Raw genomic sequence first — 54,410 nt, forward strand, 5'->3', positions numbered from 1 at the left:
CGCTGGGAACAGTGGTTCTTCACCAAACTGATCGACAAAGGCCTGGCGTACAAGAAAGTGTCCGCCGTGAACTGGTGTCCGAACGACCAGACCGTACTGGCCAACGAACAGGTGATCGACGGCTGCTGCTGGCGCTGTGATTCCGCGGTAGAGCGCAAAGAAATCCCGCAATGGTTTATCCGCATTACCGATTATGCCGAAGAACTGCTGAACGACCTCGATCAGCTCGACGGCTGGCCGGATCAGGTTAAGGCAATGCAACGTAACTGGATTGGTAAATCCCGTGGCGTGCAGATGACCTTTGGCCTGAAAGACCGCGACGACAGTCTGGAAATCTACACCACCCGTCCGGATACCGTGATGGGCGTGAGCTACGTTGCTGTTGCGGCTGGTCACCCTCTGGCCAAAGAAGCCGCTGAGAACAACGCTGAGCTGGCTGCCTTTATTGAAGAGTGCAACAAATCCGGTACCGCTGAAGCCGATCTCGCCACTGCCGAGAAAAAAGGGATTCCAACCGGCTTTACCGCCATTCACCCGCTGACCGGTAAAGAAGTACCTGTATGGGCTGCGAACTTCGTGCTGATGGAATTCGGTACCGGCGCTGTTATGGCCGTTCCGGCCCACGATCAGCGTGACTGGGAATTTGCACAGAAATACGGTATCGACATTCAGCAGGTCATTGCACCGGCAGAAGGTGAAGAATGCGATCTGAGCAAAGCCGCCTATACCGAAAAAGGCACGCTGATTAACTCTGGCGAATTCGACGGTCTGGAATTTGAAGCCGCCTTCGATGCCATCGCGGCCAAACTGGCTGCAGAAGGCAAAGGCGAAGTAAAAACCAACTACCGTCTGCGTGACTGGGGCGTCAGCCGTCAGCGTTACTGGGGCGCGCCGATTCCGGTGATCCGTACTCAGGACGGTGATGCCATTCCGGCACCGGAAGAACTGCAGCCGGTGATTCTGCCGACCGAGGTTGTCATGGACGGTGTGAACTCACCGATCAAAAACAACCCGCAATTCGAGAATATCGAATTTAACGGCCAGCCAGCCTTCCGCGAAACCGACACCTTCGACACCTTTATGGAGTCGTCCTGGTACTACGCGCGTTACTGCTCACCACGCGACGACACGCAGATGCTGAATCCGGAAGAAGCCAACTACTGGCTCCCTGTCGACCAGTACATCGGCGGTATCGAACACGCGATTCTTCACCTGCTGTACGCGCGCTTCTTCCACAAGCTGCTGCGTGATGCCGGTTTAGTGAAAAGCGATGAGCCGTTCAAAAACCTGCTGACTCAGGGCATGGTGCTGGCGGAAGCCTTCTTCTACGTCACTGAAAACGGTGCCAAAGAGTGGGTTAACCCGACCGAAGTCGAAATCGAAACCGACGACAAAGGCCGCGTAGTCGCTGCCAAACGTTCAAGTGACGGTAAGGAACTGCAGGCAGCGGGCATGAGCAAAATGTCCAAGTCGAAAAACAACGGCGTTGATCCGCAGGAAGCCATCGACCAGTACGGCGCCGATACCGTGCGTCTGTACACCATGTTCGCAGCGCCGCCGGAGCAGACGCTGGAATGGTCCGATTCCGGTGTGCAGGGTGCCCAGCGCTTCCTTAACCGTGTATGGCGCCTGAGCTACGATCTCATGCAACAGGAAAACATGGGCGACCTGTCTTCTCTGAGCAAAGATGAAAAAGACGCACGCCGTAAAACCCACGAGACCATCCAGAAAGTCAGCGATGACGTGGGCCGCCGTTACAGCTTCAACACCGGCATTGCCGCCGTGATGGAACTGATGAACACACTGCAGAAAGTGGATCTGGAATCTGCCGGTGGCCGTGCGGTAGTGGCTGAAGGCCTGGATGCCAGCATCCGTATGCTGTCACCGATTGCACCGCACATGACTCAGGTTCTGTGGGAAGCGTTCGGCAACGATGACCTGGTAGTCGATGCTGCCTGGCCTGAGGTTGACGAAAAAGCCCTGGAAAAAGACAGCATCCTGCTGGTTGTTCAGGTCAACGGTAAAGTCCGCGCCAAGCTGGAAGCTCCGGCATCAGCAGGCAAAGACGAGCTGGAAGCCATGGCCATGGCTGACGAAGCTGTGCAGAAGCAGATCGAAGGCAAAACCGTGCGTAAAGTGATTGTGGTACCGGGTAAGCTGGTTAACATCGTCGCTAACTGAGTAATTGTGCGTAACTGGCGGCGTGGCTGTGGCGGCGTTAAAAGCCGCCACAGCGATCCCGCCGACGTTACGCAGTCAACTGAACAGGCTTAGCCGGATTCAGCAAGTAATGGATACACTATGCGCAACCTGATTATCGTTTTATCACTGACTCTGCTCGCCAGCTGTGGCTGGCACCTGCGTGGTGTCATGCCATTACCACCCGCTTACTCAGTGATGAACATTCAGAGCCAGGCCAGCTCGGCCATCAACCGTCAGCTGGAACTGCAGCTGGAGTTTAATGGTGTGCTGCTGACCCAACAGGCAGAAGATGCCACCGCGGTTCTGAAAGTGAATCCGGTCGATATTGAACGCCGCACGCTGTCGGTTGCCAGCTCAGGTCAGGTCGCAGAATACGAACTGAACGGAAGCCTGACCGCTACTATCATGCTGGTTGATCAGGATGTGCAGAGTGACATTGAAGTGACTGCCCGCCGCATTCTGAGTAACGACGTTAATAACGTGGTCGGTACCAATGCAGCTGAACAACAGCAGCGCACCGAAATGCAGCGTGAACTGGTACGTAAACTGTTGCGCCGTCTGCAGGCGCTGGGCAATCAGAACCAGTCTGAAGCGACGAACGGAGCGGACAACACAGACGCTGAGCCGTCTGCGGACACCGCCGAAACTGTGAATCCGTCATGAAAATCCGCCAGGATCAGCTGGGTGCAACCCTCAGTAAAGGCCTGGCAACCTGCTATCTGGTCGCTGGCGACGAACCGTTGCTGGTGATGGAGGCCTGTGACGAAATCCGCGCTGCTGCCCGGAAAGCCGGTATCGAAGACCGCGAGCTGTTCCATGCAGAGGCCGGCTTCGACTGGCGCAGTCTGCAGGAAGAAGCCAACGCCATGTCGCTGTTCTCCAGTCAGCGCATTCTTGAAGTCCGCATTCCGAACGGCAAACCATCCGATAAGGGGAACGCCCTTAAAGCCATCCTCGACCATCCGAACCCGGATAACCTGCTGCTGATTGTCTGTCCACGTCTGGATGCAGCGACCCAGCGCAGTGCCTGGTTTAAAGCTGCTGAGCAGGCCGGGGTTTTTCTGCCGGTATGGCCCATTGAACGAAATCAGTATCCGGGCTGGCTGCAACGCCGGATTCAGATGGCCGGATTACAGTTCGATCCCGCAGCACTTGCTGCATTAGCGCACCAAACTGAGGGCAACCTGCTCGCCGCGGTGCAGGAAATTGAAAAACTGCGCTTAGTCGGCAGCCAGAAAATCACCGAAGACATCATTAATGAAGCCATTGGTGACAGTTCCCGCTTTGACGCCTTTGCGCTGGCCGACAGCTGCCTGATGGGCAACCTGGCGGAAGCCAGCCGGATCCTCTCCCACCTGCGTTCTGAAGGGACTGAGCCATTAATGATACTCGGTGCTCTGACCCGCAAAATCCGCCAGCTGATTGCTCTGCACGGGCTGAACAGTGCCCAGTTAGCAGAAGCATTTAAGAAGCAGAACGTCTGGCCCAAGCAACAACCCCCTTATAAAAAAGCGCTGCAGCGATTATCTGCACATAACTTGCATAGTGCTCTGATAATTGCCGGGCAGGCCGATGCCGCCGCCAAAGGCAGCGGCGACAACCCGTGGCGTCTGTTAAATGAATTGACTGTCGTGTTAACCGGTGTAAAGCTGCCAACCAGTTAACACAAAAGACCACAAACACCTCACAGAATCTGTAACATTTCTGGGAGATACTTGTGCAATCGGGGAATAAAGACAAGTTTGCAGAGGTGGCGTAAAATCACCCCCTAGCGACTGACAATTTTTGTCACTTTGTTCCCAAAGCGTGCGCAGGATCATCATTTTATTTTGCGTGGCAACTATTATGTCACGATCGAACACGCATATTGTGTCTTAACGAGGGTGGACAAATGAGTGCACTGACCAGCCAACAAAATGCCGACCTGGTCTGGGATCTGGAGAAACTTCACCAGCACCAGCGGGCAATGACTTTCGTAAAGCAGTTTGAAAACCGCTTTTGCGTATTTTCATCGACGGTTCGTCAGCTCTATACCAACTACAGCATTTTCTTTCCGGAAGAAGCCAATCGTCAGATGGTTATTCTGCCGGATCCTTATGCTTTCCATGATACGTTCAGTCATCTGAGTGCGGACGCGGTTCAATCGACCGGCCTGCATGTTATCCCGGGAAATCTGATTGGTAAGAAAGGTCTTTATCTGGTGATTTCTCACCGCGATAAGAACGTAAAATCCGTACCCATCCCATTCCAGGAAGGTATCCGTCAGATTCTGCGCCGCTCCAACACGGATGACCCGTTCCTGCCGGTACTGATGAAAGGTGACCTGCGTGAATTCAACGATCAGCTGCCTTGTCTGCACCTGAACCGTCTGCGTCTGAAAGAACTGACAGGCCTGTCGAGTCTGGAGCGTGAAAGTATCCGCACCATAGTGACCGATAAACTGATGAGCCTGTATCAGGAATCTGCCGGCCTGAACATCGCCTGATCAGGCCTGGCGGGTAAGCCAATCCGGTAACTCGCCCCTCTGACATGATTCATAGACAAGACCGCCGGCAGAATGATCTCACCTGGATGGCAGCAGCCATACCAGGTTATGCCGCTTAGTCTTACAAAGCCCTATAACGGTTCGCTTTCCGCGCGATAGTAGCGTCGCACCAGACGACTCAGTCCCTTACGCCATGGCTTAGGCTTGATGCCGAATGTGTAAAACAGGCGGGTGGTATCGCCCTGCGGTACCCAGATCGCAGGCATGGTAGAACCTTCCTGGGAACTCAGTTCCACGTCGCTCAGATTTTCATACTGCCCGGCTTCTGCCAGCAATGCCTCGGCAAAAGCATAAGATGAAGCCGGTTCAACGCCACAGAAATGATAGGTACCCCACAGGTCATCACAGCAGGCAACCTGCTTAAGAATCGCCAACAGAACGTCTGCCACATCGTCCGCAGGTGTCGGACTGAAGCGGCGTTGCATGTCGACGGTCAGTGTCTGTTCATCACGAATCTGAGTCAGCAGACGGCTGGCAAAATCATCCGCCATCAGTGAAAAGCCCTGCCCGGTGCGCAGAATAATATGACGGGTGTGTTCCCGAACCATATTTTCCAGCGTCAGCAGATCCTGCGCTAATGGCTTATCTGAGTAGGCCTCATCGTCTTCCTTCCAGACATCATCAGACGGGCCGGAGAACACCGCCAGTGACGACAGCATGATCACAGGTACATCCTGATCTCTGGCCTGCTCCAGCCAGTATGGAATGTGCTGGTAATCTTCACTGTGAAACAGCGAAGGGGTAAGGATAAAAAACGGTCTGCCCTGACCCATTACGCCCAGACGTTCGCGTTGTTCCAGCCCAAGGCCTTTATAGCTCAGATTCTGTTCGGCAAGTATACGGGTGAGAAACTGGCCGACCGGGCGATTGGCACCGACAACCAATGAATGGAAACTGCTGAAAGACAAGATGCTGATACCCCCGGCATACAAAAACAGAGCTGATTAACTGTAGAGAATAATAACCTGAGTTGGCCAGAATCACGATGAATAAGCGCAGTGATGTCTATACTGTCGCCAGGAGAGTGGTTATTCAGAGGGAAAATGACCCGAAGACAGTCTACCCGGCAGCTGGCCAGTCTGGTTCTGAGGTTTTTCATTGTGGTGGCGGCGTGGTGCGGCTCATCCCAGATCCTTGCGCAGGAAAGCGCGGAAGGTATCAGCAATCTGCATTATCTGGCGGATGAATCGCCTCTGGATGCGGAGCAGGTCATGGCGTCCGGTCAATGGACGGCGTTGCCCGGTCAGTCGGTCAATTTTGGTTTTGACGAGCGCTGGTTCTGGTTCCGCTTCGATCTGGCCGGCGGTAACGAAACACAGATTCTGCAACTTAAATATCCGTTACTGGATCAGGTGACACTGTATCTTTACCGCCGTAATAATCTGGACGGACAGCAGGATCAGGACAGGCAACAGGATCTGCTGCTGCACAGCGAAACTCTGGGATTCGACCGGCCATTCGGCGAGCGAAAAGTAGAAGACACGCTGCTGGCCTTCCAGCTGCCACCGAATCTGCACGCCGACTATGCACTGCTGCAGGTCCACACCAACTCATCGGTTCAGGTCAGCCTGTCGCTTAAATCCCTCAGCGATTACTGGCGCGGGCGACTGCCGGAAATTGCGGCGGAAACCGCTTTTCACGCGATTCTCTGGGCCATGCTGGCCTACAACCTGATGATTTTTGGCCTCACCCGCCACCCGTCTTTTCTGCTGTACTGTCTGAGCATCGCTGCGACGTCTTTTATGATGGCGACCCTGAACGGCTGGACCTTCCGTCTGCTGTGGCCGGATACCCCTGCCATCAATGATCTGGCGATCATTGCCGGTATCACTGCCACCGAGGTATTCGCCAGTCTGTTTGGCATTTATGTGCTGCGTCTGAATGTACTGCTGCCGGCGTTTTACCGCCTGTTTCTGGTCTATATTGCCGCAGCGCTGTTATCGGGCGCTGTTTCCCCGCTGCTGCCCTACTCCGTAGTTGCCCAGTTTCAGATTGCCCTGGGTTTTGCCATGGCATTAACGGCAACCATCGCCGGTCTGCGTCTGCTGCATTCACGCGATGTGCTGCTGTATTTTATCGCCCTGTCCTGTCTGCTGGCCGGCATGCTGATTCTGATTCTGCGCAGCTCGGGGCTGGTGCCGGTGAACGCTTTCACCATTCATGCCGCAGAAGCGGGTTATCTGCTGCAGGTAATTTTTCTCGGTCTGAGTATCGGTGAGCGGCACCTGAAAGAACGCCGTGCGCGTCTTGCGGCACAGGACGTCATTATCGCCATGCAGCGTGAAACCAACGAAGCGCTGGAACATAAGGTGCGCGAGCGCACCGCCGATCTGCAGCGGGCCAACCGCAGGCTGCATGAAGAATCCACCACCGACGCGCTGACTCAGGTGCGCAACCGGCGCCACTTTGATCAGCAGATTGAAGTTCTGTGCCAGGCCGCAGCCCGCAGTCAGCAGTCGGTGGCGCTGCTGCTGATTGATATCGACCACTTCAAGCAGGTGAACGATACCTGGGGCCATCAGAACGGTGACATCGTGCTGCGTCGTGTAGCCGAAGTACTGGATCAGAATCTCGATAACAAACACCAGCGTCTGTTCCGCTATGGTGGTGAAGAGTTTGCCGTTTTACTGGAAAACACCAGTCAGAACGCGGCACTGGCTTTGGCAGAAACGCTGCGTCAGCAGGTTGCCGCGATGCGTATCCGCATCGCCGGCGAAGTACTGAAGACCACCATCAGTACAGGTGTTGCCGCTATGGTTCCGGAGCAGAACGACAGCCCGGCCGAACTCTGCCATGTCGCTGATCAGGCGCTCTATCGTGCAAAAAACAGCGGACGAAACCGCGTCATGGCCTGACATTCCTGCACTGCTGGCGCACTCCCGATGGGCCAAACATGCCTATTCTGTTTCATATTCTTTTTCTGGTTGGCAAGATCCCGGCTTTTCGGTACTTTTCTTTCAGAACGCAAGTACCAATAAATAACCAGAAGTCATTCCACAGACTGCTGAAGCATAACGATAACCGGGCCAGCCGGAGGAAAGGAGAAGAGGATGAAAAAAGCGCTACTGACAGCGGCGGTAACCAGTGTCGGTCTTTTAATCAGCGGCCAGTCACTGGCTCAGGGCTATTACGTTGATGAGCAGTCCGCCCTGCGTCTTGGCGACGCATTCTCTGGCGGCAGCGCGTCAGCCAGCGACGCTTCCACCGTATTTTACGGCCCGGCGGCAATGACTCTGGTGAAAGATGAAATTGTCTTCAACATTGCTGCGATCGACTTTTCCTCATCCTTTGACGGTAGCGCCACCACGGTTGGCGGCGCGCCGATTAACGGCAAAGATGCTGAGGCTGACAGTCTGGATGCATTGCCGAGTTTTTACATGGTGCGTGAACTCAGCGACGGTTTCAAAATGGGCGTCTATATCAACGCGCCCTACGCTACGGGTACGGACTTTGGTGATGACTCCGTCGCCCGCTATCAGGCAGCAGAGAGTGACATCACAGGTATTGATGCCGGCTTCGCTCTGGCATTCCGCATCAATGATATGGTCAGCGTCGGAGGCAGCCTGATCGCCCAGTACGTAAACGCCAAAACGGCGGTCGCCATCAATAGCACGGCCATTTGTCTGGGGGCCGAAGCTGCCGGTGAACTGGGGCCGTACGACTGTGCGGCACTGGGTATCGATGCCGCCGAGCTGGGCAACACCACTTATGATGGTTACTTTGAAATGGAAGGCCATAACATGGGCTATGGATTTGCCCTTGGCACTCTGATCGAATTCACCCCGGACAGCCGCCTGGGTATTAATTACCGCTCACGCATCGCCCATCAGCTGTCCGGCACCGCTGAAGCTACCTTCCCGGCTGCCGCTGCCGGATTCACCTCGCTTGCTGGCCTGCCGGACACCACTGCCAGTGGCAAGGTAACACTGACCACACCGGAAACCGCCAGCCTGAGCTACTTCCACCGTCTGGGCAAAATCGCCTTACAGGCCGACTACTCCTGGACCAAATGGTCGCGTTACAACAAAGTGCAGGTTGAATCCAATGATCCGGTAATCGCCGCACTGGCAGCAGAACCACAGGTGTATAACTGGACCGAATCGCAGCGTATTGCACTCGGCGCCAGCATTGCCGTATCGCCGACACTGACTCTGAGAACCGGTATGGCTTTCGACAGCACACCGATCGAAGATGAAAACGCTAAAGTGGATTTTGCCTTTGATGATTATCAGGCCGTGTCACTGGGTATGAGCTACGTCATGAGCGACGACCTGACGCTGGATCTGGGCATTCAGCACACCTTCAGTCAGACCCGGGATATTGAACAGAATGACCTGGCAACATCGGCTGCTGCTTTGCAGGGTGAAGTGAAGACGCAGGTAAACTCTTACGCGGCGGGTATCCGCTGGGGCTTTTAACCCGTTCACATTTTAAGAAAAATCCCGGTAATGGCTGATACCGCCATTGCCGGGTGTCCTCTACGCTGGCATTTCATCTGACAAACATACAGGGAATGTCCTATGAAATACTCCAGCCTTCTGCTCACTGCATGCTTTCTTTCAGCACCGGCTTTCGCCGATTTCAGCCTCAGCAGCAATGATATAAAACCCGGAAAAATGATGGCGATGGAACAGGTCTATAACGGCTTTGGTTGCACCGGTAAGAATCTCTCCCCACAACTCAGCTGGGACAAGGCGCCGTCAGGTACCAAAAGTTTTGCCATTACCGCCTACGACCCTGATGCCCCCACCGGCAGTGGTTGGTGGCACTGGATCGCCTTTAATATTCCGGCCAGCGTCAACAGCCTGGACAGCGGTGCCAGTGGCAACAGCATGCCTGCCGGCACCGTTGAAAGCCGCACGGATTACGGCTCAACTGGCTTCGGAGGGGCCTGCCCACCAGCCGGCGATAAAGCCCATCGTTATCAGTTCACCGTATTTGCACTGGACGTTGAAAAACTGGATCTGGCCACCGACAGTTCCGGTGCTCTGGTTGGCTTTTATCTGAACGCCCATGCGCTGGGCAAAGCCTCAGTGGAAGGTTTGTACAAACGCTGACATTGGCTCCCGGTGTTCCCACAGGCGACCAGCAGGCAACTCACAAGCAACCCGCAGGCAACCCGAAGACAACCCGCGGGAAATATCAGGGAGCGAGAGATAACCGCACCAGCTCATTGTGGTTGCGCAGGGCGTCCTCTTTGCTGCTGAACATCTGCACATCATTGAGCGTGATCAGCAGCACCCGGCCACCCGCCAGCCCGACGTAACCGGCTCGGTGTTCGGCGATAAAACGCCCGGCTTCATTTGCCGGTAAAGGTTCATCCAGAATGTCGGTCAGCGGCACGCTGCGGATCAGGCCATTGCCCAGCGGATCACCTACCTGCTCCACCGTGCGGTAAAGCGCCAGTGCATCCGCCGCTACCACCAGCACAGTATCGTTAATTAATGACGCAGCATCCGCCTGTGCACCATTACTCAGAGTGACCTGAGTGATGTTGCGGATCAGATCAGACGTGTTTTCAATCAGCATCGGGAATATCCACCCATTGTACGGTTTTGTTTCCGGCTTTATCTTCAGCCACCAGCTGCCAGCGTGGTGAATTCTGCATTTGCGGGCAGTCTATGCGGAAATGCCCGGTATACACGAGAGTCCCGCGACAAAAGTCACCATCCGGTGCATTCAGCCAGACACTTTCAACGCCCATGCCGTCATCGTAGACCATGCCCTGCAATGCCGGCCCATCAATCCATTTGACGAAATCCAGCACCGGCCCTTCTTCATCCGGAAAACTGGTTTTATCACGGTCATCCGTGCCCGCCGCCAGTTCAATGGCATTGCTGAAGCCATCACCATCACGGTCATCATCGGCGTTATCACCGATGCCGTCACCGTCGAGATCCGCCCATTCTGAGGCATCGTCCGGGAAGACATCTTTGCTGTTGGCCACGCCATCGCCGTCACGGTCATCGTCCAGTGCATCGGGAATGCCGTCACCATCCATATCCGGCGGCACCGAGGACGCATCGCGCGGATCTGTGCCCAGTTGGTTTTCATAGCGGTTAAGAATGCCATCGCCGTCGATGTCATCATCACTGTTATCGCCAATGCCATCACCGTCCAGGTCCGCCCATTCCGCCGGATCACGCGGGAATACATCGTCGGCGTTAGCGACGCCATCACCATCGATATCATCATCCATGGCATCCGGAATACCATCATGATCGAGATCCGCTGGTGTACTGCTGGCATCGTCCGGATCAAATCCTAATGTCAGTTCCCAGTCATTGCGGATGCCGTCACCATCGCGGTCTTCATCGGCATTATCGCCAATGCCATCGCCATCCAGATCCGACCACTCGTTGATATCCAGCGGGAAAGCGTCTGCGTCGTTGAGGAAGCCGTCGCCGTCCATATCATCATCAAGCACATCAGGGATGCCATCACCATCAATATCGGATGGTACCGAGGCGGCATCCGCCGGATTGGTGCCGGCAAGAATTTCGTATTCGTTGCTGATGCCATCACCATCAATGTCATCGTCGCTGTTATCGCCGATATGGTCACCGTCAAGGTCATGCCATTCCAGCGGATTCAGCGGGAATTCGTCCATGGCATTGCCGAAGCCATCACCATCGATATCACTGTCGAGAGCGTCCGGAATGCCATCACCATCGAGATCCGGCGGGGTGCTGTTTTCGTCGAACGGATCAAAGCCCAGCTGCAGTTCATAACGGTTGGCAATACCGTCGTTATCGCCATCGACATCGCTGTTATCGCCGATGCCGTCCTGATCATAATCACTCCATTCCAGCGGATCCCGCGGGAAGGCATCGTCTTCGTTGGCCACGCCGTCGCCATCGATATCGGGATCGACCACGTCGGCCAGACCGTCTTTATCCAGATCTTGCGGAACACTCAAGGGATCGCGGTCATCGGTACCGGCGAGTTCTTCGATGTCGTTATTAAAGCCGTCGTTGTCCCGGTCAGGATCGGCGTTATCACCAATACCGTCACCGTCGGTATCCATCCATTCCGACGGATCATCGGGGAACACATCAACGCGGTTGTTATAGCCATCACCATCACGATCGCTGTCGAATTTATCCGGCATGCCATCGCCATCAAGATCCGCCGGGCGGCTTGCTGCGTCGTAAGGGTCGGTGCCCAGATGAAGTTCAAAGACATCCGGTACGCCGTCGTTGTCAGAATCCGGGTCCTGATTATCCGGAATGCCGTCCATGTCGGTATCACGGGACTCGGCCGAATCCCGTGGATACTGATCCTGTGCATTGGCGACCCCGTCGCCGTCCATATCCTCATCCAGTACATCCGGACGGCCGTCGCGGTCAAAATCGTCCGGCACTGAGGCCTTATTGCGAGGATCGGTACCAACCTGCTTTTCCAGCTCATTGCTGATGCCGTCGCCGTCAATGTCCGGGTCGGCTTTATCGCCTATGCCGTCACCGTCCATATCGGACCATTCTGAGGCATCCAGCGGAAAGGCATCGCTCTGATTATCGTGGCCATCGTTATCCATGTCCTGATCGAGCGCATCCGGCCAGCCGTCACCATCACTGTCCGCTGGTACAGAACGACGATTCAGCGGGTCGTAGCCAAGCTGCTGCTCAAAGCGGTTAAGAATGCCATCGCCATCCATGTCTTTGTCGGCGTTATTGCCGATGCCATCGCGATCAGTATCGAGCCACTCAGAGGGATCACGGGGAAAGGCATCGCGCTGATTAACAACGCCATCGTTGTCGATGTCTTCATCGATGCTGTCGGGAATTCCGTCGCCATCAAGGTCAGTCTGATCCGGCACATCCGGATCCGTACCTGCCGACTGCTCAAGAAAATTGGACAGCCCGTCACCATCACGGTCAGTGTCCAGATGATCGGCGATGCCGTCGTTATCAATATCACCGATATCGGCATAAGCGGGCACAACGCAGGCACTGCTGACCAGTGCCGCAACGCCTGCACTGAAGCAGAGACGACGGCAGGCGGTCGCTAACCGGCTTAACGGAAAGGTGGACGGCGGAAGCATAGGCAAAAGTCTTCTGGCAAAGTGATCGCTAACAGCGGCGCTGTTACTCTTTAATTTCCTGCGTTGGTGTCAGACCGGACTGGCAGTTAATGCCGCGGTTTTTGCCATCGACCAGCACGCCGGCCACGTTTTTACCGTTCTGCGGACGCAGTAACAGATAGCCGTTTACGCAGAAAGCTTCTTTGCCGGAATCTTTCGGGGAGACTTTAATTTCGTCAGTGGTATTCAGCGTTAACAGACGTAACTGTTCTACCACCTGAGCATCCTGTGCGGATGAATGTTTGATGTAACCGTAATATTCCAGTGTCAGTACGGCGACGATTAACCCGGCTAAAAAGCCGAGGCCAACGTACTTCACCAGATCCGGTTTTTCGCTGTTATTTCCTGCGCCATTTTCTTTTGCAGCAGACTGATTCTCTTGCGACATCAGTATTCCCCAATAATTTTTTAAAAAATGTTATCCGTTATTATTCTGATCCTGCGCATCCTTTCCCCAGGCAGGCATCAGTGACTGATCAACCTGAAGTTGATTCAATATTCTCGCCACCACAAAGTCGATCAGATCCGACATACTCTGTGGCTGATGATAAAACCCCGGACTGGCCGGTAAGATGACCGCACCCATACGGGTCAGGGTCAGCATATTCTGCAGATGAATTTCTGAATATGGCGACTCGCGCGGCACCAGAATCAGTTTGCGCCGTTCTTTCAGGGCGACATCGGCTGCGCGCTCAATCAGATTATTACTGGCGCCGGTCGCAATCGCAGACAGGGTACCGGTACTGCACGGACACACCACCACCGGACCCGGCTGGCCGGAGCCTGAGGCCCATGGCGCCATCCAGTCTTCGCGGCCGAAAACCCGCAGGCGTTCAGCGCTGACGCTAAAATGCTGTTGCAGGGTTTCTGCCTGGGCTCTGGCATTACCCGGAATTGCCAGATCTGTCTCTGTAGCGATCACCAGCTGCGCTGCTTTGGAGATAATCATATCGACGTTTTTACCGGCCGCCAGCAGCACTTCCACCAGACGCAGTGCGTACGGACTGCCAGAGGCTCCGGTGACGGCGACGCAGATACGTTCAGTCATTAATGCTTCTCCTGCAAGGCAGCCGCGATGCGTTTCGGCATCGCAGCAAATCCGCCGTTAGACATCACAATAATCCAGTCTCCCGGCTGTGCTGTTTGTACCACAGCAGCGAGCAGACTTTCATGATCTGAGAACACCTGTGCCGGAGATTGCCCGGCTGCTGCAACCTCGGCCAGAGACCAGCCCATATTCTCCGGCTGGAACCAGAACACTTCATCGGCGGCATAAACACTGGCAGCCAGTTCGTTCTTATGCACACCCAGCTTCATGGTATTGGAACGCGGTTCCAGCACCGCCAGAATGCGGCCGCGACTGCCTTCGGCCTGCATACGCCTGCGCGCACCTTCAAGGGTTGTTGTGATGGCCGTAGGGTGATGCGCAAAGTCATCGTAGACCTTGATATCCCCCTGCCCGCTCACCAGTTCCATGCGGCGTTTTACTGACGCAAACTGCCCCAGCGCTTCAGCGGCAATATGCGGTTCAACCCCCACATGGCGCGCTGCCAGCATGGCAGCGACCGCGTTGCGCACATTGTGCAATCCGGTGAGCTGCCAGTTTACTGTGGCGTTAACGGAACCATCGGCGTTGCTGACTCTGAACTGAGATGCGTCATCCGCCTCCAGCTGCCATTGCCAGTCGGCTCCGCTCTGCTCAGAAAAACGCACTACCGGCGTCCAGCAGCCCTTATCCAGAACCCGCTCCAGCGCCTCTTCACCGCTCGGCAGAACAATCTGACCGGTAGACGGTACGGTGCGGATCATATGATGGAACTGGCGCTCAATCGCAGCCAGATCATCGAAAATATCGGCGTGATCAAATTCGAGGTTATTGAGAATCAGTGTGCGCGGCTGGTAATGAACAAACTTGGAGCGCTTATCGAAAAAAGCGGTGTCGTATTCATCGGCTTCGATAACAAAAAACGGCGATTCGCCGATGCGCGCGGACACGGAAAAATTCTGCGGCACGCCCCCAATCAGGAAGCCCGGTTGCATACCAGCGTATTCCAGAATCCAGGCCAGCATACTGCTGGTTGTGGTTTTGCCATGGGTACCGGATACCGCCAGCACCCAGCGGCCATTGAGAACCATCTGCCCCAGCCACTGTGGCCCGGACATATACGGCAGGCCACGGTCGAGAACATATTCAACCGCCGGGTTACCACGTGACATGGCGTTACCGATAATAACCAGATCGGTATTTGCCGGAATGGTGGATGGCTCAAAGCCTTCGCTCAGTTCAATGCCGGCGGCGGCCAGCTGATCGCTCATCGGGGGATAGACACCAGCATCACTGCCGGAAACTTCGTGCCCGAGTTGTTTGGCTAATTGTGCCAGCGACCCCATAAAGGTGCCGCAAATCCCCAGAATGTGCAGGCGCATCATCTCTACCGCTCAATAATGACAGGCCCTAGTGTACTGGTAACCGCAGGCCCGCCCAAGTCGCTGACAGACCATTTGTGAGGATGTCGCTGAAATTCCTGTCAGATTCCGGTAATATCCGGGCAGATTTCAAACTTTTCCGCTTTTAAAGCTCAACCGGGAATCAAGATGCAACGCTTACGTAACTTCCTCGATCACCACTGCAACAATCCTGCACTGGTCAATGTTATTGAAGGCCTGATGGTCGCCTGTAAAGACATCGCCTACAAAGTGCAGCTGGGATCACTGGCTGGTGTACTGGGCAGCGCTGACAATATTAACGTTCAGGGTGAATCGCAGAAGAAACTGGATGTGATTGCCAACAACCTGATTAAACAGGCCCTGCGCTCCATGCCGCAGGTAAAAGGTCTGGCCAGTGAAGAAGAATCAGACGCCGTTGCCTGCAACCCGGAAGGTGAATTTCTGGTGCTGTTCGATCCACTGGATGGTTCCTCCAACATCGATGTAAACGTCACCGTTGGTACCATTTTCTCGATTCTGCAGTCTGAGCCGGGCGATGATCCTACTTACGAAAGCACTTACCTGCAGTGTGGCCGTGAACAGGTTGCTGCCGGTTATGTTCTGTACGGCCCATCTACTCTGCTGGTTCTGACCATTGGTAAAGGCGTGTATTCCTTTACGCTTGACCCACGCGTCGGCGAGTTTTACCTGCAGCGTGAAAACATCCGCGTGCCGGCTACCACAAAAGAATTCGCGATTAACATGTCCAACCAGCGCTTCTGGCTGCCGGAAATGAAAAACTACGTCGGCGACCTGCTGCTGGGTGAAGAAGGCCCGTTAGGCAAGCGTTACAACATGCGCTGGATCGCGTCGATGGTGGCTGAAATTCATCGCATCCTGACCCGCGGTGGTATCTTCATGTACCCATACGATACCCGCGAGCCACAGAAGCCAGGTAAACTGCGTCTGATGTACGAAGGCAATCCGATGAGCATGCTGATCGAGCAGGCTGGCGGTAAAGCGTCCACTGCGTTTGAAAACATTATGGAAGTCGAACCAACCAGCATTCACCAGCGTGTGTCTGTGGTAATGGGTTCCAAAGACGAAGTGGATACCGTGATCCGTTATCACGAAAGCTGAGTCACACAGCACGAATAAAAAAACCACCTGACGGTGGTTTTTTTATGTCTGCATGATATTGCGCTTACTGTAGGCGGGACTTACAGGTTTACAGACTGAGTGGCTTCATTGGCAGCCATTTGCCCAGCGTTTCTTTCAGTACCGGCACCTTAACCGGCTTGGCCATATAATCGTCCATTCCAGCCTGCAGACAACGCTCGCGGATTTGATCCGTCGTATTCGCCGTACACGCAACAATCGGTGTTTTAATGCCGGATTCGCGCAGACGACGGGTGGTCTCAAAACCATCCAGACCGGGCATCTGGCAATCCATCAGAATCAGATCGAACTCTTCGTGCACCAGTCTGTGCAGACAATCTTCCCCGGACATCACGGCATCAATTTCAATGCCATCCCAGGCTTTGGCCAGCATGCGCTCCACGACTTTCAGATTAACCGGATTGTCTTCCACGATTAATGCCCGCAGCGTCGCATGATCCCCACGTTCATCACGGGTTTTATCCTTTACCGGCACCACAGGAATCATGGCTTCTACACAGGTGCCGGTATGACCGTCGCTGCGGATATCCAGCTCACCATCAAGCAGATTACAGATATGCTGGGTAATCGTCAGGCCCAGTCCAATGCCTTCATGGCGGCGGCTGAAAGACGAGTTAACCTGCGCAAAGGCTTCGAGCACACGCTGCTTCTGATCATCGGCAATACCGATCCCGGTATCGGTGACCATAATGGCCAGACAGTCTTTGCCGTCTTTTTGTTTCAGCGACAGGTCCAGCCAGACATTACCGTGATCGGTAAATTTAATCGCGTTATCCACCAGATGACGAACGATCTGACGAATCAGTGAGGGGTCGGACTGCAGCGCCGAAGCTGACAGGGCTTTGTCATAGCTGACACGGAACTGCAGGCCCTTTTCTTCTGCTTTGCTGATCAGCGACTCGAGCATTTCTTTCAGCACTTCAGCGACTTTATGTTCACTGAATACCACCGGCAGACGGTTCTTCTCGGTATCGACCACCACCAGTACATCTTCCAGCAACTGAGTCAGATGCGTCAGCGACTGATCCGCTGTCTGCTTAAAGTCGTCAAACTCCTCATCCGTATTGTTCAGGTCCATCAGCTGCAACATGCCGATCGCACCGTTCAGCGGTGTGCGGATTTCGTGACTCATCATCGCCAGGAAATCACTTTTCGCGCGGCTGGCCTGCTGCGTTTTTTCCTGCTCGGCCAGCAGTTTTTCGGTGTATTCCAGCTGATCTTTTTCCGCCTGCTGCAACGACTCCGCCAGCTGGTTAACATTCGTCTGCAGCTGGCCGATTTCCGCGCCGTCGTCCACCTGGGTGCGTTCTTCTGTATGCCCGTCCGCCAGACGATTAATAAAGCGGGTCAGGCGCTCCAGTGCCGGCAGAATCGTACGCGATACCAGAAGCCCGATCACCGCCGCCAGCAACACCACCAGCAAGCCGGCAAACAGCGACTGACGCACGATCTGATATTCCTGCTGACGGATGACCACATCGGACATTCCAAGGCGGATGATGCCGTATTTCTGCTCACTCATGGCGCCATCGCCATATTCAGAGAACTCATCCAGCTTCATCAGCTCGCGCATAATCGGCTGTTGCTTTATGACCATGTCGTCTGCGTTGAGCTCACTGTAATTTTTATCCTGCAGGGCGATCAGCGGCTTGCCATCGGGACTGAGGATTTCGACCGAAACAATGGCCGGTTGTGCCAGCGCAGCATTCAGCAACGGCCGCAGAAGTTCGTAGTTGCCACTGACCAGCGGGTATTCAGCAGAGGCACTGATGTGCTGCAGAATCAGCTGCGCCATGCGCTGATGTTCTTCGCGCAGATCTGACCAGCGGTTGATCATGTGGTAAGTGGTCAGCACCACCACGGCCAGCACAGCAGGCAAGGCCCCGACCAGCAACATACGCTGATTAATGGAAAGTCGTCTGAGCCCCCTCATCGCTTTTTCTCCTGACGAACCAGTTCATCAGTAAGCGCTTTGGCATCCGGCAGTAACAGGTTCAGCGAGTGGCCGACCTGCTCGTTGTAATAAACCCGGAAGTAGGGGTTGTAGCCGGCAGCTGGCCACAGTTTCTCTCTCAGACCTGTCATCAGCACTTCGCTGAGACGGTGGGCAACGTCATTAAGGTCGCTGTGCGTGGTCGCCAGGGCACCGGCTTTGATATAGGCGCTCGAGGGGCCGATCAACGGAATATTCTGCCGGTAGGCGGTAATAAGAATGTTCTTGATATTGGCCGAACTGTACAGCCCGGTATCATAAAGACCAATCAGCGCATGGGAATGCTTGAGCAGATCCAGCAGCGCATGGTTCATGCTTGGATACTGATCGACAAAATAAGGAGTCACTAACGGCTGGGAAAGCAATCCGGCCTGCTGCCATATTTGGCGGTCTTCGACCAGCACGCCCATTGGCCGGTCATCGCCCATGATGGCGCGGGCAAGACGCACCTGACGCTGCAGCGGTGGCTCAAGATAAACAGCACTGGCGAGACCGGTATGTGCCGCCGCCATCTGATGACTGACAAAAACAGCGACCGCCGGCAGATCCTCGCGGAACGACCACTGTTCAAGAGCCGCTGAACCTATCAGTACAACGGCCTCCACATCCTTGATATCAGCCATTTGCTCGGTGGTGTACAGCCTGACATCAAGTCCGGATTGCTGCTTCGTCAGCGCTGCCAGCTTCTGCACCGATGGTACCAGCGACTGGCTGACGAACGCCACGGTATCGGCGTTGACCACCGACAGCGGGCACAGCATGAGCAGGAAGAGGAGCGCCTGCCTGATAATCCGTTTTGCATCCATGCAAAGCTTTGCCATTAAAAATCCAGTCCCAGTTGGAAGAAGTATACATCGTCGTCAGAGTAGCGCTGGTTCTTGTAAGTAAGACTATCACTACTGATCATGTGCTGCCAAAAGCCCCCGACCCAGGGGGTGGTACCGCGCAGACTCCATTCCTTACGCAGATTCAGTTCAAAGCGGCGGTACAGATTATTGCCATCATTGAACGAATCAGACCAGAAGTGCGACCCGGTAATGCTCCACTGGTTCCCTCTGTGGTTCCAGCTGAGCACCATGCTGTTCTGGGCGCTGAGCCGGGTTTCTGCCTTTAACTGGCGGGCGATCTCATCTTCATCCAGCGATGAGGTATCACCGAGCTTCACATCGGTATCAAGGTAGGAGTAGGTCATCCATACCAGATCCTGTGGTGACGGGCGCCATTTCAGCTGCATCTCGGCACCGTTTATATCCATGCGCGTATCATCACGGACATCGGAGGTCGCCAGGTTAATAGCGCTGGAGATCAGGTTGTTCATGCGATCCTGATACACCTTAATGTCCGCTTCCATGCGGTATTCCGACAGTTTGACGTAGTAGCCCAGCTCACGGCTGCTGATACGCTCCGGCGACAGGCCGCGATGATCAACGTCCTGATGCATATAAAAGGTCAGGTTATCACGGCCGAAATAATTGGCCGTCGCGTTGTACAGATTCAGAGAATAATCCGGCTCCTGCTCCACCAGATCCGGTGAACGCACAGCCTCGGAATACACCAGACGGATGCTTTGCTGAGGAGACAAAAGAAAATTGACGGCCGCCCGTGGCGAATATTCAGCTTCGTTGGAATCTTCATCCTCGAACATAAAGCCGAGGTTCAGCAGCATAAAGTCCGTAGCGCGCCATTCCAGATTAGTGAACAGGCGCAGGGTATCATTAATGCGTTCACCGCCCAGATAGGTATCGGATTCGGCCTGATCACGGCGGTAGCTGATACCGGAAACTGTGCGCAGCGAATCCAGCCACTGCACCGTGTCCTGCCACTCAACGTCCATGCGTTTTTCCAGCAGGTCCTGATTCAGATCACCGCAGGCAATTTCTCCCGCGTTGGCCGGATCCGAACTGTAACGACCATAAATACCGTTCACCAGATCCAGCTGCTGCTGGTTTTCCAGAGTCCCGGCCAGTGCCGCCATATCGCCGCTGAGCAGAATTTCTGCAGCGCCCGGATTCTGTTCATAGAGGGTATAAAGGTCGGGATCAAACATCACCGTCATGGCGCAGGCGTAGTTGCGCTGGCGGCGGTCGCTGCGGCTGAAATAGGCCTGCAGATGAGACTGGTGATGCTCGGAAAAATCGTGCTGTAACTTCACCAGCAGATCAAATTCTGTGGTGTCCTGATCCGGTGGTGTGCGGAAGAACTCATTCTCCACACGGATATCCGAGTGCCCCTGCTTGAAAGACGCCTGCGCATTCAGCTGACTGCTGGCGTCCAGCTGACGGCTGTAATAACCGGTAACAAAGCCGTGGCGTTTACTGTCACGGAACTCGTCATCGCCGGGATCGGTTTCCTCTTTATCACCGTCAAAACCATCACTGGCCTGAAGGTTGAAAGTCAGGCGGTAGCTGCTCATGCCGTCATTCCAGGCATGGCTCAGAAATGCATCATCAACCCCCTGAGTACCGTTGCGGTAGCGCACACGGGTACCCAGCGTATCGCCCGGGTGTTTGGTAATAATATTGATCACGCCGAGAAAAGAGTTAGCGCCGTAGGTCGCAGCATTCGGACCACGGGTGACTTCAATTCGCAGAATATCTTCCAGCGCCACCGGGATATCGTCCCAGAACACGGCGGCAATGCCGGCACGGAACACCGAACGGCCGTCCACCAGCACCTGCAACCGGCGCATCAGGCTCGGGCTGGAGGCGTGGTACGTTACCGCTGCGTTATTCTGATCATCGCCGTGACCAACAAACATGCCGGGCACAAAGCGCATCAGTTCCGGCAGGGTACGTGCCCCCCAGGCCTGAATCTCATCGGCTTCAATCACAGTGACACTGGCCGGCACTTCAGCCCGGGGCTGGCGTAAGCGGGCCGCAGTGAGCACCACCGGGATGTCATCTTCCAGTGTAAACTCTGCCGGCAGCGCGCCATCAGCAAACTCGTCGTACGCCTCTTCAGCGTTTAACTGCGCCCCTGCCAACATAGACAAAAGGCTGATACAAATCAGGGTCGGTTTCATGGTCCATTCATCATGCTTGGGAACCAGACTATAAGTTCCGTGGCAAATGCAGGTGGCTTTATACTTATGGCAGACTGACATCGCAAGGCCCGGCCGCTATAATCCCCGCCATTCGCTTCATTAACTATAGTAAATTCAGGAAATTTCTCATGAGCTATGCCTCAATTCCGGCTGGCAAAGACCTGCCAAACGACTTCTACGTTGTCATCGAAATCCCGGCAAACCACGATCCGATCAAGTATGAAGTGGACAAAGACATGGATTGCCTGCTGGTTGACCGTTTTATGGCAACCCCAATGTTCTACCCGGCCAACTACGGCTACATTCCGAACACTCTGGCCGATGACGGCGACCCACTGGACGTTCTGGTGATCACTCCGTACCCGGTTCAGCCAGGTTCTGTCATCCGTGCCCGTGCCGTTGGTGTACTGAACATGGAAGACGAAGCCGGTGGCGATGCCAAACTGGTTGCTGTACCTCACGAAAAGCTGACTCAGCTGTACAACGATGTTAAAGACATCAACGACGTTCCACAGCTGCTGCGTGATCAGATTGCTCATTTCTTCGAGAACTACAAAGATCTGGAGAAAGGCAAGTGGGTGAAAGTACAGGGCTGGGGCGATGCCGAAGAAGCCAAAGGCATGATCGTTAAAGCTGCTGAAGCCGTTAAATAAGCGCCTTCTCAACTGTAGCAACAAAAAAGGAGCCCATGGCTCCTTTTTTGTTTTCCGGTGATCTGTCGATCTGTTCAGTCAGGCCACTTCTGCCTGCCAGAGTCTGACAGAACCCGCCTTAGTTGTCCTGCAGCTGTGCCAGCGTCTCTTCCGCCAGACGCAGCTTATCTTCCAGCTCAACCCGTTCAGTAACGTCTTTCTGAATACCGATGTAGTAGGTCAGCTGATCAGCTTCGTTGAACACCGGGGAAATGCTCAGCTCATTCCAGAACAGACTGCCATCCTTGCGATAGTTACGCAGCACGACGCGGGAAGAATGACCGTCGTGAATGGCTGCACGGATGGTCTTCAGCCCCTGCTGATCGCGGTCTCCGCCCTGCAGGAAGCGACAATCCTGATACAGGATTTCATCGGCACTGTAGCCGGTGAGACGCTCAAAGGCTTTGTTCACGTAAATCAGAATATTATCTTCACCTTCCTGCTCTGAAATCACGATACCATCGTTGGATGCATCGACCGCTTTTTTCAGCAACTCAAGGCTGATCGGGCCCTGCTGATCATTCAGGTCCATCAAATATCCCCATAAAATAGTGGTAATACCGGGCTGTGTTATGCCCCGCAAATTCTCACGTTCATGCCACAGGGTCAAGCCTGCGGGTGTTCAGCCAACGCAAATCTGCGGGCGGAGAATCATTCAATCTGTACAAGTTTTTACTTTGTGTATAAGTACTTATAGAATCCAGACAGCTTTGCACAATTAATCAGGGCTGTTAACAGCGATGAAAAGAGTCTACGGCGATGTCTGATACATCAGCGGACCACAATCTGGCCTATTACCCCATCCGAATCGTTTCCAGTGAAACCGGGGTCAATGCCATCACTCTGCGGGCCTGGGAACGACGCTATGGCCTGCTCACCCCCAAACGAACGGCAAAAGGCCACCGCCTTTACACCGAAGACGATATTCAGCTGATCCGTAAAGTCGTTACTTTACTGAACCGCGGCATCCCTATTTCTCAGGCCCAGGCCATGATAGACAACGGTGATGTCAGCGCCGAAACGCCGGTCAGCGTGCCTAATCGCCCGTCACAGTGGCAGCACTATCGCGAAGAGCTGAATAAATCGGTTCTCGAATTCGATGACAGCACTGCGGCCGCGCTGTTCACGGAAGTAACGCAGTTTTTTCCCATCGACGTGGCCCTGCGCTTCCTGTTTATTCCGCTGTACCGCCACCTGCAGGAAAACGTCACGCAGCACCTCGGTCCTGCGCGCCTGCGTTTTTATGCAGCCTTTCTGCAGTCGCGTCTGGCCTGGCGCTTAAGTGAGCAGCAGACAGCCGCTGACGCCAAATCTGTCATCATCGCCAACTGCAGCGATGAAGATGATATTGATCTGCTGTTACTGGCATTACTGCTGAAACAGCATGGCCTTGAACCAGTATGGTTCAGTGGCACCCTGACTCCGCTACAACTGACGGAGCTGGCGGCCATGCCACGCTGGCAGGCACTGATACTGAATATTGGCCACACCGTCAGTGAAATGTCGCTGAATCAGCTGCAACAGCTGACCCGCCAGAGCGGGCAGCCGGTGTTTACCTTGAGTCAGGGCACAGAAGCCTCTACCCTGCTCTCCCGCGGGTTGATTTCGGTGCAGGACGATCTGCATCAGGCAGCCCTGAATATCCGCGATATGTTGTCAGGAATTATTGAATGAGCGGCGAAGTCTATGAGCTGTTATTACGCCACCCACACCTGCTGAACGAAAAAACTCTGATCATCGGCGCAGAAGCCAGCCTGCCATCCGGCTGGCTTGGCCAGCTGCAGGAATCAGGCTGCACCCTCAACAGCTGGGATCTGCCGACCACTCAGGCCTGTGCCGCGCTGGGCGATAAATCTGTCTATGGGCTTCCACAGCCAGAACAGCTGCAGGGTTTCGACACTGTGATTCTGTTGTGGCCAAAAGCCAAACAGCTGGGCCTGACACTGGTCAGCCTGATTGCCGCCAGCCACAATGGTTGCTACGTCGCCGGTGCCAATGACAGCGGCGGCAAAAGCATCGGTAAGGCCTGCAAAGATCTGGCTGAGGACACAGAGAAAGTCGACTCCGCCCGCCACTGCAGCCTCTGGCATCTGCAACTGAAAGAACAGAACAGCTTTAACTGGCTGAAGTTTGCTGCCTCGTTCAGCCATAACGGCAACAGTTATATGACCCTGCCCGGTGTTTTCAATCATGGCTCCCTCGACAAAGGCACCGCCATTCTGTTGGAACACGTTCCGGCTCCGGCCCATGGCCGACTGCTGGATCTGGGCTGTGGTTCCGGGGTGATCGGACTGAGTATGAAAGCTGTCAGCCCGGCACTGGAGGTGACACTGGCCGACATCGATGCCATGGCCATCCGCAGTGCGCAGCTAAACAGCGCGCGGCTGAATCTGGCCGCCGACATTATCGCCAGTGACGGCCTGAATAATATCGACGGCCGCTTCGACTACATCTTCAGTAATCCGCCGTTTCATCAGGGTAAACAGACCGATTACGAGTTTGCCCGTCGTTTATTCAGTGAAAGCCGCCAGCATCTGACCGCCGATGGTCAGTTGTGGATTGTTGCCAACCGCCATCTGGCATACGAGGACTGGGCCGCTGAGTCATTCGCCCAGGTAGAGCTGATGGCTCAGGAGCAGGGATTTAAGCTCATATGTGCGCAGTTACCCAAATAGCGTCGGTTACCACCAGAGTCCGCCGCAATAAAACCGGGCTGGTTCTGGCCCTCTCAGCGCTGCTGCCTCTGCAGGCACTGGCGCTGCCTCAGGTCAACGGCAACACCGCCTATCCACAGGAAGTGTATTCCGCCCGCGACCTGCGCATGTACAACCCGCAGACCCTCTACGATCTGTTGCAACACCTGCCCGGTGTGACCATAGGCCAGCAGAACGGCAAAACCGAAATTCAGTTACATGGCCTCGACAGCAGCTATCTGACCATTCTGATTAATGGTCAGCCACTGCTCGGCGACCAAGCTAACAATATTCTCTCAACCCGGCAGATTCCGGCGGCCATGATCGATCACATCGAAGTCGACCGGAATCCCCGCGCGGATCTTATGCAAAGTGGCTCCGCCGGTACCATCAATGTGGTGCTGACCGATGCCTACGGTGGTGATGGCCTGCTGCTCAGCACAGGGGGACAGCCACTGAGCAGCCGGGTGGCGTTTGCCGCTCACCTGATCGATGACGAACACCCGCTGCGCCTGTTTGGGGAGCGCCGCCTGCACCGTTACGACCTGCATGGCGACACAGTGTCAGACAGCAACGGGCGCGACAGCTGGCAAAGCAATCAACGCGAGCAGAATGACAGCCTGCACCTGAGTTACAACGCGCTGATCAATGACCGCCATCCGCTCAATCTGTATCTGCTGGAACTGCGCCACGATCACCGTGAAGATGTCGATGGTGTGTACGCACTCAACCGTCCCACCAACCAGACATCACCGCAGTTCACCGATGTCAGCTCACTGCAGCGGGGCAAACGCCGTACAGAGCGGGCCGGAGGTAATCTGGTGATCAACTGGGATCATCTGTCCCTGCAGAGCAGTTTTGTCGCGGAGCAGTTTTCCCTCGACCGCACTCTGCAGCAGGAACAACCGAGCGACGCCTGGCAGCTGAGCGAACTCAACGACAGCCGTTATCAGCTGGGCACAACGCTCAGTGAGCTGCTGAACGAGCACCGCTGGTCAGCCGGTGTCAGCATCGAACAGCGCAAACGCACAGCCGCCGGCTCCGGCAGCGGTATTCTCACTACCAACAGTGACCGCAGCGGCCTGCCCTATAACTACGATGTAAAAGAGAACCGCGCCGGTGTGCACATGCTCGACCGCTGGCAGGTCACTGACAGTACCGAATTTGAAATTGGCTTCCGCATGGAGAGCCACGAAGTCAGCCTGGAAAGCTCCAGCGGAGCACAGTTATCCGGCATTGATACCAGTACCTACTGGCTGCCCTCATTTCATCTCCTGCAGCGCCTTAATCCTCAGAGCCGTGTGCGGGTGAGCATGAGTCAGAGTGTGCGCGAGCCGGAGATTTCCGATCAGGTGCCCTACGAATTCCGCCAGGGCGATCTGATCTGGCGCGGCAACGACAGCCTCGAAGCGGAACTGATCAGCAACGTCGATGTGAGCTATGAGTACAATTTCCTGCGCCAGGCATCAGCCCGTACCGACCGCAACAGCGGCATCTATCTGCGCGGTTTCCAGCGCATTATCAACCGCGCCATGTATCAGGGCATCAGCACCGAAACCTCGGCGGACAACACTCTGCTGACGGTACTGACACCGGTAAACAACGATGGCAACAGCACTCTGCGTGGTGTCGAGCTGGATCTGGAGTTCTATCCGGGCAGTCAGGATATCCGCATCGATTTTGGTGCCGGTGCCTATCATTCTGAAATGAAAACCGGCGGCCTTTTACGACGCCGCTATCAAATGCCGAATCAGCCCGACTACATGTTCCGTCTGGCGCTGACACACCAGCTTTCACCGGGCCTGCGCTACGGCGGACACTGGCGCTATCAGGGTGAAAGTAATCGCTTTATGCCCGATGCATCGGGCTATCTGGTGCAGACCAGCAGCCCTCATCAGAACCTCGATCTGTTTGTTGAATACCGCTGGAGTGGATACTGGTACAGCCTGGCGAATGTGCACCTGACACCGGGCGAAGACGACTGGCTGGAGCAGTCCGGTATCCGCCAATATCAGGATACCCGCCCACAATGGCAGCTGACCCTGATGCGTGCATTCTGAAACACAGATGCGTGCATTCTGAAGACACGGACGGAGAAAAAGACCTCTGCTACAGCTATGACAGGCTGAAAGTTGACGAGTGCCGCAGTATTTTTCTGCAGCTCACCTACCCTCTAAGCTGAATCATCCGGTCTTTACGGGAGAAACCCATGACTGCCTATATCGTATTATCCTGCCTGCTGCTCAGTGCCGCAGCCTGCCTCTGCATTTATTCATTCGTGCAGGGTAACGCCCTGCGTCCGCAGCGCCAGCCGATCAGGATTGATCAGCACCCTGAGCAGCCTCAGCGCCGGCGCTGAGACTGCGGCGCGGTGTTCGTAACAGCACCAACAGCAGTAACAGCAGGGCTGGCAGCGTCGTCAACAGCATGCCCTTCCAGCCCAGCAGCAGTACCAGACTGCCGGATGCCAGCGCGCCGAAGGCCTGACAGGCAAACACCAGCATATCGTTGATGCCCTCGACCCGACCGGCTTCCTCCGCCCGGTAACAGCGCCGCAGCAATGCCGTGCCGGCAACAAACAACAGATTCCAGCCCAGCCCCAACAGTACCAGCCCAAGCCAATAGTGTAGGAAGCTCTGATCCCACCAGGCCACAGACAGACAGGCCAGCATCACCAGCACACCGCTGAAAATCATGCGCCGGAAACCCAGCCACTGAATCAGCTGACCCGACAGCAGGGATGGCAGATACATGGCCATAATATGACTCTGGATCACCCACTTCGCATCGCTGAGCGGATAGCCCATGCCCTGCGTCATGCTCAGCGGTGTCGCGGTCATAACGTAGGCCATCACCCCATAACCACAGGCCGCAGACAGAATCGCCAGTGGTAATGCCGGTTGTTGCAGTAACTCAGACCAGCTGCGCCCGGCCTCCGCAACCTGCGCACTGACCACCACAGTTCGCGGCATAATCCAGCTGAGAATCATGGCCGCCAGCAGATAACAGACGATGAGCGCGCCAAAGGCTGCCCCCTCACCCAGCGGTGGATACCAGTCATTCAACCGGGTCAGCTCCGGGCCAAGAAACGCTGACACCAGTCCGGCCAGCAACAGTCGGGCAGCAATCAGCGGCGCCTTGCCGGCATCAGCGGCATCCATGGCAACGAAGCGGAACTGTTGCACAACCGCATTCACTCCGCCGATGCCAAGAGCAGCCAGAGTGAAGCCGGTGAACCAGTGCTGGGCAACAGACAGTGCCGCACAAAGACTGAACAGAGCGCCACTGAACATGGCCAGAATAAATAAACGGCGACGACCGAAGCGCTGCGCCAACCGGGCAGCAGGCAGTGCTGCAAAGGCAGTACCACAGATCATGGCAGCAACAGGCAGGGTGGCAAAACGGGGATCGGGGTGCAGCTGGTGACCAATCAGGCCACCAACCAGAATCAGGAGCGGCGCGGCACTCAGTGCCAGCGCCTGGGCGACCATCAGGCCGCGGACAATCAACGGCATTCAGGCCTCAGGGCATGTTGCGCGAGTAGAAAATCTCCAGCATTTCTTTGCGCAGCTTCTCTTCAACCGCCTGACGCTCCTCCGGCACCATAGACTGAACCCCCTCTCCGAACAGGTAGTTATCCAGTTCGAAATCCTTGAGCAGCATTTTGGTGTGGAAGGTATTTTCCTGATACACGTTCACGTCAATCATCTGATAGGCGTTCTGTGTATCTTCGGTCAGGTAATTCTGAATCGAATTAATGTCGTGATCAATGTAATGCTTAACACCGTCAACGTCACGGGTAAAACCACGTACACGGTAGTCTACGGTCACGATGTCAGAATCGAAGCTGTGAATCAGATAGTTCAGTGCTTTCAGTGGTGAGATCAGACCACAGGTCGACACATCAATATCCGCGCGGAAGGTCGAAATCCCACCCTGCGGGTGACTTTCCGGGTAGGTGTGCACGGTCACATGGCTCTTGTCCAGATGAGCAACCACAGCGTCATGAAGAGGACCTGGCTTTTCTTCCATCAGGTCTTCGCTGGGCAGAACTTCATGTTCAGCAATCAACATGGTCACACTGGCACCTTCCGGATCGTAATCCTGACGCGCAATGTTAAGAATGTTAGCTCCGATGATATCCACCACATCGGTCAGAATTTTCGTCAAACGATCAGCGTTATACAGCTCATCGATATAACGGATATATTCCTGACGCTCTTTTTCACTGTTGGTATAACAGATGTCATAGATATTGAAACTTAATGACTTGGTCAAATTATTGAAGCCATGAAGCCGCAACTTATTGTTCAATCGCTCATCCTCATTAGTGACCGCTGATGGCGGTCAATCAAATTCACTCACGGCATAACTGTGAGTAATTTCAACACCACCCTGTTCCAGCATAATGGACGCAGAGCAGTACTTTTCAGCTGACAATTTAACAGCCCGTTCTACCGCGGAGTCTTTCAGGTTGCGACCGGTAACACGAAAGTGCACGTGAATTTTGGTAAAAACACTCGGAACCGCGTCTGCGCGTTCGGCTTCTACGTCCGCAACGCAATCAATTACATCCAGGCGCTGTTTACGCAGAATGCTCATCACATCAAAGCTGGTACAACCGCCCAGTCCGAGCAGCAGCATTTCCATTGGACGCACGCCCATATTGCGTCCACCGTGATCTTCAGGCCCGTCCATTACCACAGAGTGACCGCTGCCCGATTCACCAAGAAACATCGCGCCGTCAACCCATTTAACTGTTGCCTTCATCATCATCCCCGCATAAAAATGGAAAGGAGGCGGAGGTTATCACAGGGAAGCCGACAGGATAAATCGTCCGTACCGAAAAAGATGGCGGAAATCGCCTAATGTTCTCTGCGCTGCGGTGGTTCACCTCAGCCTGTTAATGAGTGATAATCTAGGCTAACACAGGATTGGACGCCCGATATGAGTCTCCCCAAAATGCCGTCAAAGCATCAGCACCTTGACGACTTTTTATCTCACTGCCACAAACGCCGCTATCCGGCACGCTCTACCCTCATCTATGCCGGGGAAGAGAGCGATACCCTTTATTACCTGATAAAAGGGTCGGTAAGCGTCATTATCGAAGATGACGATGGCCGTGAAATGGTTATGGCGTACCTCAACGAAGGTGATTTCTTCGGTGAAATGGGCCTATTCGATGAAGAACAACAGGAACGCACCGCCTGGGTTAAAGCCAAAACAGAATGTGAAGTTGCCGAGATCAGCTACACCAAGTTCCGTGAACTGGTGGAGCAGGATGCCAAGCTCATGTTCTATATCTTCCGTCAGATGGCCAATCGCCTGAGCCGCACCACGCGCAAAGCGGGCGATCTGGCATTCCTCGATGTTACCGGTCGTGTCGCCCGTACTCTGCTGGACCTCAGCAAAGAGCCGGATGCCATGACACATCCGGATGGCATGCAGATCAAAATTACCCGCCAGGAAATTGGCCGTATCGTCGGTTGTTCACGGGAAATGGTTGGTCGCGTGCTGAAAGACCTGGAAGAAAAAGGCCTGGTGTCCGTGAAAGGTAAAACCATGGTCGTTTTCGGCGCCCGCCGCCCGGCACCTCCCCGCCGCACAGAATAATCTGAGGATATAACGCTGGAGTGATCTAAACTGATAGTGCTCCGCGTACACTGCCGGGGCGCTGTCGAGATTATAAAGATACGGAGCCGCCCGACATGGCCGATGATATGCTGTTCGCCGACGACGATGTGTTTTCTGATTCCCCCGCAGTCCCCGCCAGTCATAACGTCTGGCGCGTTCTGATCGCCGATGATGAGCCGGATGTTCATCGCATCACCCGCATGGTTCTCTCCGGCTTCCAGTTTGATGGTCGCCGCCTGGAACTGCTCAGTGCCTACAGTGGTGAAGAAACCCGCCAGATCATGGCCGCCAATCACGATATCGCAATGATCCTGCTGGACGTGGTGATGGAAGATGATCACGCCGGACTGGAAGTATCCCGTTACATTCGTGAAGAACTGAACAATCGCTATACCCGTATTGTGCTGCGCACCGGTCAGCCTGGTCAGGCACCGGAGCATGAAGTCATCCGTACTTACGATATCAATGACTACAAAGACAAAACGGAACTGACCACCACCAAACTGAACACACTAATGTACGCCACGCTGCGCAGCTACCGCGACATCTGTACCCTGAACGAACACCGCCGCGGGCTGGAACGGGTGATTATGGCCTCCGCCAAAGTCTTCAGTACCGGTGCTATTGGCCAGTTTGCTTCTGCTGTTTTGTCTCAGGTAACGAATCTGCTCGGACTGGAAGAAAGCGCGCTGTATTGCTCCAGCACTAACCGTACTGATGCCCTGCTTGGTGGCAACCGTTTCCGCGTACTGGCAGCCACCGGTGAAATGCAGCAGCTCAGTGATGAAGAAAATTTCGACAATATTCCGGAGCATGTCCGTGAAGGTTTTGAACTGGCCATGCAGGAACGCAAAAGCCAGTATCTGGCTAACCACTACATTGGCTATTTTGCTTCCGAGCGTGGCAGTGAAAGCCTGCTGTTCGTGACCTATCAGAAAGAACCTTCCGATCTCGACAAACAGCTGCTGGAAATTTACGCCACCAACGTCGCTATCACCTATGAAAACCTGCTGATGCGCGAAGAGATCATCGAGACTCAGCGCGAGCTGGTGTACATGCTTGGCGAAGCCGTAGAACAACGCTCCCGGGAAACCGGCGCCCACGTAAAACGTGTGGCTCAGATCTCCCGCCTGCTGGCGATCAAATGCGGCCTGTCAGAACGCGAAGCCGAACTGATCAAACTGGCCGCGCCTCTGCACGATGTCGGTAAGATCGCCATTCCGGATCATATTCTGAATAAACCGGGCAAACACGACGCCAGCGAATGGAGCGTGATGCAGGAGCATGCCCAGATTGGTTCCGATATTCTCAGTAAATCAGACCGGCGGATTCTGCAGCTGGCGTCCATTATTGCCGCCCAGCATCACGAACGCTGGGATGGCAGCGGTTATCCCCGTGGCCTGAAAGGTGAACAGATTCATATTGCCGGGCGCATCACTGCGCTGGCAGATGTGTTTGATGCGCTGGGCAGTAAGCGCTGCTACAAAGAACCCTGGCCGGACGATGAGATTATCAATCTGATCGAAAAAGAGTCCGGCAAACAGTTTGATCCTCAGCTGGTTACTCTGATGATGGATAATATGGACGAAATTCTGCAGATCCGCGTTAACCATCCGGACTGACATGCCAGATGACAGGCACAAAAAAGCAGGCTTAAAGCCTGCTTTTTTGTGCTCGTCTGCTGAACCTCTGATGTCAGAAGAAGAGTTTATGCAGCTCTTCGCCCGGGTTTTCCGCGCGCATAAAGGCTTCGCCCACCAGGAACGCATTAATATTGCGCTCACGCATAACGGCAACGTCATCCGGAGTAAGAATACCGCTTTCCGTTACCAGCAGTTTATCCGCCGGAACCTGCTGCTGCAGACTAAATGTGGTTTCCAGTGTCAGCTCGAAGGTGTGCAGATTACGGTTATTGATACCCAATAACGGCGTATTCAGTGTCAGAGCAGTGTGCAGCTCTTCTTCGTTATGCACTTCTACCAGCACATCCATACCGCATTCATGAGCAATACCTTCCAGATCCTGCAGCTGCATTTTGCTCAGCGCAGCGACGATCAGCAGGACGCAGTCAGCGTTAATCGTACGGGCTTCGTAAATCTGATAAGGATCAACGAGGAAATCCTTGCGGATAACCGGCAGGGAACAGGCAGCACGGGCCGCTTTTAAATAGTCTTCATGCCCCTGAAAATAATCACGGTCAGTCAGAACCGACAGACAGGCCGCCCCGCCCTCTTCATAAGACTCTGCAATTTCCTGCGGCACAAAGTGCTCACGCAGAACGCCTTTGGATGGTGACGCTTTTTTTACTTCAGCAATAACCGCAGGCTTTCCCGCTTCGACCTTGGCCAGCATCGCATTGTAAAAACCCCGCAGCTCAGCCGGATCGCAATCCAGCGCCTGGGCTTTTATCTCTGCCAATGGCAGAGTCTTGCTGCGCAGAGCGACTTCTTCCGCTTTGGTGGCCAGAATCTTTTTCAGAATGGTTGGAGTATTCATCAGTTTGCTTCGTCTTCCGCCAGAAAGCGTGAAAAGCTCACCAGCTCATTGAGTTTTTCCAGCGCCAGTCCGGAGTAAATTGCGTCCTGCGCCATATCAACACCCTGTTTCATATTGCTGGCCAGACCGGCAACATAGATCGCGGCACCGGCATTCAGTGCCAGCATATCAGCCGCTTTGATACCGGCAGTCGTTTCGCGCTTACCTAACGCATCTTTAATCAGCGCCAGACTTTCCTGAGAATCGGCAACATCCAGTCCGGACAGAACCTGTGACTGAATACCGAAATCCTCTGGCTTCATTTCGTATTCTTTCAGTTCACCATTTTTTAATTCACAGGCATAGGTGGTGGTCGCCAGACTGATTTCGTCCAGTCCATCCTGAGAATTCACCACCAGAATATGGCCGGCTCCCATGCGCTGCAGCACTTCAGCCACCGGACGCACCAGGGCCTTACTGAACACACCAATAACCTGATTGGCTACACCCGCCGGGTTGGTCATAGGTCCGAGAATATTAAAGATGGTACGCATACCCAGCGATTTACGCGGGCCAATAGCATGCTTCATGGCACTGTGATGCGATGGCGCAAACATAAAGCCAACGCCCAGTTCATCGATGCAGCGGGCAACCTGTTCTGAGTTCAGATTCAGATTAACGCCAGCCGCTTCCAATAAATCAGCGCTGCCGGATTTGGACGACACACCACGGTTGCCATGTTTCGCCACGGTTCCGCCTGCAGCCGCAACGATAAAAGAGGATGCGGTGGAAACGTTAAATAAATTGGCGCCATCACCACCGGTACCAACGATATCTACAGCGTGTTCCGCTTTGATTTTTACGCCGGTTGCCAGCTCACGCATCACAGTGACAGCACCGACAATTTCGTCGATGCTTTCACTCTTCATACGCAAACCCACCAGAAAACCACCCACCTGAGCATCATCGCACTCACCGGTCATAATCTGGCGCATCACATCAATCATTTCTTCAGTGGATAAATCCTGGCGCTCAACGACGCGGGCCAGTGCGGTTTTGATATCCATTATTTATCCCCTTTGTTCTGTTCCAGAAAATTTCTCAGCAGATCGTGACCGTGTTCGGTCAGGATAGATTCCGGGTGAAACTGCACGCCCTCGATCGCTAATTCCTTATGACGCACGCCCATAATTTCTTCCATGCTGCCGTCTTCATTTTCCGTCCATGCGGTAATTTCCAGACAGTCAGGGATGGTGTTTTTATCAATCACCAGGGAATGATAACGAGTGGCGTTGTAAGGGTTGTTCAGACCTGCGAAGACACCGGTATTGTTATGATGCACCGGAGAAATTTTCCCGTGCATCACCTGGCCGGCGCGAACGATATCGCCACCGAAAACCTGACCAATACTCTGGTGTCCCAGACAGATCCCCAGAATCGGTAATTTACCAGCGAAGTAGCGGATGGCTTCCATCGAGATACCCGCCTCATTAGGCGTGCAAGGTCCCGGGGAAACCACCAGCTGATCCGGGTTCATCGCTTCAATTTCAGCGACGGTAATTTCGTCGTTACGGAAGACTCTGACATCAGCGCCCAGTTCGGCAAAATACTGCACGACGTTGTAGGTAAATGAATCGTAATTGTCGATCATGACTAACATTGCTGACTCCTGCGGCGTTACGCCTGAATGTGTGGTTATTGGTCCAGTCCGGCTTCCGCCATGGCAACCGCGCGGAACATAGCGCGGCCTTTATTCATGGTTTCTTTCCATTCCAGCCGCGGTACAGAATCCGCAACCACCCCGGCGCCAGCCTGAATATTCAGCTTGCCGTCTTTAATCACTGCGGTACGGATGGCAATGGCCATATCCATATTGCCGCTCCAGCTCAGGTAGCCCACCGCACCGCCATAAACGCCGCGCTTGGTAGACTCCACTTCATCAATAATTTCCATGGCGCGGATTTTCGGTGCGCCACTCAAAGTACCGGCCGGATGCGCTGCACGCAGCACGTCCATGGCGCCGATACCGTCTTTTACTTTGCCTTTCACGTTGGACACGATGTGCATCACGTGGCTGTAGCGTTCAATGACCATCTGATCGGTCACTTCCACTTCACCGGTTTTCGCCACGCGGCCAACATCGTTACGGCCAAGGTCGATCAGCATAACGTGTTCAGCGATTTCTTTCGGATCCGACAGCAGTTCCTGCTCCAGTGCCAGATCTTCTTCTTCGGTGGCACCGCGCACGCGGGTACCGGCAATCGGCCGTACGGTTACTTCACCATCTTCAAGACGGGCAAGAATTTCCGGTGAAGAACCCACAACGTGGAAGTCACCAAGATTCATGCAGTACATATAAGGCGATGGGTTCAGCGTACGCAGCGCACGGTAAATATTCACCGGATCGCCACCATAAGGTACCGTCAGGCGCTGCGATGGAACGCATTGCATGATGTCACCGGCGAAGATGTACTGACGGATGCGTTCAACCGCGTCCATAAATTCCTGCTCACCAAAGGAAGAGCGGAAATCAGCTTCGGTGACTTCAGCAGGTGCTTCAACCGGCTTACCGATCGGGCCTGTGTATGGTTCACGCAGCTGCTGACGCAATTCATGAATACGCTGTTCAGCTTTTTCATGGGCGTTATCTTCCGCCGGGTCTGCCAGCACAATTAAGTGCAGCTTGCCGCTGAGGTTGTCGAATACCACGACTTCCTCAGACACCATCAACAGAATATCCGGGGTGCCCAGCTCGTCCTTCGGACAGGAATTTTTCAGGCGCGGCTCAATGTAGCGCACGGTGTCGTAACCAAAATAACCGACCAGACCACCATCAAACTTCGGCAGGCCATCAACATTGGCCACACGGAAACGCTGCTGGAACTCACTGACAAACGCCAGTGGATCTTCCACGCTGTGCTGTTCAACGATGTCGCCGTCACGGGTGAGCGTGATGTCATGGCCACTGATGGTCAGAATTTCCCGGCATGGCAGACCGATCATGGAGTAACGGCCCCACTTCTCGCCGCCCTGCACCGATTCCAGCAGATAGCTGTATGGCGCATTCGCCAGCTTGAGAAAAGTGGTCAGAGGAGTATCAAGGTCAGCCAGCACTTCGCGGGCCACGGGGATGCGGTTAAAGCCCTGTTCAGCCAGAGCAGCAAATTGTTGCGGAGTCATAATTACCTTCAGATTGTTAAGCGCGATAGATAGCCTGAGCGGCCGGTCAGAGATTGAACAGCGCTTAACACCATCGACAGGTCAGGTTCTGACCCTTTTGCAGGGGGCGGTTATATTGGAAAAACACCGCAGGCTCCGTTAATTACAGGATTTAGAGATAGGCAGAACTATAACGGTATGCAGGTTGAGCGGCAAGACAGAGGACCTGTCTTTCCACGCATACAGCCCTATTCTGAGCGCCAGTCGAGGCAAGGCCAGTGACGTTCGAGTGCCACCGAGCGCAATTCGTCGCTGGGATTAAGAACAACCGGCTGTTTGACCGCTTCCAGTAACGGAATATCCGCATGGCTGTCTGAATAGAAAGCGGCGTCTTCAAACGACCAGCCGCGGCGGGTCAGAAACTGGCGCGCCAGATCGACTTTACCGGCGCCATAGCACATAGGCTTTTCCAGACCGACGATACGGTTATTTTCCGTACTCAGCCGGTTACTGATGACATTATTGATGCCCAGCGCATTACCGTATGCCCTGGCCACGACATCATCCGCGCCGGTGATCATCACCAGCTCCGCCCCCTTGCGTCGGTAGGCAAATAAAAGAGAGGCTGCCTGTGGATAAATATGCAGCTGGCCGCGCTCAGTAAAAAAGCGCTCAACATGAATCTGATACTCTTCCAGGGTCATGCCGCGGGTGCGGGTACGGTAGTAATTCGACAGGCGGCCGTGAGTCACACGGCCCTTTTTGTATGCGCGGTAGAGCGAGGCCAGCGCCAGCATGGCCTCGACGACGGCCCAGCGCTCACGCTTTACCCGCCAGCGAATCCAGAGACTGTTAGCGTCTTTATTTATCAGGGAGTCATCGAGGTCAAAAAATACGACGGGAACATCGTAAACCCGCATTCTGCGTCCGCCAGTCTGGTCCATGTCAGGTCGGTCAGAATATCACAGTGACGGTATAAGCCCCATATCACATGGAGTCATCAAAGCGCATGGCCGCCAAACGCCAGTAGGTCAGGGTTGCCGGGGTGATTTTGCCTTCGCAGCGCAAAGCCAGTACCTGCAATCCCTGCCACAGCGCGTGCGCCTGCGTATCCAGCCCCATCAGCTTCAGCGATGCCAGCATGCGACTGATGCGCCGGAAATTGTGGTTCTCTGGCACCAGCCAGTGACGGTCACAGATGTCTGTTGGTAACACCAGTTCAAATCCCTGGGGGGATTCACGCATCACCATGCCAAGAAACGTCAACATACGCTGCAAAGCCTGATGCATGCGCGACTGCAGCTCGGCGTTATGGCGAAAGTCCGCAATGACCTCATCCGTGACGACCGGCGCTTCCGGGTTGTAGGGACTGGGTTCGTGCAGCGGAAACAGCCACTGAATGTAATCGTGGCAGATTTCCAGCTCAGTATCCGGAAAAGCGAGAATACTGTTAAAGCTGCGCCCCCTGTGGTCTGTGCCCTGGCCGCTGTAGAAGGCTGTAAGAGGATGCATAGAATAAGCCCATCCGTTGGTTTCGATCAGAAAAACCCCCGAACCAAACACCTTTTTCCGGGGTCATATTCAGCATAGCAGGCAGGCAGATTCCAGTGAGGATTTGTCACCTAAAAGCCCTGACAATTTTTGACCTGGATCGATTGAAGTTTTGTTTTACTGTTGTAATCTGAAATGACCAACCCGTTCACCGGAAACTGTTCCGGTGAAATATCAACCAGGGGCCTGATGCCACTGCAGGTATAAGTGGCAAGGACTCTTTGGACTCTTAAGGAGACGCTATGAAAGGTTTGGAAATCAGCTTCCGCGACATCAGTCACTCCGATGCTATCGAACAGCACATCCGTGACAAAGCCGGCAAATTGACCTCGACTTTCGATGAAATCACCGGAGTCAGGGCCGTTGTCGCCATGCCGCACAACCACAGCTATAAAGGTAAGCTGGCCCACGTATCCCTGGAGATCGGTCTGCCCGGGCAAACCGTTGCCATCACCCGTGACAACCACGACAATCCGGAACATGAAGACATGTATCTGGCCGTCACCGATGCCTTCGACAAAGCCCTGCGCAAAGTCCGCCAGATCCACAACAAGCGTATTGATAAGAGTCGCCGGGCCGGCAACAGTGCCGTGTCATAAGACTTAACTGCAATAAAAAAGGGCCTTGAGGCCCTTTTTTATTGCTCTGCAAAATTGTCCTGCAAAACACCCATACCAGCCGTCAGAGTTTACCCATCAGCAGCACCTGCAGCAGTCCGGGTCTGACCAGGCTGGCATACAGCTGGCCCATCTCCCGGGCATCCACAGGAAACCCTTCCCGTACCCAGCGTACGATCACCGCAAAGGATGCGCCGGCGATAAAGTCGACCACATAATTCATCCGTGCAGACTCTTTTACCGACAGGTTATGGGCACTGATATAACGCTCCATAATACGCGCCACATAACGCTTGAATTCGTTCAGCACCAAAGCTTCGACATCGTTGCCAACCAGCAGCTGCGCCAGCCCTGCATTGTCTGACCACTGGCGGAACATAATCTCTGCAATCACCGGGTCGGCCTGAGTTGAGCGCACCAGATAGTCTTCAACCTGCTCATAAAATTTTATGAACATGCTCTCGATGTACCCTTTCAGCAGATCATCTTTGGAGTGGTAATGCAGGTAGAAGGTCGGCCGGGCTACGCCGGAACGCTCACAGATGTTGGCCACGGAAATTTTGCTGTATGCCGTTTCCGACATCAGCTGCAGCAGGGTTTCCATCAGCAGGCGGCGTGATCGTTCGACACGCTTATCAAGATCCTGGGGCATAACTGTCAGGCTGCCATTCAGAAGCAGCAGGTCCTTTTTTGTTTTTATTATTTCAGAAGCATCACACAAAGCCTTTTGGACATACGTCTACCAGACTGAACGGCCGTCAAGCCTGCAGAACCAGAAAAGGCCATAAAAAAACCGCCCGAAGGCGGTTTTTATCGATGCGAAAAGCCTCAGGCAGTTTCGAACATCTCGTCGTCCAGCTCATACAGAGGATCCGCACCGCCTTTCACAGCAGCACTCATACCAATGTAACGAGGCAGCAGACGCTTCATGTAGAAACGCGCAGTGCCCACTTTAGCTTTGTAGAAGCCAGATGTGTCATCAGCATGAGTCAGAGCAACGACCGCCATCTTCGCCCACATGTAAGCCAGAGCGGTGTAGCCGAATACCATCAGGTACTCAACCGATGCCGCGCCAACTTCATTGGCGTTGGAGGCAGACTGATCCATCACCCACTGAGTCAGGTCGTTCAGATTCTCGACAGCGGCTTTCAGCGGCTCGATAAACTCTGCAGCCGCTTCGTTACCGGCATGCTCAGCGATAAAGTCATTCATATCGGCTTCGAACAGCTTGTAGAACGCGCCGTTGTTAGCAACCACTTTACGACCGATCAGGTCGAGGGCCTGAATACCGTTGGTGCCTTCGTAGATCTGAGTGATACGGATATCACGCACATACTGCTCCTGGCCCCATTCACGGATAAAGCCGTGACCACCAAATACCTGCTGACAGGCAACGGCAGATTCCAGCGCGTTATCCGTCAGGAAGGCTTTGGCAACCGGTGTCAGCAGCGCCAGCATAGCGTCAGCGTGCTTTTTCTCATCTTCATTGTCAGAGAACTTGGCGATATCCAGCCACTTGGCAACGTAAGTCGAGAATGCACGGCCACCTTCAGTGAAAGCACGGGAGGTCAGCAGCATACGACGCACGTCCGGATGAACAATGATCGGATCAGCCGCTTTATCTTTTGCCACAGCACCGGTCGGTGCACGGCTCTGGATACGGTCACGGGCGTATTCAACAGCGTTCTGGTAGGAGGCTTCTGCCGCACCAATACCCTGAATACCCACACCCAGACGCTCGTAGTTCATCATGGTGAACATACAGGCCAGACCTTTGTTTTCTTCACCGACCAGCCAGCCTTTGGCGCCGTCGAAGTTCATCACACAGGTAGCAGAACCTTTAATACCCATTTTGTGTTCAATAGACCCACAACCCATGGCATTACGCTCCCCCAGAGAACCATCTTCGTTCACCATGAACTTAGGCACCAGGAACAGGGAAATACCTTTAGGACCCGCCGGTGCATCCGGCAGCTTGGCCAGCACCAGGTGGATAATGTTTTCCGCCATGTCGTGCTCACCCCAGGTAATAAAGATCTTTGTACCTGTGATGTTGTAAGAACCGTCCGCCTGTGGCTCCGCCTTGGTACGGATAATACCCAGGTCAGTACCGGCGTGAGGCTCGGTCAGATCCATGGCACCGGCCCACTGGCCGCTGTACATGTTCGGCAGATATTTTTCTTTCAGCTCGTCAGAACCGTGAGCATTCAGCGACAGACAGGCACCGGCGGTCAGCATTGGCGCCAGACCGAAAGACATGTTGGCGCCCTGAATCATCTCTTCAACCTGACCAACCAGAGTTTTCGGCATACCCATGCCACCGAAATCCGGGTTACCACCCAGACCATTCAGGCCTGCGTCGCAGTAGGTCTGGTAGGCATCTTTGAAACCAGGAGCGGCAGTAACTTCACCGTCTTTCCAGGTAGAGCCCACTTCATCACCTTCACGGTTGATCGGCGCCAGAACCTGGCTGGCGATCTTACCGCATTCTTCCAGAATGGCTTCTGCGGTTTCTACGTCCACTGCACCTTCCAGACCGGCAAGTGAGGACCAGAGTTTGTCTGCTTCAAACACTTCATTCAGCACGAAACGCATGTCGCGCAGTGGGGCTTTATATTCTGCCATGTTTCAACCTCATGTTTATCCGGGATTAGAGCTACCCGTTTTCATTATCATGTCCATCGGAGACAGGAAACGCGGCTATTTTAACCATTCAGGCCAGATTTCCCAGTCCGACATAAGTAAAAACCGCGCATTAACGCGGTTTTTACTTAGCAGCATAAATGCAAAACAGGACTCAGAATCAGAACGCGAAGTGTTCTTCCGCCAGATCCATCACTGTATCTGCACCGGCAACCATAGAGATTGCGTGGCCTTTGGCGCGTGGCAGAATACGGGCAAAGTAGAACTTCGCAGTGGTCAGCTTGGCTTTGTAGTAATCTTCTTCAGACGTACCGGCAGCCAGTGCGTCCTGAGCAACCTTAGCCATACGGGCCCACAGGAAAGCCAGGGTTACGTAACCTGAATACATCAGGTAATCAACGGATGCTGAGCCCACTTCGTCACGGTTCTTCATCGCGTTCATACCGATCTTCATGGTCAGATCGCCCCACTCTTTGTTGTACTCAGCCAGTGATGCCACCAGCGGAGCCAGAGTTTCGTTGCCTTCTTCTGCCTGACAGAACTTGTGAACCATCTTGGTGAAGTTACGCAGGGAAGCACCCTGAGTCATCAGTACTTTACGGCCCAGCAGGTCGAGAGCCTGAATACCGGTAGTACCTTCATAGATACAGGCAATCTTGGTATCACGTACCAGCTGCTCCATACCCCACTCAGCGATAAAGCCGTGACCACCGAATACCTGAACACCCAGGTTCGTGGCTTCGTAACCAACTTCAGTCAGGAAGGCTTTCGCGATTGGCGTCAGGAAGCCCAGCAGCTCATCAGCGGCTTTGCGTGCTTCTTCGTCTTCCGATGCTTTCACGATGTCGTTCTGCTGTGCAGCCAGGTAAACCAGCGCACGACCACCTTCAGCGAAGGCTTTCTGAGTCAGCAGCATACGGCGAACGTCAGGGTGAACGATGATCGGGTCAGCGGCTTTTTCAGGCGCTTTAGGACCGGTCAGGGAACGCATGGCCAGACGGTCTTTAGCGTACGCCAGAGCACCCTGGAAAGACGCTTCAGCAGCAGTCGCACCCTGCAGAGCAGTACCGATACGGGCAGTGTTCATAAAGGTGAACATGCAGTTCAGACCTTTGTTCTCAGGTCCGATCAGCCAGCCTTTGGCACCGTCGAAGTTCATCACACAGGTCGCGTTACCGTGAATACCCATTTTGTGTTCGATAGAACCACAGGTCACAGCGTTACGCTCACCGACGGAACCGTCTTCGTTTGGCAGCATTTTAGGAACGATAAACAGGGAGATACCCTTAGTACCTTCCGGTGCACCTGGCAGACGCGCCAGAACGATGTGCACAATATTTTCTGCCATGTCGTGTTCACCGGCAGAGATAAAGATTTTGGTACCGGAGATCGCGTAAGAACCGTCAGCGTTAGCTTCTGCTTTGGTTTTCAGGATACCCAGGTCAGAACCACAGTGTGGTTCAGTCAGACACATAGTGCCGGTCCACTCACCGGAAACCAGTTTGGTCAGGTAAGTGTCTTTCTGTTCTTCAGTACCGTGCTGATGGATGGTATTCATCGCGCCATGAGACAGACCCGGGTACATACCCCAGGACCAGTTAGCAGTACCAACCATCTCAGATACCACAGTACCCAGAGACTCAGGCAGGCCCTGACCACCGTGCGCTTCATCATGCGCCAGTGATGGCCAGCCACCTTCAACAAATTTGGCGTACGCTTCTTTGAAGCCGGTCGGAGTGGTCACGGAACCGTCTTCATGGCGGGTACAGCCTTCAGTATCACCAACGCGCTGCAGAGGGGCCAGTTCCTGTTCACAGAACTTAGCGCCTTCGGCGACGATCGCATCGATCATTTCTGGAGTTGCTACTTCAGCATAAGCCGGGATGCTGGCGTAATGGCCTGGCATATCCAGCAGTTCGTCCATTACGAACTTAATTTCACGCAGGGGAGCCTTGTACTCTGGCATAAGAACGACCTCGTTGCCTATTATGTTCTTGCAGCGTTGGCTGCTGTTAGTTATGGCAGTTTGATCAACATGGATTCAAACAAGTGTTTGAAACATACGTTCGCCACATGAAGTTGTCAAGCCTGTGCAGCGATGATCAGCCATTTATATTGCACATGAATCACAGAATAGTTGCGTTACAGGCATAAAAAAACCGGCGCACGGCCGGTTTATGGAGTTATTAACAAAACACTGAGTTGATCAGATCACATCATCCAGTATCTGACCGGCTGAGACCGGTTGCGGCATGCTGATCTGCAGCAGAACTTCATTGATGCGTTGCATGCGTGCATTGTATTCCGCATTGCGCTCCGCGGCCGAGACCGCCTGCTCTTCAGACTCTTTCTCTTTGGCCTCTTCCTGCGCGGCTTTGGCTTCTGCCAGAGCTACGGCAGTTTCCGCCTGCTGCTCTTCCACGCGGCTCATTTCCGCATCGCGGCGCTGCATCTGTTGTTGTGAAATCTCATTCAGAGCCTGGGCTGCCTTCTGCGCTGCCTGGGCCGCAACCTGACGGTCCTGGGCGGATGGCTCAGCCGGTGCCAGAGCAGCGCGCTGAATCTGTTCCATCTTATCCAGCGTGGCCTGCGGGTCGTCACTGACTTTGCTGACATCAACACTCACTTCACCACCGACGGCATAAAGCACACCGTCCGGCCCGGTTTCATAACTGAAACTGGCTGAACCGGCATGCACGCCACCAGAAGCTGAATGCGCCTGCTCATGGACCCGGACTTCCTGATCCCGCTGCTTCAGACTACGTATCTCTTCCAGCTCACGCTCTTCCTGCGCCCGTTTTACGAATTCGTTTTCCTGCTCAACGGGCTGAGCATCTTCAGTTTTACTGGCTGCTGGAGCTGAATCCTGCTGCGAAGAGAGGGAGGAAGGTGATGACTTCTGATACAGACGGGTTTCCGACTCTGGATTACGCAGCGTCGGATTGCCACTGCGGGCTGACAAAGTCACATCATCAACGGCCGCCAGTACCGAAGCAGGAGGTGTTTCAGGTTTTGCCGACAACAGCCCAGCCGCCGCACCGGATTGCACCGGTGCGGAACTGACCGCAACTGTTGTGACTGGAGAAACCTGCATTCATCACCTCTCTGACCCGTGCGCTTACGCGCTGGTATCAATCAGACTGCCGATCTGGCGATCCGCAGCTTCAATTACTTTCGCGCCGGCTGACACAGCAACTTCGCCCTGCTTCAGCTCGGTCAGTGCTTTTTCTGTTTTACCCACGCCTTCCACCGGGCGCGCCGTGGTGGCGTCGACCACATCCTGTGCCGCACGGTTAACCTGATCCACCCCCTGCGTGACAGCAGTGGCGGCGGTAGTGAAAGCTGAGCCTGTCGTTGAACCGATATTCATGTCATTTGCCCTCGTGTTATCCATCGGTGGCTATTGACTATAATTTAACCAATTAAAAACCCGCCTTCCAGCATGGCTATCAGGCCTGATAGACCGATTTGCTATAACTGTCGAGCTGCTGCGTCATAAAATAACACTTGTTCAATTTTTTGTTCCGGATCAGCAGAATCTGCGCCGGAATCCTGTCGCCAACCTGTTTTTCCTGCGCGGCTGCTCTGGAAATCCTGCTGAACTTTCTTCTGCTGACCCCTCTCCTGCTGACACACCTCCTGATTAATACCCAGTTTGGCCAGCAACTGCTGATCCTGTTTAACCTGAGGGTTTGGTGTAGTCAGCAGACACTCGCCATAAAAGATGGAATTCGCCCCGGCCAAAAAGCACATCGCCTGCATTTCTTCACTCATCTGCTCTCGCCCGGCACTGAGGCGTATATGGGAAGCCGGCATCAGAATGCGCGCCACGGCAATGGTGCGTACAAACTCAGTCCAGTCCAGATCATCGACATCAGCCAGTGGCGTTCCCGCAGTTTTGACCAGCTGATTAACCGGCACCGATTCCGGGTGCACCGGCAGATTGGCTAGCTGCTGTAACAGACCCGCACGGTCCTGACTGCTCTCGCCCATGCCGACAATACCGCCGGAGCAGACCTTCATTCCGGCTTCACGCACATTGGCCAGAGTTTCCAGACGGTCGGTGTAGCTGCGGGTTGTGATGATCTCGCCGTAATATTCCGGTGAGGTGTCGAGATTGTGGTTGTAATAATCCAGCCCGGCGGCTGCCAGTTGCCGGGACTTTTCCGCATCCAGCATGCCCAGAGTCATGCAGGTTTCCAGCCCCATAGCTTTGACACCTTCAACCATGGCCAGAACATAGGGCATATCCCGTTCGTGAGGCGAACGCCAGGCGGCCCCCATACAAAAACGCTCAGCGCCAGCCGCTTTGGCTGCCTTTGCTTTCTCAAGAACGGCTTCAACTTCCATCAGTTTCTGCTTTTCCAGCCCGGTATCGTAGTGCGCACTCTGCGGGCAATAGGTGCAGTCTTCCGGACAGGCGCCGGTCTTAATCGACAACAGCGTGCTGACTTGCACCCGACTGGCATCAAAATACTGCCGATGTACGCATTGGGCTTCAAACAGCAGATCATTGAACGGCTTCGCCAGCAGGGCCTGAATCTCAGCGGCAGACCAGTCATGGCGCAAACTGTTGGAAGATGCAGTGGAAATATCAGCGGGATGACTCATGTTCCTGCTCCATGGAGGGTTTTATGATGGGCAGGTGATCATAGGGAAACGGTCATAACCGTCAAACATAATGAAAAATATGGTTTACAGCGTATTAAAAGGCGTACGGCAGTCAACCGGACTGACATCGGGCACCTGCGAACTCTGCCTGCAACAGGCGGATGCATCTGGCTTTCTCTGTGCTCCCTGCCACCAGCAACTCTCCGTCAGCCATAACGCCTGCAGCCAATGCGCCGAGCCTATGTCAGAGCCGGGCCGTTGTGCCCGTTGCCAACAGACGCCACCAGCCTTTGATTACGCTTACAGCAGCTATCTGTATCAGCCGCCAATGTCTTCATGGTTACTGGCAGCAAAGGATAAAACCCACTTGCAGTGGCTGCTGCGCCTTGGCTGGCTGATGCGGCAAAAGCCACCTCATACGATGGATCAGGTGGATGGCCTGATTTTTATGCCGTCCGCACGGAAGCGCCGGCTTGTGCGCGGCTACAATCCGGCACAGCTGCTGGCCCTGCCTGTTGCCCGGCAATACCGTTTACCTCTGTACGAAGATGCCCTGAAGAAAACATCGGTCGCTGATCAGCGCGGGCTGTCTGCCTCTCAGCGTCGTCATAACCAGAAACGAAGTTTTATCAGTGGGCAGAGAACCTTCGACGGCGAACATCTGTTAATTATCGACGATGTGATTACCACGGGCGCCACAGCCGACGCTGCGGCGCGCCTGTTGAAGCAGCAGGGAGCCGGCATTGTCGGTGTCTGGTCCCTGTGCCGCACGCCGGCAAAATCACAGAGCAATAACAAATAACTCTGTCATAATGCGCGCAGCTAACGCGGAGGCTGCTTATGACTTCATCACACCCCTATTCGGAATTAACCCAGGAACGCGTCATGGATGCCACAGAGTCACTGGGTTATCTGTGCGATGCGCGGGTATTTCCGCTGAACAGCTATGAAAACCGCGTATATCAGATCGGCATCGAAGACGAGCAGCCGCTGATCGGCAAGTTTTATCGTCCGGCACGCTGGAGCAGGGAGCAGATTCAGGAAGAGCATGATTTTCTGCTGGAATTACAGGCCGATGAATTACCGGTCGTTGCCCCCATCGTTAAGGATGGTCAGTCATTGTTTCTGGACGATCCGTTTTATTTTGCCCTTTTCCCACGACGTGGTGGCCAGGCCCCGGAGCTGGCAAACGATGACGATCTCGAACTGATCGGTCGCTGGCTTGGCCGCCTGCATCAGACCGGCAGCAGAAAACAGTTTGCACACAGACCGCAAATTCAGGGCAGCGATGATCTCATCAAAGCCAGCGAACAGGTTCTGAGCAGCGGCCTGATGCCGGAAGATTACCGCCATAATTACCGCACCATCAGTGATGCGCTGATTAAACTCTGTGAAAATCTCTATCGACCACAGGCGATAAACACACTGCGAATTCACGGTGATTTACACACCGGCAACCTGTTGTTGCGCGACGATATTTTATACATGGTCGACTTCGATGACTGCCTGCAGGGACCTGCCATGCAAGACATCTGGATGCTGCTCAGCGGCACAGAGCAGGAACAACGGCAGCAATTACTGGTCATTAAAGAAGGTTACGAAATGTTCAGGCCATTCCCGACACAGGAACTGGCTCTGATAGAAACACTACGCACGATCCGGGTAATGAAATATGCAGCCTGGCTCTGTAACCGCTGGAGCGACCCGGCTTTTCCTCAGGCATTCCCCTGGTTCACCGGTCACCGCTTCTGGTCAGAGCATGTCAATGCGTTGCAGGAGCAGCTTGCTGCACTACAGGAAGCGCCCATTGAATTACCCATTTTTTAACAGGAGAGAACATGAAACACGTAAATAAGTATCTGACATCACTGGCCCTGACGGCAGGTTTTGTATCTGCACCCGTTATGGCTGAAGGCCTTGATGCGAAAAACCTGTATGTAGGTGGTGGTATTTCTGAAAACGTTGTCGACTCCCCCTTTGGCGGCGGCAGCGACGATGCGTTTGGTTACACCCTGTTCGCCGGTTACGAATTCCAGAACAGTTATCCACTGGTGAAAACATCCGCTGAAATTGGTTACAGCGACACCGACGATTTTGATCGCGTGGATGATGACATTAATGGTCTGTGGGTAGCTGGCGTGATTGAAAAAGATCTGCCGGAAATTAACGACAAGTTCTTTGTAATTGGCCGTGCCGGTCTCGATTTTGGTGATGATGACGGTCTGCTGCTGGGTGCCGGTGCAGGGTTTCACCTGACGCCAAAACTGGATCTGCGTGGTGAGTACATCGCCAAAGACTCGTCGTCCGTCTATCAGGCAAGTGTTGCTGTTAACTTCTGAGCAAACGTCTGATCTGCAGGAAGACACTGCCCTGGCAGTTGTGGAAATAGGCAGAGATAAATAGTTACTGTTATTTTTAAAAGCATTTTCTGCAGACAATAAAAAAGGGCCTTTCGGCCCTTTTTTATTGTCTGGATTTTTTAGCGTACACCGCTGCGACGCAGGGCCGCCGGAGTGTAGTCACGGCTGGAGCGGTCGAAGCCGAAGGAATAACCTTCATCTTCTTCGTTATCCATACCCAGTGCCAGGTAACGACCAGAGTTCAGATCGTACAGAGTTTCCAGCGCATACCATGGCACCTGGTGGTTGTAGTACATCACGTTGTGAGACTCAGCCACACGCCACAGTTCACCACGGCCATCGTAATGATCAATTTCAGACGCCTGCCAGGTGTCCTCATCTAAGTAGAAAACACGTTTGGCATAAATATGACGCTTACCTTCTTTCAGGGTTGCAGTTACTTTCCACACACGGTGCAGCTCGTAACGGGCCAGGTCCTGATTGATATGGCCAGGCTTCACGATATCAGCGTATTTCAGCTTTTTATCTTTCAGCTTGTAAGAGTTGTAAGGAATATAAATTTCCTGCTTCCCTTCCAGCTTCCAGTCGTAACGGTCAGGTGCGCCGTTGTACATATCGAAGTTATCCGATGTACGCAGACCATCTGACGCAGTACCCGGGCCGTCATAAGACACCTGAGGTGCACGGCGTACACGACGCTGACCAGCGTTATAAACCCAGGCTTTACGTGGCTCTTTCACCTGATCCAGTGTTTCATGAACCAACAGTACGTTACCGGCCAGACGGGCTGGAGAAATAACATCCTGCTTAAAGTAGAAGAGTACGTTTTTATCCTGATCCGGCTTGTAATCTGTCAGTTTATTACGGAAGGTGAACTCATCTTTAAAGCGCACGATGGTGTAGTCACCGTTCACCTGTGGTGTTGCCTGCGCAACAACACGGCTTACGCTGCCACCACGGTAGCGGACGATATGGTTCCAGATCGCTTCCACACCATTCTGTGGCAGTGGGAACGGAACACCCTCTTCGTAATTTTCCAGACCATTACCATTTGCCAGCAGCTTTGTTTTGGTGGCGTTGGTTTTGCTGTCATCGTAAATAAACTGAGGATACGCAGAAGTACGGCGCGTCTCGTAAACCGGCATTTTGTAGGTATCCGGATACTTGGCGAACATGGCTTTCTGACCATCGGTCAGATTAGCCGCGTACTCCTTATAATTCGCACCGGTAATAACAAACTTAGGCTTGTCTTCCGGGAACGGATTTTTGAATTCATCAGTTTTAGCCAGGCCGCCATTCCAGGAAGGAATGGTGCCAGCCGCATTGCCTGCCATTTCAGCACCGACAGGCGTCAGGGTTTTACCCAATGCTGCCGCTTTATCTGCGGAAACCTCGGCATGTGCCGTGCCTACCATCAGGGACAGTGCTAACGCACTGCCCAGTGTTTTTGAATATCGTTTAAACATGCTTCATAGACCTCTGTAATTCTTATATGAGCCAATCTCTTAGAAGGAATACTTCGCAGACAGAGCAATGTTGTCGCGGTCAACCATCTGATTGTAGTCACCACCAGAGAAGTTAGTGTACGACACGTTAACAGACGTCTGGTTCAGGTAGACAAATGTCACACCCAGACCAGTGGTCAGGCGATCATCCATAAACTGAGCACCTGGCTCAGGACCATTACCTTTGTCATAAGCCACGGACAGCATCGGGCTGACGTTCACACCAGCGAATGCGTTGTTGAAGTCCATAACCGCACGCAGGCGCAGACCACCGGATACTTTGGTTACATAACCATCATCGGTACAGTAATCAGTGTTGGCGTTCTGGCCAGAGTTTGGCGCACCGCCAACAGTGTCAGCGGAACAGAAGTTCACACCTGGAACCGCATCGTAAACACCGTCGTTATTACCGATACCGTATGCACCGGAACGGCCGTAACGGGCATCATCAACATCCGGCAGATCCGGGATAACCGTTACACCAGCCTCACCCACCAGCGCCAGACGGTCTGCACCCAGTACGCGGTCGTAGAACTTAATGTAGGTCATCTGCGCCTGCCACATATCGAACTCGTCGTAACCTTTGGCGATTTCACCGTACAGCGGCAGAGCACCACCGGCTTCTTCAGCACGTTGCTGATACAGACGGCTGTATGGCGCACCGTTACCGGCCAGAATCAGTTCGAATGCGTTCCACTGCAGTGGCATATCCGGCTTGTAGCTCACTTCACCGGAAATCGACGCACCACCTTCAGTACTGGTCGCGAAACTGATACCGGCGATTTTGATGTCTTCCGGATAAGCGATCTGGTACAGCGGGTAACGGCTGTCGTAAGAAGCATCCGCATTCACCTGATCACCGCTGGTGTCATAGTTGGTTACCGCACCATTGATGTACGGCACGCGGCTGTGGATGTTCATGTAATAGAAGCCGAGTTCAGTATCACCCAGAGCTTCGGCATACCAGCGCACAGCAAGACCGTACTGGCCGGAATCGCGTGGTGTATCATCGGATAAACGCTCAGTCATCGGTGCCAGACGACCATTCAGCGGCACGCCCTGATCGATTTCGTCCTGACGCATTTCCAGATAGATACGTTCATCTTCGGTACCAGCCAGAATAATCGGGTTACAGCCATCGGCGACAAAGTCGGCGGTGGAGAAGAAAGTACCGCAAGGGTCAGTACGGGTTTTTTCCCATTCCAGCTGGTAGAAGGCTTCCAGAGTCACATCAGCGGTTAAGCCAATGGAGGTGTAAGCCATATTCACCGGCAGCAGACCCTCTTTAATTTCAGCACCTGGCTTACGGAAAGCGGATGCATCCACCGGGTTGATGCTGTTAATACCACCCTGAATAAAGGTACTTTCACCCCAGCTCACTACCTGGCGACCGAGACGTACGTTGATTGGCGTGTAACCAATTTCATAGTCGGCCCAGACATACGCATCCAGCAGTTCAGCGCCTTTACCGGCCGCTGCTTTGGTTGCGTCGTTGAGTGGTTTGAAATCCGTCTCTTCATCCATCAGAGCGGTATCGTAATAAGCACGGGCACGGAAGAAACCACCGTAGTTCTGATAATTCAGCTCCAGGTCGCCGCTCCATTTCACCACGTTGGTGTAAATGTCGCCCTTACCGTAGTTCAGGGTACCGTCATCATAGTTGTAAGAAGAACCTGAAGTGTTCTCACCAATGGCTGCGCCATTGCCACCCATGATCTGGCCCTTGTCACGTGCAGATGTACGCCATGCCACACCGTAACTGATGGTGTTATCCAGCTGTACCCCAAGATCCCCAAAATTAAACTCTACGGCCTGTACTGAAGTAGAGGCGATCGCAGATACCGCCAGCGCTAAAGGTAATTTTTTCATTGAGCGCATACTCTTGTTTGTTATTTTCATATTCAACTCCGCCCGATTTTTATTCTGCTGGGATAGCTTCGATAATACCTGCACCACCGTCATTCAGTGCTGGCGAGCCGTTAAAGCGGCTGATCGCGTGCTGAACGAGTACGCCAAACGTGGCTGCGGTTTCAGGGGTATTAGCGTCGGTATCCGGTACAGCAAAGGAGGAGTGGCTGCTCAGATCGTCTGACAGCTTAACGAACACCTGATCACCTGCTCCGATAGTGGAACCGGATTCAACCTGCTCCGCAGCAAATACAGAGATCAGCGGATCAGTACCGGCCAGCGGTGCATCAGCAACACTGTTTGGGATCACGGTATCACCCACAGATTCGATCAGGGTGTAAGGCGTCTGTGACAGCTGCATCAGACCGCCGAAGTTCATCGGATCGGCTGAATCCACAGTTGCCTGGTAAACGTACATCAGAGATTCGTAGCTGGAACCGCCCTGAGTCAGGTTGAAGCTGTCCGGATTTTCCAGCGCGCCAACAATCGTCGGACCAAAGGTTGCTGAATTTTCCAGCAGTTTAGGCAGACCGCCGCCAGGTACTGAGAACACAGCCGCCTGAACACGGTTCAGTGCCGGGTTACCTGCCGGGTTCGCTGGTACCGCGCTGGTGTTGTTCACCGCGACAAACTGAGTGCCGATAATAGAACCCAGAGAAATACCGGCGAAATAGATCCGGCTGGCGTCAAAGTCAGGGTCGGTATTGGCTGGGCCGCCATTGCCATCACCATCAATATCCATAAATGGAATCGTGGCGTTCAGGTTAAGCAGATCCATCACCGCCTGACGGTTATTATCTCGGGTGGTCTGGAAGTGCAGGAAGTCGATATACAGAGAACCGGACTGATCCGCTGCAGTACCTTCTCCGCCGTCGATATCACCGTCAACCGCTTCCGGCAGTGCGCCACTGGCGTCGGCAGTCAGACCAAAGTGACGCTGAGACACAGTCTGGCCAGAGATAATCAGAGATTGAGTCGCCGCATCCAGCTCAACAAAGCTGTCGGCAGTACCTGGTGTTGCGCCGCCATCTGTAACGGCAATGCCACCAGCACTTTGATTAACTGCAGCCATCAGAGGTACAGCACCACTGAACGGAGCGCCACCCAAAACACCGGAGGTGATCATATCGGTCGGCATCAGACCATGCATTGGCAGGTCAATAGCTACACTGGCATAACAGTTCGGCGCAGCTGCCAGCTGTTCAGCCAGGACGATATTCTGCATACGGTTCCCGGTAATGCCATGAGCCAGCATCACCACCGGCCAGCCGCTACCCGGTTTAGCACAACTACCGCCCGGCTCTACAACCAGGACCTGAGTACGAACCTTGCCGTTCTCTTGCGCGAATGGGAACAGATTGGTCACATTTTCAGATGGCGCTGCAACTTCAGCTGCATCTGCAGCATCAGCCCCCTGTGCCAGCTGCAGATTTTCAATCACGTCGGCATCGGTTGCCCACTGACCGATAACCGTATTGGCTGCACTCAACGTGGCTGCCGCACAGGTCGCCGCATCGGAAGCGGTTTCTGCAGAACAGGTGTAGTGCTCATCATCACCCAGGTTAATACCATCATCAACGTAAGCACCGCTTGGCGCCTGCGAGTAATACGGCAGGTCGATGGTGCCGGTAATGAACGAAGAGGCTGCGCCATCCAGGATCATGGATGTATCAACAGGGACTGTCGCAGATAGCGCAGGGAAATTTGACGCCCGGGGTGACGGAGCAGGCAGCGTAGACAGTAACGCATGTCCGCCAATGACTTCAGCCGCAGTTGCCGATGAGCCGGCTCCACTAAGAATGGCACCAACAGTCGCTGATTGAGTGGCCGCATCGTCTTCTGTTGTGTTCAGATAATGCTGTAGGACAGCGGGAACAGTAGAAGCCAGCGCGGCATCCGCATTCCCCGGCGCAGCCATAGCACTCAGTACTTCAACTGTACCGCCTGTGGTAAAGGTATAAGCGGTAGTCACGCTGGATGGGCTCGCCCCCTGACTGACCAGGAAGCCCTGTGCCAGCTGATACCAATCCTGTACAGCTTCACGAACCGGTGCCAGCGCAGCGCTGAGCAGATCGTCGTCGCCGATCAGGTATTTAAACTGTGAACCCATGACAGTGGCATCACCATCAACGTCAGTAATGGCGTTGGTCAGTACAACCAGATAGCGTGTATTGTTTTTCAGGGGTTCTGTGGGAGAGATGCGAACCACACTGTTATTCAGGTTACCATCAGCGTAAGAGACGACTTCAGCTTTAATAGCCGCTTCGCCCCCAAATGGGTCCGCTTCATTAATCTGTGGGTCAGGCACTTTCGGACCGGCTTCACCATAGTCCAGCTCTACCAGGTAAACACTGCCAGCCGGCAGCTCGCCTTCGCTCAGAGACCCACTGAAAGGAATATACAACTGACCAACGGTAGAGAAACCGTCCATATCGGACATGGCGTCATATACCGGGTTGTATTCAGGGTTACGGGAACCGTCCGCGAGGAAAATATCGACATCGCCGTCAGGATATACCAGTGTGCCGTCTGTGGTACCGGAGAGCAGAAAATCGGTGGCCAGAGGCAACTGAGAACGGGCGGGGTTAAAAACTGGAGCGACAACCGCTGGCTGTGCATCGCCGGAGCCGGCGTCTACAGCGGTCTGATCAACTTTATCGTGGTCCTGAACGCTACTGATATTACAGCCGGCAAGGCCTGCTGCTGTGGCTGCGATGGCCAGACTGAGAAGGGTCTTCTTCACCATATTGCTACCTGTTTGTTTTTTTATGGTTATGTTGGCACTTCAGGGACGCGTAATTACCCCCCTCCCCGAAGAGATGCTCGGAACTATAATCTGGCTGCAGCGCACCCCCCATCACTCAAAAGTATGATTCAGTACTAATCACCCCGTCATTTTGTATCCGGATGTAACACTACCTTGGTATTACTGGCAGGATTGTCCGTCAATCCGGGCCAAACTGCTGTGACTGGGATTCACAAACGCAATCCTCTAGAATACCGCTCCCTAACATCATCGGATTTCAGGAGACAGCGCATGTCTGAGCAGGATTCTGTAGTAATTGTGGCGGGGGGTCGTACGCCAATGGG

46 protein-coding genes are annotated in these 54,410 nt (G+C 54.0%); 18 read left to right on the forward strand and 28 right to left on the reverse strand.

The window, feature by feature from the left end:
- The 4 genes from leuS to B2Z72_RS18015 all read left to right on the forward strand — a co-directional run.
- The coding region (gene leuS, locus B2Z72_RS18000) for a leucine--tRNA ligase (protein ID WP_297005465.1) at window positions 1-2,181 on the forward strand (2,181 nt) is incomplete at its 5' end.
- Window positions 2,182-2,301: 120 nt separating this feature from the next.
- Window positions 2,302-2,865, forward strand: a complete 564-nt coding sequence (gene lptE / locus B2Z72_RS18005; protein ID WP_296984449.1) for an LPS assembly lipoprotein LptE — start codon at window positions 2,302-2,304, stop codon at window positions 2,863-2,865.
- On the forward strand, window positions 2,862-3,866 hold the full coding sequence (gene holA, locus B2Z72_RS18010) for a DNA polymerase III subunit delta (protein ID WP_296984450.1): 1,005 nt from the start codon (window positions 2,862-2,864) through the stop codon (window positions 3,864-3,866). The genes lptE and holA overlap by 4 nt, the downstream gene beginning before the upstream one ends.
- 227 nt (window positions 3,867-4,093) lie before the next feature.
- Window positions 4,094-4,687, forward strand: a complete 594-nt coding sequence (locus B2Z72_RS18015; RefSeq protein ID WP_296984451.1) for a hypothetical protein — start codon at window positions 4,094-4,096, stop codon at window positions 4,685-4,687.
- Window positions 4,688-4,818: 131 nt separating this feature from the next.
- Here B2Z72_RS18015 and B2Z72_RS18020 read toward each other — a convergent pair whose 3' ends face one another.
- A complete protein-coding gene (locus tag B2Z72_RS18020) occupies window positions 4,819-5,655 on the reverse strand; it encodes a sugar nucleotide-binding protein (protein WP_296984452.1) in 837 nt (278 codons plus the stop codon).
- Window positions 5,656-5,790: 135 nt separating this feature from the next.
- On the opposite strand from B2Z72_RS18020, the gene B2Z72_RS18025 reads away from it, so the two are divergent.
- The 3 genes from B2Z72_RS18025 (at window position 5,791) to B2Z72_RS18035 (ending at window position 9,804) form a co-directional block, all read left to right on the forward strand.
- Window positions 5,791-7,602 carry a sensor domain-containing diguanylate cyclase gene (locus tag B2Z72_RS18025; RefSeq protein ID WP_296984454.1) on the forward strand — a complete coding sequence of 604 codons (1,812 nt, stop codon included), beginning with the start codon at window positions 5,791-5,793 and terminating at the stop codon, window positions 7,600-7,602.
- A 195-nt stretch (window positions 7,603-7,797) separates the two neighbouring features.
- Window positions 7,798-9,165, forward strand: coding sequence for an OmpP1/FadL family transporter (locus tag B2Z72_RS18030; protein WP_296984456.1), 1,368 nt, complete (start codon window positions 7,798-7,800; stop codon window positions 9,163-9,165).
- Between the two features lie 102 nt (window positions 9,166-9,267).
- Window positions 9,268-9,804, forward strand: a complete 537-nt coding sequence (locus tag B2Z72_RS18035) for a YbhB/YbcL family Raf kinase inhibitor-like protein (protein WP_349676749.1) — start codon at window positions 9,268-9,270, stop codon at window positions 9,802-9,804.
- Between the two features lie 85 nt (window positions 9,805-9,889).
- On the opposite strand, the gene B2Z72_RS18040 is transcribed toward B2Z72_RS18035, so the two are convergent.
- From B2Z72_RS18040 to mpl, 5 genes are read right to left on the reverse strand one after another with little or no spacing between them, the layout of a single operon-like run.
- Window positions 9,890-10,276: a hypothetical protein gene (locus tag B2Z72_RS18040; RefSeq protein WP_296984457.1), complete on the reverse strand. Its 387-nt coding sequence runs from the start codon at window positions 10,274-10,276 to the stop codon at window positions 9,890-9,892.
- On the reverse strand, window positions 10,266-12,791 hold the full coding sequence (locus B2Z72_RS18045) for a thrombospondin type 3 repeat-containing protein (protein WP_296984458.1): 2,526 nt from the start codon (window positions 12,789-12,791) through the stop codon (window positions 10,266-10,268). The genes B2Z72_RS18040 and B2Z72_RS18045 overlap by 11 nt, the downstream gene beginning before the upstream one ends.
- A 43-nt stretch (window positions 12,792-12,834) precedes the next feature.
- Window positions 12,835-13,218 (reverse strand): hypothetical protein, encoded by a 384-nt coding sequence (locus tag B2Z72_RS18050; protein ID WP_296984460.1) that lies wholly within the window; start codon window positions 13,216-13,218, stop codon window positions 12,835-12,837.
- A 30-nt stretch (window positions 13,219-13,248) separates the two neighbouring features.
- On the reverse strand, window positions 13,249-13,878 hold the full coding sequence (locus B2Z72_RS18055; RefSeq protein ID WP_296984462.1) for a flavin prenyltransferase UbiX: 630 nt from the start codon (window positions 13,876-13,878) through the stop codon (window positions 13,249-13,251).
- On the reverse strand, window positions 13,878-15,257 hold the full coding sequence (mpl, locus tag B2Z72_RS18060) for a UDP-N-acetylmuramate:L-alanyl-gamma-D-glutamyl-meso-diaminopimelate ligase (RefSeq protein WP_296984463.1): 1,380 nt from the start codon (window positions 15,255-15,257) through the stop codon (window positions 13,878-13,880). Before mpl ends, B2Z72_RS18055 begins: the two co-directional genes overlap by 1 nt.
- Window positions 15,258-15,425: 168 nt before the next feature.
- Here mpl and B2Z72_RS18065 point away from each other — a divergent pair, with 168 nt between their 5' ends.
- Window positions 15,426-16,397, forward strand: a complete 972-nt coding sequence (locus tag B2Z72_RS18065) for a class 1 fructose-bisphosphatase (protein ID WP_296984465.1) — start codon at window positions 15,426-15,428, stop codon at window positions 16,395-16,397.
- Between the two features lie 88 nt (window positions 16,398-16,485).
- Here the strand turns inward: B2Z72_RS18065 and B2Z72_RS18070 are convergent, their stop codons facing one another.
- Genes B2Z72_RS18070 through B2Z72_RS18080 form a run of 3 tightly spaced genes read right to left on the reverse strand, consistent with a single transcriptional unit; the run spans window position 16,486 to window position 21,451 of the window.
- On the reverse strand, window positions 16,486-18,369 hold the full coding sequence (locus B2Z72_RS18070; protein WP_296984467.1) for a response regulator: 1,884 nt from the start codon (window positions 18,367-18,369) through the stop codon (window positions 16,486-16,488).
- Window positions 18,366-19,250, reverse strand: a complete 885-nt coding sequence (locus B2Z72_RS18075; protein ID WP_296984469.1) for a hypothetical protein — start codon at window positions 19,248-19,250, stop codon at window positions 18,366-18,368. Before B2Z72_RS18075 ends, B2Z72_RS18070 begins: the two co-directional genes overlap by 4 nt.
- Entirely contained in the window at window positions 19,250-21,451 is a 2,202-nt protein-coding gene (locus tag B2Z72_RS18080; protein WP_296984471.1) for a TonB-dependent receptor plug domain-containing protein, read from the reverse strand. The genes B2Z72_RS18075 and B2Z72_RS18080 overlap by 1 nt, the downstream gene beginning before the upstream one ends.
- A gap of 149 nt (window positions 21,452-21,600) precedes the next feature.
- Between B2Z72_RS18080 and ppa the strand changes: the two genes are divergently transcribed.
- Window positions 21,601-22,125, forward strand: coding sequence for an inorganic diphosphatase (gene ppa, locus B2Z72_RS18085; protein ID WP_296984473.1), 525 nt, complete (start codon window positions 21,601-21,603; stop codon window positions 22,123-22,125).
- A gap of 118 nt (window positions 22,126-22,243) precedes the next feature.
- Here ppa and B2Z72_RS18090 read toward each other — a convergent pair whose 3' ends face one another.
- A complete protein-coding gene (locus B2Z72_RS18090) occupies window positions 22,244-22,696 on the reverse strand; it encodes a PAS domain-containing protein (RefSeq protein ID WP_296984475.1) in 453 nt (150 codons plus the stop codon).
- A gap of 227 nt (window positions 22,697-22,923) precedes the next feature.
- Between B2Z72_RS18090 and B2Z72_RS18095 the strand changes: the two genes are divergently transcribed.
- From B2Z72_RS18095 to B2Z72_RS18105, 3 genes are read left to right on the forward strand one after another with little or no spacing between them, the layout of a single operon-like run.
- Window positions 22,924-23,838: a MerR family transcriptional regulator gene (locus tag B2Z72_RS18095; protein WP_296984477.1), complete on the forward strand. Its 915-nt coding sequence runs from the start codon at window positions 22,924-22,926 to the stop codon at window positions 23,836-23,838.
- Window positions 23,835-24,839, forward strand: a complete 1,005-nt coding sequence (locus tag B2Z72_RS18100) for a class I SAM-dependent methyltransferase (protein WP_296984479.1) — start codon at window positions 23,835-23,837, stop codon at window positions 24,837-24,839. Before B2Z72_RS18095 ends, B2Z72_RS18100 begins: the two co-directional genes overlap by 4 nt.
- Window positions 24,818-26,917, forward strand: coding sequence for a TonB-dependent receptor plug domain-containing protein (locus B2Z72_RS18105; RefSeq protein WP_296984482.1), 2,100 nt, complete (start codon window positions 24,818-24,820; stop codon window positions 26,915-26,917). The genes B2Z72_RS18100 and B2Z72_RS18105 overlap by 22 nt, the downstream gene beginning before the upstream one ends.
- Window positions 26,918-27,172: 255 nt before the next feature.
- Here the strand turns inward: B2Z72_RS18105 and B2Z72_RS18110 are convergent, their stop codons facing one another.
- From B2Z72_RS18110 to B2Z72_RS18120, 3 genes are read right to left on the reverse strand one after another with little or no spacing between them, the layout of a single operon-like run.
- Window positions 27,173-28,372: an MFS transporter gene (locus B2Z72_RS18110; RefSeq protein ID WP_296984485.1), complete on the reverse strand. Its 1,200-nt coding sequence runs from the start codon at window positions 28,370-28,372 to the stop codon at window positions 27,173-27,175.
- 7 nt (window positions 28,373-28,379) lie between these two features.
- On the reverse strand, window positions 28,380-29,171 hold the full coding sequence (gene speD / locus B2Z72_RS18115) for an adenosylmethionine decarboxylase (RefSeq protein WP_296984487.1): 792 nt from the start codon (window positions 29,169-29,171) through the stop codon (window positions 28,380-28,382).
- A 33-nt stretch (window positions 29,172-29,204) separates the two neighbouring features.
- Window positions 29,205-29,627, reverse strand: coding sequence for an OsmC family protein (locus tag B2Z72_RS18120; RefSeq protein ID WP_296984489.1), 423 nt, complete (start codon window positions 29,625-29,627; stop codon window positions 29,205-29,207).
- Between the two features lie 177 nt (window positions 29,628-29,804).
- On the opposite strand from B2Z72_RS18120, the gene crp reads away from it, so the two are divergent.
- Window positions 29,805-30,470, forward strand: coding sequence for a cAMP-activated global transcriptional regulator CRP (crp, locus tag B2Z72_RS18125; RefSeq protein WP_349676751.1), 666 nt, complete (start codon window positions 29,805-29,807; stop codon window positions 30,468-30,470).
- Window positions 30,471-30,565: 95 nt separating this feature from the next.
- Window positions 30,566-32,113 carry a DUF3369 domain-containing protein gene (locus B2Z72_RS18130; protein WP_296984491.1) on the forward strand — a complete coding sequence of 516 codons (1,548 nt, stop codon included), beginning with the start codon at window positions 30,566-30,568 and terminating at the stop codon, window positions 32,111-32,113.
- Window positions 32,114-32,186: 73 nt separating this feature from the next.
- On the opposite strand, the gene trpC is transcribed toward B2Z72_RS18130, so the two are convergent.
- The 6 genes from trpC to B2Z72_RS18160 all read right to left on the reverse strand — a co-directional run bounded on the left by trpC (window position 32,187) and on the right by B2Z72_RS18160 (window position 37,637).
- Window positions 32,187-32,987, reverse strand: coding sequence for an indole-3-glycerol phosphate synthase TrpC (gene trpC / locus B2Z72_RS18135; protein WP_296984493.1), 801 nt, complete (start codon window positions 32,985-32,987; stop codon window positions 32,187-32,189).
- Window positions 32,987-34,033, reverse strand: a complete 1,047-nt coding sequence (trpD, locus tag B2Z72_RS18140; protein WP_297005469.1) for an anthranilate phosphoribosyltransferase — start codon at window positions 34,031-34,033, stop codon at window positions 32,987-32,989. The genes trpC and trpD overlap by 1 nt, the downstream gene beginning before the upstream one ends.
- Window positions 34,033-34,626: an aminodeoxychorismate/anthranilate synthase component II gene (locus B2Z72_RS18145; RefSeq protein WP_296984176.1), complete on the reverse strand. Its 594-nt coding sequence runs from the start codon at window positions 34,624-34,626 to the stop codon at window positions 34,033-34,035. Before B2Z72_RS18145 ends, trpD begins: the two co-directional genes overlap by 1 nt.
- Before the next feature lie 35 nt (window positions 34,627-34,661).
- Window positions 34,662-36,146 (reverse strand): anthranilate synthase component I, encoded by a 1,485-nt coding sequence (trpE, locus tag B2Z72_RS18150; RefSeq protein ID WP_296984175.1) that lies wholly within the window; start codon window positions 36,144-36,146, stop codon window positions 34,662-34,664.
- A 227-nt stretch (window positions 36,147-36,373) separates the two neighbouring features.
- Window positions 36,374-37,045, reverse strand: coding sequence for an HAD family hydrolase (locus B2Z72_RS18155; protein ID WP_296984174.1), 672 nt, complete (start codon window positions 37,043-37,045; stop codon window positions 36,374-36,376).
- 67 nt (window positions 37,046-37,112) lie between these two features.
- Window positions 37,113-37,637, reverse strand: a complete 525-nt coding sequence (locus B2Z72_RS18160; protein WP_296984173.1) for an opioid growth factor receptor-related protein — start codon at window positions 37,635-37,637, stop codon at window positions 37,113-37,115.
- Window positions 37,638-37,918: 281 nt separating this feature from the next.
- Here B2Z72_RS18160 and B2Z72_RS18165 point away from each other — a divergent pair, with 281 nt between their 5' ends.
- Window positions 37,919-38,275, forward strand: coding sequence for an HPF/RaiA family ribosome-associated protein (locus tag B2Z72_RS18165; protein ID WP_296984172.1), 357 nt, complete (start codon window positions 37,919-37,921; stop codon window positions 38,273-38,275).
- A gap of 82 nt (window positions 38,276-38,357) precedes the next feature.
- Here the strand turns inward: B2Z72_RS18165 and B2Z72_RS18170 are convergent, their stop codons facing one another.
- From B2Z72_RS18170 to bioB, 6 genes are all read right to left on the reverse strand, one after another.
- A complete protein-coding gene (locus B2Z72_RS18170; RefSeq protein ID WP_296984170.1) occupies window positions 38,358-38,945 on the reverse strand; it encodes a TetR/AcrR family transcriptional regulator in 588 nt (195 codons plus the stop codon).
- A gap of 176 nt (window positions 38,946-39,121) precedes the next feature.
- Entirely contained in the window at window positions 39,122-40,918 is a 1,797-nt protein-coding gene (locus B2Z72_RS18175) for an acyl-CoA dehydrogenase C-terminal domain-containing protein (protein ID WP_297005472.1), read from the reverse strand.
- Window positions 40,919-41,096: 178 nt separating this feature from the next.
- Window positions 41,097-42,902, reverse strand: a complete 1,806-nt coding sequence (locus B2Z72_RS18180; RefSeq protein WP_296982166.1) for an acyl-CoA dehydrogenase C-terminal domain-containing protein — start codon at window positions 42,900-42,902, stop codon at window positions 41,097-41,099.
- Between the two features lie 240 nt (window positions 42,903-43,142).
- Entirely contained in the window at window positions 43,143-44,030 is an 888-nt protein-coding gene (locus tag B2Z72_RS18185; RefSeq protein ID WP_296982164.1) for a putative metalloprotease CJM1_0395 family protein, read from the reverse strand.
- 24 nt (window positions 44,031-44,054) lie between these two features.
- Window positions 44,055-44,306, reverse strand: a complete 252-nt coding sequence (locus B2Z72_RS18190) for a hypothetical protein (RefSeq protein WP_296982162.1) — start codon at window positions 44,304-44,306, stop codon at window positions 44,055-44,057.
- Window positions 44,307-44,407: 101 nt separating this feature from the next.
- Window positions 44,408-45,547, reverse strand: a complete 1,140-nt coding sequence (bioB, locus tag B2Z72_RS18195; protein ID WP_296982159.1) for a biotin synthase BioB — start codon at window positions 45,545-45,547, stop codon at window positions 44,408-44,410.
- A gap of 70 nt (window positions 45,548-45,617) precedes the next feature.
- Here bioB and B2Z72_RS18200 point away from each other — a divergent pair, with 70 nt between their 5' ends.
- From B2Z72_RS18200 to B2Z72_RS18210, 3 genes are read left to right on the forward strand one after another with little or no spacing between them, the layout of a single operon-like run.
- Window positions 45,618-46,349, forward strand: coding sequence for a ComF family protein (locus B2Z72_RS18200; protein WP_296982157.1), 732 nt, complete (start codon window positions 45,618-45,620; stop codon window positions 46,347-46,349).
- Window positions 46,350-46,387: 38 nt separating this feature from the next.
- Window positions 46,388-47,374: a serine/threonine protein kinase gene (locus B2Z72_RS18205; RefSeq protein ID WP_296982155.1), complete on the forward strand. Its 987-nt coding sequence runs from the start codon at window positions 46,388-46,390 to the stop codon at window positions 47,372-47,374.
- A gap of 11 nt (window positions 47,375-47,385) precedes the next feature.
- Window positions 47,386-47,886 carry an outer membrane beta-barrel protein gene (locus tag B2Z72_RS18210; RefSeq protein ID WP_296982153.1) on the forward strand — a complete coding sequence of 167 codons (501 nt, stop codon included), beginning with the start codon at window positions 47,386-47,388 and terminating at the stop codon, window positions 47,884-47,886.
- A 140-nt stretch (window positions 47,887-48,026) separates the two neighbouring features.
- On the opposite strand, the gene B2Z72_RS18215 is transcribed toward B2Z72_RS18210, so the two are convergent.
- Genes B2Z72_RS18215 through B2Z72_RS18225 form a run of 3 tightly spaced genes read right to left on the reverse strand, consistent with a single transcriptional unit; the run spans window position 48,027 to window position 54,066 of the window.
- On the reverse strand, window positions 48,027-49,373 hold the full coding sequence (locus B2Z72_RS18215) for a DUF1329 domain-containing protein (protein WP_297005474.1): 1,347 nt from the start codon (window positions 49,371-49,373) through the stop codon (window positions 48,027-48,029).
- Window positions 49,374-49,412: 39 nt separating this feature from the next.
- Window positions 49,413-51,311: a DUF1302 domain-containing protein gene (locus tag B2Z72_RS18220; protein WP_296982148.1), complete on the reverse strand. Its 1,899-nt coding sequence runs from the start codon at window positions 51,309-51,311 to the stop codon at window positions 49,413-49,415.
- Window positions 51,312-51,330: 19 nt separating this feature from the next.
- Window positions 51,331-54,066: a hypothetical protein gene (locus B2Z72_RS18225; RefSeq protein WP_296982146.1), complete on the reverse strand. Its 2,736-nt coding sequence runs from the start codon at window positions 54,064-54,066 to the stop codon at window positions 51,331-51,333.
- Window positions 54,067-54,410: the final 344 nt, after the last annotated feature.

Source organism: Thalassolituus sp. UBA6592 (genome assembly GCF_002433655.1).
Lineage (GTDB): Bacteria > Pseudomonadota > Gammaproteobacteria > Pseudomonadales > Oceanobacteraceae > Venatoribacter.

Excerpts from the sequence above, each read along its gene's own strand:
- mpl (WP_296984463.1), bottom strand. The coding sequence starts at position 15,257 with ATGCGCCTGCACATTCTGGGGATTTGCGGCACCTTTATGGGGTCGCTG.
- B2Z72_RS18075 (WP_296984469.1), bottom strand. The coding sequence starts at position 19,250 with ATGGCAAAGCTTTGCATGGATGCAAAACGGATTATCAGGCAGGCGCTC.
- B2Z72_RS18055 (WP_296984462.1), bottom strand. The coding sequence starts at position 13,878 with ATGACTGAACGTATCTGCGTCGCCGTCACCGGAGCCTCTGGCAGTCCG.
- B2Z72_RS18185 (WP_296982164.1), bottom strand. The coding sequence starts at position 44,030 with ATGCAGGTTTCTCCAGTCACAACAGTTGCGGTCAGTTCCGCACCGGTG.
- B2Z72_RS18105 (WP_296984482.1), top strand. The coding sequence starts at position 24,818 with ATGTGCGCAGTTACCCAAATAGCGTCGGTTACCACCAGAGTCCGCCGC.
- B2Z72_RS18225 (WP_296982146.1), bottom strand. The coding sequence starts at position 54,066 with ATGGTGAAGAAGACCCTTCTCAGTCTGGCCATCGCAGCCACAGCAGCA.
- B2Z72_RS18160 (WP_296984173.1), bottom strand. The coding sequence starts at position 37,637 with ATGCATCCTCTTACAGCCTTCTACAGCGGCCAGGGCACAGACCACAGG.
- B2Z72_RS18095 (WP_296984477.1), top strand. The coding sequence starts at position 22,924 with ATGTCTGATACATCAGCGGACCACAATCTGGCCTATTACCCCATCCGA.
- B2Z72_RS18050 (WP_296984460.1), bottom strand. The coding sequence starts at position 13,218 with ATGTCGCAAGAGAATCAGTCTGCTGCAAAAGAAAATGGCGCAGGAAAT.
- lptE (WP_296984449.1), top strand. The coding sequence starts at position 2,302 with ATGCGCAACCTGATTATCGTTTTATCACTGACTCTGCTCGCCAGCTGT.
- B2Z72_RS18175 (WP_297005472.1), bottom strand. The coding sequence starts at position 40,918 with ATGGCAGAATATAAAGCCCCACTGCGCGACATGCGTTTCGTGCTGAAT.
- B2Z72_RS18080 (WP_296984471.1), bottom strand. The coding sequence starts at position 21,451 with ATGAAACCGACCCTGATTTGTATCAGCCTTTTGTCTATGTTGGCAGGG.
- B2Z72_RS18120 (WP_296984489.1), bottom strand. The coding sequence starts at position 29,627 with ATGAAGGCAACAGTTAAATGGGTTGACGGCGCGATGTTTCTTGGTGAA.
- B2Z72_RS18130 (WP_296984491.1), top strand. The coding sequence starts at position 30,566 with ATGGCCGATGATATGCTGTTCGCCGACGACGATGTGTTTTCTGATTCC.
- ppa (WP_296984473.1), top strand. The coding sequence starts at position 21,601 with ATGAGCTATGCCTCAATTCCGGCTGGCAAAGACCTGCCAAACGACTTC.
- B2Z72_RS18030 (WP_296984456.1), top strand. The coding sequence starts at position 7,798 with ATGAAAAAAGCGCTACTGACAGCGGCGGTAACCAGTGTCGGTCTTTTA.
- B2Z72_RS18200 (WP_296982157.1), top strand. The coding sequence starts at position 45,618 with ATGAAAAATATGGTTTACAGCGTATTAAAAGGCGTACGGCAGTCAACC.
- B2Z72_RS18040 (WP_296984457.1), bottom strand. The coding sequence starts at position 10,276 with ATGCTGATTGAAAACACGTCTGATCTGATCCGCAACATCACTCAGGTC.
- B2Z72_RS18165 (WP_296984172.1), top strand. The coding sequence starts at position 37,919 with ATGAAAGGTTTGGAAATCAGCTTCCGCGACATCAGTCACTCCGATGCT.
- trpD (WP_297005469.1), bottom strand. The coding sequence starts at position 34,033 with ATGGATATCAAAACCGCACTGGCCCGCGTCGTTGAGCGCCAGGATTTA.
- B2Z72_RS18180 (WP_296982166.1), bottom strand. The coding sequence starts at position 42,902 with ATGCCAGAGTACAAGGCTCCCCTGCGTGAAATTAAGTTCGTAATGGAC.
- trpE (WP_296984175.1), bottom strand. The coding sequence starts at position 36,146 with ATGACTCCGCAACAATTTGCTGCTCTGGCTGAACAGGGCTTTAACCGC.
- B2Z72_RS18215 (WP_297005474.1), bottom strand. The coding sequence starts at position 49,373 with ATGTTTAAACGATATTCAAAAACACTGGGCAGTGCGTTAGCACTGTCC.
- B2Z72_RS18170 (WP_296984170.1), bottom strand. The coding sequence starts at position 38,945 with ATGCCCCAGGATCTTGATAAGCGTGTCGAACGATCACGCCGCCTGCTG.
- bioB (WP_296982159.1), bottom strand. The coding sequence starts at position 45,547 with ATGAGTCATCCCGCTGATATTTCCACTGCATCTTCCAACAGTTTGCGC.
- B2Z72_RS18015 (WP_296984451.1), top strand. The coding sequence starts at position 4,094 with ATGAGTGCACTGACCAGCCAACAAAATGCCGACCTGGTCTGGGATCTG.
- B2Z72_RS18070 (WP_296984467.1), bottom strand. The coding sequence starts at position 18,369 with ATGAGGGGGCTCAGACGACTTTCCATTAATCAGCGTATGTTGCTGGTC.
- B2Z72_RS18155 (WP_296984174.1), bottom strand. The coding sequence starts at position 37,045 with ATGCGGGTTTACGATGTTCCCGTCGTATTTTTTGACCTCGATGACTCC.
- B2Z72_RS18065 (WP_296984465.1), top strand. The coding sequence starts at position 15,426 with ATGCAACGCTTACGTAACTTCCTCGATCACCACTGCAACAATCCTGCA.
- B2Z72_RS18145 (WP_296984176.1), bottom strand. The coding sequence starts at position 34,626 with ATGTTAGTCATGATCGACAATTACGATTCATTTACCTACAACGTCGTG.
- B2Z72_RS18045 (WP_296984458.1), bottom strand. The coding sequence starts at position 12,791 with ATGCTTCCGCCGTCCACCTTTCCGTTAAGCCGGTTAGCGACCGCCTGC.
- B2Z72_RS18110 (WP_296984485.1), bottom strand. The coding sequence starts at position 28,372 with ATGCCGTTGATTGTCCGCGGCCTGATGGTCGCCCAGGCGCTGGCACTG.
- trpC (WP_296984493.1), bottom strand. The coding sequence starts at position 32,987 with ATGAATACTCCAACCATTCTGAAAAAGATTCTGGCCACCAAAGCGGAA.
- B2Z72_RS18220 (WP_296982148.1), bottom strand. The coding sequence starts at position 51,311 with ATGAAAATAACAAACAAGAGTATGCGCTCAATGAAAAAATTACCTTTA.
- B2Z72_RS18035 (WP_349676749.1), top strand. The coding sequence starts at position 9,268 with ATGAAATACTCCAGCCTTCTGCTCACTGCATGCTTTCTTTCAGCACCG.
- B2Z72_RS18205 (WP_296982155.1), top strand. The coding sequence starts at position 46,388 with ATGACTTCATCACACCCCTATTCGGAATTAACCCAGGAACGCGTCATG.
- B2Z72_RS18190 (WP_296982162.1), bottom strand. The coding sequence starts at position 44,306 with ATGAATATCGGTTCAACGACAGGCTCAGCTTTCACTACCGCCGCCACT.
- crp (WP_349676751.1), top strand. The coding sequence starts at position 29,805 with ATGAGTCTCCCCAAAATGCCGTCAAAGCATCAGCACCTTGACGACTTT.
- holA (WP_296984450.1), top strand. The coding sequence starts at position 2,862 with ATGAAAATCCGCCAGGATCAGCTGGGTGCAACCCTCAGTAAAGGCCTG.
- B2Z72_RS18210 (WP_296982153.1), top strand. The coding sequence starts at position 47,386 with ATGAAACACGTAAATAAGTATCTGACATCACTGGCCCTGACGGCAGGT.
- B2Z72_RS18025 (WP_296984454.1), top strand. The coding sequence starts at position 5,791 with ATGACCCGAAGACAGTCTACCCGGCAGCTGGCCAGTCTGGTTCTGAGG.
- B2Z72_RS18100 (WP_296984479.1), top strand. The coding sequence starts at position 23,835 with ATGAGCGGCGAAGTCTATGAGCTGTTATTACGCCACCCACACCTGCTG.
- B2Z72_RS18090 (WP_296984475.1), bottom strand. The coding sequence starts at position 22,696 with ATGGACCTGAATGATCAGCAGGGCCCGATCAGCCTTGAGTTGCTGAAA.